Origin of the sequence: Mycobacterium sp. (assembly GCF_032159775.1) — a bacterium.
In the GTDB taxonomy this organism is placed as follows: domain Bacteria; phylum Actinomycetota; class Actinomycetes; order Mycobacteriales; family Mycobacteriaceae; genus Mycobacterium.
The window spans coordinates 1-57,176 of record NZ_JAVHWK010000128.1; the positions used below are offsets into that span (position 1 = coordinate 1).

The 57,176-nt window shown below is 65.2% G+C and carries 54 protein-coding genes (1 of these 54 running past the window's edge); 24 read left to right on the forward strand and 30 right to left on the reverse strand.

The window, feature by feature from the left end; translation table 11 throughout:
* From QOJ24_RS16010 to QOJ24_RS16050, 9 genes are all read right to left on the reverse strand, one after another.
* Window positions 1-1,145 (reverse strand): NAD(P)/FAD-dependent oxidoreductase (locus tag QOJ24_RS16010; protein ID WP_526262875.1); only part of this gene is annotated, 1,145 nt, incomplete at its 3' end.
* Between the two features lie 57 nt (window positions 1,146-1,202).
* Window positions 1,203-1,802, reverse strand: a complete 600-nt coding sequence (locus QOJ24_RS16015) for a DJ-1/PfpI family protein (RefSeq protein WP_526263067.1) — start codon at window positions 1,800-1,802, stop codon at window positions 1,203-1,205.
* A gap of 14 nt (window positions 1,803-1,816) precedes the next feature.
* Window positions 1,817-2,545: an SDR family NAD(P)-dependent oxidoreductase gene (locus QOJ24_RS16020; RefSeq protein ID WP_526262877.1), complete on the reverse strand. Its 729-nt coding sequence runs from the start codon at window positions 2,543-2,545 to the stop codon at window positions 1,817-1,819.
* Complete coding sequence (locus QOJ24_RS16025; protein WP_526262879.1) at window positions 2,542-3,483, reverse strand: 3-oxoacyl-[acyl-carrier-protein] synthase III C-terminal domain-containing protein; 942 nt, start codon at window positions 3,481-3,483, stop codon at window positions 2,542-2,544. The genes QOJ24_RS16020 and QOJ24_RS16025 overlap by 4 nt, the downstream gene beginning before the upstream one ends.
* Window positions 3,480-3,728: an acyl carrier protein gene (locus QOJ24_RS16030; protein WP_526262881.1), complete on the reverse strand. Its 249-nt coding sequence runs from the start codon at window positions 3,726-3,728 to the stop codon at window positions 3,480-3,482. The genes QOJ24_RS16025 and QOJ24_RS16030 overlap by 4 nt, the downstream gene beginning before the upstream one ends.
* A 13-nt stretch (window positions 3,729-3,741) precedes the next feature.
* Window positions 3,742-3,990, reverse strand: a complete 249-nt coding sequence (locus QOJ24_RS16035) for a lipoyl domain-containing protein (protein WP_526262883.1) — start codon at window positions 3,988-3,990, stop codon at window positions 3,742-3,744.
* Window positions 3,987-4,967, reverse strand: a complete 981-nt coding sequence (locus QOJ24_RS16040; protein WP_526262885.1) for an alpha-ketoacid dehydrogenase subunit beta — start codon at window positions 4,965-4,967, stop codon at window positions 3,987-3,989. The genes QOJ24_RS16035 and QOJ24_RS16040 overlap by 4 nt, the downstream gene beginning before the upstream one ends.
* Window positions 4,964-5,806, reverse strand: coding sequence for a thiamine pyrophosphate-dependent dehydrogenase E1 component subunit alpha (locus QOJ24_RS16045; protein WP_526262887.1), 843 nt, complete (start codon window positions 5,804-5,806; stop codon window positions 4,964-4,966). The genes QOJ24_RS16040 and QOJ24_RS16045 overlap by 4 nt, the downstream gene beginning before the upstream one ends.
* Before the next feature lie 143 nt (window positions 5,807-5,949).
* Entirely contained in the window at window positions 5,950-6,846 is an 897-nt protein-coding gene (locus QOJ24_RS16050; RefSeq protein ID WP_526262889.1) for an EamA family transporter, read from the reverse strand.
* Between the two features lie 50 nt (window positions 6,847-6,896).
* On the opposite strand from QOJ24_RS16050, the gene QOJ24_RS16055 reads away from it, so the two are divergent.
* The gene (locus tag QOJ24_RS16055; RefSeq protein ID WP_526262891.1) at window positions 6,897-7,370 is read left to right on the forward strand and encodes a YbaK/EbsC family protein; all 474 of its coding nucleotides are present in this window, start codon (window positions 6,897-6,899) and stop codon (window positions 7,368-7,370) included.
* Window position 7,371: 1 nt separating this feature from the next.
* On the opposite strand, the gene QOJ24_RS16060 is transcribed toward QOJ24_RS16055, so the two are convergent.
* Complete coding sequence (locus QOJ24_RS16060) at window positions 7,372-8,502, reverse strand: acyl-CoA dehydrogenase family protein (protein WP_526262893.1); 1,131 nt, start codon at window positions 8,500-8,502, stop codon at window positions 7,372-7,374.
* Window positions 8,503-9,735, reverse strand: coding sequence for an acyl-CoA dehydrogenase family protein (locus tag QOJ24_RS16065; RefSeq protein WP_526262895.1), 1,233 nt, complete (start codon window positions 9,733-9,735; stop codon window positions 8,503-8,505).
* Window positions 9,736-9,843: 108 nt separating this feature from the next.
* On the opposite strand from QOJ24_RS16065, the gene QOJ24_RS16070 reads away from it, so the two are divergent.
* Window positions 9,844-10,911, forward strand: coding sequence for a hypothetical protein (locus tag QOJ24_RS16070; RefSeq protein WP_526262896.1), 1,068 nt, complete (start codon window positions 9,844-9,846; stop codon window positions 10,909-10,911).
* A gap of 218 nt (window positions 10,912-11,129) precedes the next feature.
* On the opposite strand, the gene QOJ24_RS16075 is transcribed toward QOJ24_RS16070, so the two are convergent.
* From QOJ24_RS16075 to QOJ24_RS16085, 3 genes are all read right to left on the reverse strand, one after another.
* Complete coding sequence (locus tag QOJ24_RS16075) at window positions 11,130-12,929, reverse strand: putative bifunctional diguanylate cyclase/phosphodiesterase (protein WP_526263069.1); 1,800 nt, start codon at window positions 12,927-12,929, stop codon at window positions 11,130-11,132.
* 68 nt (window positions 12,930-12,997) lie between these two features.
* Window positions 12,998-15,130, reverse strand: coding sequence for an Rv1355c family protein (locus tag QOJ24_RS16080; RefSeq protein WP_526262898.1), 2,133 nt, complete (start codon window positions 15,128-15,130; stop codon window positions 12,998-13,000).
* The gene (locus QOJ24_RS16085; RefSeq protein WP_526262900.1) at window positions 15,127-15,873 is read right to left on the reverse strand and encodes a hypothetical protein; all 747 of its coding nucleotides are present in this window, start codon (window positions 15,871-15,873) and stop codon (window positions 15,127-15,129) included. Before QOJ24_RS16085 ends, QOJ24_RS16080 begins: the two co-directional genes overlap by 4 nt.
* Window positions 15,874-16,355: 482 nt before the next feature.
* Between QOJ24_RS16085 and purU the strand changes: the two genes are divergently transcribed.
* Window positions 16,356-17,219 (forward strand): formyltetrahydrofolate deformylase, encoded by an 864-nt coding sequence (purU, locus tag QOJ24_RS16090; RefSeq protein ID WP_526262902.1) that lies wholly within the window; start codon window positions 16,356-16,358, stop codon window positions 17,217-17,219.
* Between the two features lie 10 nt (window positions 17,220-17,229).
* Here the strand turns inward: purU and QOJ24_RS16095 are convergent, their stop codons facing one another.
* Entirely contained in the window at window positions 17,230-18,060 is an 831-nt protein-coding gene (locus QOJ24_RS16095; RefSeq protein WP_526262904.1) for a mycofactocin-coupled SDR family oxidoreductase, read from the reverse strand.
* Entirely contained in the window at window positions 18,057-19,217 is a 1,161-nt protein-coding gene (locus tag QOJ24_RS16100; protein ID WP_526262906.1) for an acyl-CoA dehydrogenase family protein, read from the reverse strand. Before QOJ24_RS16100 ends, QOJ24_RS16095 begins: the two co-directional genes overlap by 4 nt.
* 106 nt (window positions 19,218-19,323) lie before the next feature.
* Here QOJ24_RS16100 and fabG point away from each other — a divergent pair, with 106 nt between their 5' ends.
* Genes fabG through QOJ24_RS16120 form a run of 4 tightly spaced genes read left to right on the forward strand, consistent with a single transcriptional unit; the run spans window position 19,324 to window position 23,150 of the window.
* A complete protein-coding gene (gene fabG / locus QOJ24_RS16105; protein WP_526262908.1) occupies window positions 19,324-20,073 on the forward strand; it encodes a 3-oxoacyl-ACP reductase FabG in 750 nt (249 codons plus the stop codon).
* The gene (locus QOJ24_RS16110; protein WP_526262910.1) at window positions 20,070-21,290 is read left to right on the forward strand and encodes a thiolase family protein; all 1,221 of its coding nucleotides are present in this window, start codon (window positions 20,070-20,072) and stop codon (window positions 21,288-21,290) included. Before fabG ends, QOJ24_RS16110 begins: the two co-directional genes overlap by 4 nt.
* Window positions 21,287-22,480: an acyl-CoA dehydrogenase family protein gene (locus QOJ24_RS16115; protein ID WP_526262912.1), complete on the forward strand. Its 1,194-nt coding sequence runs from the start codon at window positions 21,287-21,289 to the stop codon at window positions 22,478-22,480. Before QOJ24_RS16110 ends, QOJ24_RS16115 begins: the two co-directional genes overlap by 4 nt.
* A gap of 1 nt (window position 22,481) precedes the next feature.
* Window positions 22,482-23,150 (forward strand): GntR family transcriptional regulator, encoded by a 669-nt coding sequence (locus tag QOJ24_RS16120; protein WP_526262914.1) that lies wholly within the window; start codon window positions 22,482-22,484, stop codon window positions 23,148-23,150.
* Here the strand turns inward: QOJ24_RS16120 and QOJ24_RS16125 are convergent.
* The 6 genes from QOJ24_RS16125 to QOJ24_RS16150 are packed head-to-tail and all read right to left on the reverse strand — an operon-like array spanning window position 23,143 to window position 29,994.
* Window positions 23,143-24,648 carry a class I adenylate-forming enzyme family protein gene (locus QOJ24_RS16125; RefSeq protein WP_526262916.1) on the reverse strand — a complete coding sequence of 502 codons (1,506 nt, stop codon included), beginning with the start codon at window positions 24,646-24,648 and terminating at the stop codon, window positions 23,143-23,145. The two genes, QOJ24_RS16120 and QOJ24_RS16125, sit on opposite strands and share 8 nt — an antisense overlap.
* The gene (locus tag QOJ24_RS16130; protein ID WP_526262918.1) at window positions 24,641-26,122 is read right to left on the reverse strand and encodes a class I adenylate-forming enzyme family protein; all 1,482 of its coding nucleotides are present in this window, start codon (window positions 26,120-26,122) and stop codon (window positions 24,641-24,643) included. The genes QOJ24_RS16125 and QOJ24_RS16130 overlap by 8 nt, the downstream gene beginning before the upstream one ends.
* Complete coding sequence (locus tag QOJ24_RS16135) at window positions 26,112-27,554, reverse strand: class I adenylate-forming enzyme family protein (protein ID WP_526262920.1); 1,443 nt, start codon at window positions 27,552-27,554, stop codon at window positions 26,112-26,114. The genes QOJ24_RS16130 and QOJ24_RS16135 overlap by 11 nt, the downstream gene beginning before the upstream one ends.
* Window positions 27,554-28,342, reverse strand: a complete 789-nt coding sequence (locus QOJ24_RS16140) for an enoyl-CoA hydratase/isomerase family protein (RefSeq protein WP_526262922.1) — start codon at window positions 28,340-28,342, stop codon at window positions 27,554-27,556. Before QOJ24_RS16140 ends, QOJ24_RS16135 begins: the two co-directional genes overlap by 1 nt.
* Complete coding sequence (locus tag QOJ24_RS16145; RefSeq protein WP_526262924.1) at window positions 28,339-29,151, reverse strand: enoyl-CoA hydratase/isomerase family protein; 813 nt, start codon at window positions 29,149-29,151, stop codon at window positions 28,339-28,341. Before QOJ24_RS16145 ends, QOJ24_RS16140 begins: the two co-directional genes overlap by 4 nt.
* A 30-nt stretch (window positions 29,152-29,181) precedes the next feature.
* The gene (locus QOJ24_RS16150) at window positions 29,182-29,994 is read right to left on the reverse strand and encodes an enoyl-CoA hydratase/isomerase family protein (RefSeq protein WP_526262926.1); all 813 of its coding nucleotides are present in this window, start codon (window positions 29,992-29,994) and stop codon (window positions 29,182-29,184) included.
* An 88-nt stretch (window positions 29,995-30,082) separates the two neighbouring features.
* Here QOJ24_RS16150 and QOJ24_RS16155 point away from each other — a divergent pair, with 88 nt between their 5' ends.
* From QOJ24_RS16155 to QOJ24_RS16170, 4 genes are all read left to right on the forward strand, one after another.
* Window positions 30,083-30,733: a hotdog fold domain-containing protein gene (locus tag QOJ24_RS16155; protein WP_526262928.1), complete on the forward strand. Its 651-nt coding sequence runs from the start codon at window positions 30,083-30,085 to the stop codon at window positions 30,731-30,733.
* 4 nt (window positions 30,734-30,737) lie between these two features.
* On the forward strand, window positions 30,738-31,484 hold the full coding sequence (locus tag QOJ24_RS16160; protein ID WP_526262930.1) for a FadR/GntR family transcriptional regulator: 747 nt from the start codon (window positions 30,738-30,740) through the stop codon (window positions 31,482-31,484).
* Between the two features lie 13 nt (window positions 31,485-31,497).
* Complete coding sequence (locus tag QOJ24_RS16165; protein ID WP_526262932.1) at window positions 31,498-32,373, forward strand: enoyl-CoA hydratase/isomerase family protein; 876 nt, start codon at window positions 31,498-31,500, stop codon at window positions 32,371-32,373.
* Window positions 32,374-32,452: 79 nt separating this feature from the next.
* On the forward strand, window positions 32,453-33,628 hold the full coding sequence (locus tag QOJ24_RS16170) for a thiolase family protein (protein ID WP_526262934.1): 1,176 nt from the start codon (window positions 32,453-32,455) through the stop codon (window positions 33,626-33,628).
* A 48-nt stretch (window positions 33,629-33,676) separates the two neighbouring features.
* Here QOJ24_RS16170 and QOJ24_RS16175 read toward each other — a convergent pair whose 3' ends face one another.
* Window positions 33,677-34,420: a TetR/AcrR family transcriptional regulator gene (locus QOJ24_RS16175; protein WP_526262936.1), complete on the reverse strand. Its 744-nt coding sequence runs from the start codon at window positions 34,418-34,420 to the stop codon at window positions 33,677-33,679.
* Between the two features lie 118 nt (window positions 34,421-34,538).
* Here QOJ24_RS16175 and QOJ24_RS16180 point away from each other — a divergent pair, with 118 nt between their 5' ends.
* Genes QOJ24_RS16180 through QOJ24_RS16215 form a run of 8 tightly spaced genes read left to right on the forward strand, consistent with a single transcriptional unit; the run spans window position 34,539 to window position 43,336 of the window.
* Window positions 34,539-35,546: a dihydrodipicolinate synthase family protein gene (locus QOJ24_RS16180; RefSeq protein WP_526262938.1), complete on the forward strand. Its 1,008-nt coding sequence runs from the start codon at window positions 34,539-34,541 to the stop codon at window positions 35,544-35,546.
* A 50-nt stretch (window positions 35,547-35,596) separates the two neighbouring features.
* The gene (locus QOJ24_RS16185; protein ID WP_526262940.1) at window positions 35,597-36,409 is read left to right on the forward strand and encodes an enoyl-CoA hydratase; all 813 of its coding nucleotides are present in this window, start codon (window positions 35,597-35,599) and stop codon (window positions 36,407-36,409) included.
* Entirely contained in the window at window positions 36,406-37,608 is a 1,203-nt protein-coding gene (locus tag QOJ24_RS16190; RefSeq protein WP_526262942.1) for an amidohydrolase family protein, read from the forward strand. Before QOJ24_RS16185 ends, QOJ24_RS16190 begins: the two co-directional genes overlap by 4 nt.
* Window positions 37,609-37,634: 26 nt before the next feature.
* Window positions 37,635-39,254 carry an AMP-binding protein gene (locus QOJ24_RS16195; protein ID WP_526262944.1) on the forward strand — a complete coding sequence of 540 codons (1,620 nt, stop codon included), beginning with the start codon at window positions 37,635-37,637 and terminating at the stop codon, window positions 39,252-39,254.
* Complete coding sequence (locus QOJ24_RS16200) at window positions 39,251-40,087, forward strand: amidohydrolase family protein (RefSeq protein WP_526262946.1); 837 nt, start codon at window positions 39,251-39,253, stop codon at window positions 40,085-40,087. The genes QOJ24_RS16195 and QOJ24_RS16200 overlap by 4 nt, the downstream gene beginning before the upstream one ends.
* A 2-nt stretch (window positions 40,088-40,089) precedes the next feature.
* Window positions 40,090-41,133, forward strand: a complete 1,044-nt coding sequence (locus tag QOJ24_RS16205) for an acyl-CoA dehydrogenase family protein (protein ID WP_526262947.1) — start codon at window positions 40,090-40,092, stop codon at window positions 41,131-41,133.
* Window positions 41,133-42,329 carry an acyl-CoA dehydrogenase family protein gene (locus QOJ24_RS16210; RefSeq protein WP_526262949.1) on the forward strand — a complete coding sequence of 399 codons (1,197 nt, stop codon included), beginning with the start codon at window positions 41,133-41,135 and terminating at the stop codon, window positions 42,327-42,329. Before QOJ24_RS16205 ends, QOJ24_RS16210 begins: the two co-directional genes overlap by 1 nt.
* Complete coding sequence (locus QOJ24_RS16215) at window positions 42,326-43,336, forward strand: NAD-dependent epimerase/dehydratase family protein (RefSeq protein ID WP_526262951.1); 1,011 nt, start codon at window positions 42,326-42,328, stop codon at window positions 43,334-43,336. Before QOJ24_RS16210 ends, QOJ24_RS16215 begins: the two co-directional genes overlap by 4 nt.
* Here the strand turns inward: QOJ24_RS16215 and QOJ24_RS16220 are convergent.
* The 6 genes from QOJ24_RS16220 to QOJ24_RS16245 form a co-directional block, all read right to left on the reverse strand.
* Window positions 43,333-44,478: a thiolase family protein gene (locus QOJ24_RS16220; RefSeq protein ID WP_526262953.1), complete on the reverse strand. Its 1,146-nt coding sequence runs from the start codon at window positions 44,476-44,478 to the stop codon at window positions 43,333-43,335. The genes QOJ24_RS16215 and QOJ24_RS16220 overlap by 4 nt on opposite strands.
* A 103-nt stretch (window positions 44,479-44,581) precedes the next feature.
* Window positions 44,582-45,796, reverse strand: coding sequence for a CaiB/BaiF CoA transferase family protein (locus QOJ24_RS16225; protein WP_526263071.1), 1,215 nt, complete (start codon window positions 45,794-45,796; stop codon window positions 44,582-44,584).
* Window positions 45,797-45,804: 8 nt separating this feature from the next.
* Window positions 45,805-47,010, reverse strand: a complete 1,206-nt coding sequence (locus QOJ24_RS16230; RefSeq protein ID WP_526262955.1) for a cytochrome P450 — start codon at window positions 47,008-47,010, stop codon at window positions 45,805-45,807.
* Window positions 47,011-47,123: 113 nt separating this feature from the next.
* Window positions 47,124-48,782, reverse strand: coding sequence for a medium-chain acyl-CoA ligase Mig (gene mig, locus QOJ24_RS16235; RefSeq protein WP_526262957.1), 1,659 nt, complete (start codon window positions 48,780-48,782; stop codon window positions 47,124-47,126).
* Window positions 48,783-48,859: 77 nt separating this feature from the next.
* Window positions 48,860-49,474 carry a cysteine hydrolase family protein gene (locus QOJ24_RS16240; protein WP_526262959.1) on the reverse strand — a complete coding sequence of 205 codons (615 nt, stop codon included), beginning with the start codon at window positions 49,472-49,474 and terminating at the stop codon, window positions 48,860-48,862.
* On the reverse strand, window positions 49,471-50,493 hold the full coding sequence (locus tag QOJ24_RS16245; protein WP_526262961.1) for an aromatic ring-hydroxylating oxygenase subunit alpha: 1,023 nt from the start codon (window positions 50,491-50,493) through the stop codon (window positions 49,471-49,473). Before QOJ24_RS16245 ends, QOJ24_RS16240 begins: the two co-directional genes overlap by 4 nt.
* Window positions 50,494-50,584: 91 nt before the next feature.
* On the opposite strand from QOJ24_RS16245, the gene QOJ24_RS16250 reads away from it, so the two are divergent.
* The 5 genes from QOJ24_RS16250 to QOJ24_RS16270 are packed head-to-tail and all read left to right on the forward strand — an operon-like array spanning window position 50,585 to window position 55,773.
* Window positions 50,585-52,204: a flavin-containing monooxygenase gene (locus QOJ24_RS16250; RefSeq protein ID WP_526262963.1), complete on the forward strand. Its 1,620-nt coding sequence runs from the start codon at window positions 50,585-50,587 to the stop codon at window positions 52,202-52,204.
* Complete coding sequence (locus QOJ24_RS16255; protein ID WP_526262965.1) at window positions 52,204-53,310, forward strand: alpha/beta hydrolase; 1,107 nt, start codon at window positions 52,204-52,206, stop codon at window positions 53,308-53,310. The genes QOJ24_RS16250 and QOJ24_RS16255 overlap by 1 nt, the downstream gene beginning before the upstream one ends.
* Window positions 53,310-54,359 (forward strand): phosphotransferase, encoded by a 1,050-nt coding sequence (locus QOJ24_RS16260; protein ID WP_526263073.1) that lies wholly within the window; start codon window positions 53,310-53,312, stop codon window positions 54,357-54,359. The genes QOJ24_RS16255 and QOJ24_RS16260 overlap by 1 nt, the downstream gene beginning before the upstream one ends.
* Window positions 54,356-54,730 carry a nuclear transport factor 2 family protein gene (locus QOJ24_RS16265; RefSeq protein WP_526262967.1) on the forward strand — a complete coding sequence of 125 codons (375 nt, stop codon included), beginning with the start codon at window positions 54,356-54,358 and terminating at the stop codon, window positions 54,728-54,730. Before QOJ24_RS16260 ends, QOJ24_RS16265 begins: the two co-directional genes overlap by 4 nt.
* Window positions 54,727-55,773 carry a TIGR03857 family LLM class F420-dependent oxidoreductase gene (locus QOJ24_RS16270; RefSeq protein ID WP_526262969.1) on the forward strand — a complete coding sequence of 349 codons (1,047 nt, stop codon included), beginning with the start codon at window positions 54,727-54,729 and terminating at the stop codon, window positions 55,771-55,773. Before QOJ24_RS16265 ends, QOJ24_RS16270 begins: the two co-directional genes overlap by 4 nt.
* On the opposite strand, the gene QOJ24_RS16275 is transcribed toward QOJ24_RS16270, so the two are convergent.
* Window positions 55,763-57,176: the 3' portion of an acyl-CoA carboxylase subunit beta gene (locus tag QOJ24_RS16275; protein ID WP_526262971.1), read on the reverse strand. Its footprint extends 83 nt past the window's final position; the window shows 1,414 of its 1,497 coding nt (coding positions 84-1,497); its start codon lies off the right edge, out of view — the gene reads right to left on this strand; the stop codon is at window positions 55,763-55,765. The genes QOJ24_RS16270 and QOJ24_RS16275 overlap by 11 nt on opposite strands.

The window sequence follows — 57,176 nt, forward strand, 5'->3', positions numbered from 1 at the left end:
GTGAGCGGGGGATAGATGCGTTCGCCATTGATAACCCGTTTGGTCGCCTTGGCCACATCGCCGCGACTGACGACCTTGCGGTCCCAGCCCTCCGTGTACACCGCGCCCGCCGGGCCGAGATCGAGAATCGTGACGTACCAGGGGATGCGCAACGACAGCATGGGAGCTCCCAGCAGGTCACTGACCACGTTGAATCCGGCGTAGCGGCCCATCGGTCGGCCGTGCTGACACGACATCACCGAGAGGTGTTCGTCGTCCATTCTCGCCACGGCCGCATCGCCGGCAGCGAAGACGTCGTCGACGCCCTCGACTCGCAGATAGTCGTCAACCGCCAGTCGGCCGAGTCGATCGAGCGGCACACCGAACTGCGCAGTCAACCGGTTGGCTCGCATCCCGGCGCACCACACCAGCGTCGCGGCCGGTATCACCTCACCGGACGACAAAGTGACGCTTCGCTCATCGACGGCGACGACACCTTCTCCGGTCATGGTGTCGACCTTGTTGTCGGCCAACGCCTCCTCGATCACCGGCCGAGCTGAATCACCCATGTCCGAGCCGACGAGCGGATTGTGGTCGACCAGAATCACTCGCGGTGTCACCCCGGCGACGCCCAGCACGTCGGCCAGCATCTGCGGCAGCTCACACGCCGTTTCGATGCCGGTCAACCCGGCGCCCACCACAACAGCGGTCGCTGAGGCCGGATCAGTGGCATCGAGGCTGCGGATGTGCGCCTGCAGCTTCATCGCGCCGTCGTAGGTGTCGACGTCGTAACCGAACTCGGCCAGCCCGGGAAGGTCCGGTTTGGCCACCCTGCTGCCCACCGCGAGCACCAAGCGGTCGTAGTCATGGACTGCGCCGTCGGCCGTTTTCACGGTGGCGCCCGAAGCGTCGATTCCGGTCACGTCGGCGGTGATGTGGCCGACGCCCGCCGGATCGAGCAGCTCCTGCAACGGGATTCGGCATGGTGTGAGGTCGGCCTCGTAGTTGCGGACCCGGATGTCGTGATACGGCTGCGAGCTGATGACGGTGATATCGACGGCGCCTTGCGCGGCACCCAGTTCGTCCAGCCGCCTTGCAGCGCCGAGGGCGGCCCACAGCCCGGCGAAACCGGACCCGAGAACGAGGACGCGTTTGACAGGCGGCATCGCCACATCGTCACGCGTCGCCGATCCAGAGACAAGTGCGGCGCGGCTACATCGAACTCAGGTGGAGCCCTTCACGAGAATGGGCCCGCGAAAATCGTGCTCGATCCGTGCCGCCTCTTTCAGCGCGGCGTCACGTCCCCGATCCACCTCTATCAGGCGGAGCGCGAGGTCGATACCCGATGTGACGCCTCCGCTGGTGAGCACGTCATCGTCGTCGACGACACGGGCTGCTGGCCGAACGTCCACCCCGAAGTCGGCGAGGTCGTTCAGTGCTGACCGGTGGGTGACCGCCGGCCTGCCGCGCAGGATGCCGCTCGCGGCGATCAGCATGGCCCCGGTGCAGACACCGGCAATGCGGCTACCCCTTGCGTGCCGGTCGGCGATCGCCGCCGGAATGACGCCTCGACGGACTTCGCCCCACGCGCTGTCGGGCACCGTGGAGGCCCACCCGCCGCCGGAGACGATGAGAAGGTCAGGGCGGACTCCGAGCACGCCGCCCGATGTCAGCCGCATCCCGTGTCTGCCGGTGACGGATTGACAGGGCTCCATGGTGACGAGCGCGACCGGATAGCCCGCCGACACCAGTATTTCGAACGGTGCGACGACGTCGAGCTCGTCGAATCCGTCGAATATGACGATTTCCGTCGTGCTCGTGATCGCTTCCTTCGCCGCTAGGACAGGTAGTCCGCACCGCCGACGTAGACCGTGTCACCGGTCCGGTGGGGCTCGTGGATGGCGCGGACGATGGCGGCGGCGAACTCCGCCGTGGTCGGCAGTCCGTAGCCAGCAGCGCGGCGCGCCGCCACCGCCTCGGGATCGCGCCGCTCGAACAGACGCACCATGGTGCTTCCCTCGATCATGTCGCCGGACACCACGACGAACGTGACGCCTGCCGCCTCGAAGTCTTGCCGCATGCCGCACAACGCCTTTTCGCCCGCCTGCTTGCTGGCGGCGATCGGGAGGTAGTCGGTGGGAACCGGTTTGCGACCGTGAAAGTGCGCCAGATGGCTGGTGACGAAGATGATCCGGCCGCCGGTGCCCATCAAGGGAAGCGCCAGCCGAGCCAGCCGCACCTGCGCGTCACGGTTGAGCCGCATCGGATAGCTCACGTCAGCACCTGGCTCCAAACCGCCGGATGCGTTGAGCACCAATACATCCAGGCCGTCGAGCCGCTCAGCGATCTCATCGAGCATGGCAACGACGGCCTGCTTGTCGGAGATGTCGGTTTGGATGGCGCTGGCCTCACCGCCCGCCGATCGAACCGCGGCGACGACGGCGTCCGCACGGTTGGCCTTCTCCCGGAAGTTCACCACAACGTGATGGTGTGGATCTGCGAGCTGTGCGGCGACCTCGGCTCCGACGCCGCGAGACGCCCCGGTGACCAGGACGACCTTGCTCACGACCCGCGGCGGGCGATGGCGTCGGCGAGCTCGTAGTCGACCGACACTCCGCCCCACGCCTCACCGGCGCCGTACGCGACCAGGGTCATCCGACCGGTCGCCGGTATCGACTGCTTGGCGACACAGGTTCCCAGCGCCAACGGTATCGAGGCCGCAGAAGTGTTGCCGAACTCCTCGACGGAGTCGACGAATTCCACGTCGCCCAGGTCAACCTCGGCGCGAATCTTCTGCAGGATCCGTGAGTTGGCCTGGTGTCCGATGACAACGGTGGGCTCAACATCGTTGTCGTGCAGTCGATTCACGGTGTCGGTCATCGTCCGCACCGCCCGGTCGTACACCTGCATTCCATCCAGCTGTATGCCGCCGCCGATCTCGCCCCGCATGAGATCGACCCGGTCGCCGCCGCTGCCTGCGTGCCATCGGTGCTCACGAAAATCCGGGCGCGACTCGATCAGCACTGCGCCCGCGCCGTCGCCGAACAGGGGGCCGGTGTTGCGGTCGGTTTTGTCGATCAGTCGAGACATCGCTTCGACCGCACACACGATGACCGCGCCTCCTGGGGAGCAGAGTGACAGGCCGGAGATCACGCCGTAGACGAACCCGCTGCAGGCCGCATTCACGTCGAAAGCCAAGATCTCGGTCGCCAGACCCGATTGCTGTGCGACCCGCTGCGCGATACCGGGAACCTTGCCGCCGGTGGAGCAGCTGACGACGATCAGCGCGCTGATGTTCACGCGATCGCGGTGGCGGGCGACCAATGGCGCACACACCAGCGCACCGACATCTTCGAGCAACGCGTCGGGGTCCATCCACCACCGCGCACCCACCCCCGTGCGTCGCCGAATCCACTCGTCCGTCAGGCCGATCGAATCGAAATAGCTGTTGTCAATGTGCTCTCCGGGGGTCGCCGTGGCGATATCGACGATTCCCCCGGTCACGGCGAGCCGATCAGTTCTTGGAAGTAGGAACCGATTTCCGAGGGCGTCAGGCAGTCGGCGACTCGCTCCAGGTCGGCCTCGACGCCGAACTCTTTCTCGAGCGCCTGGCTGAGGTCCACGACATCGAGAGAGTCCATGTCGAGGTCGTAGATCTGCTTGTCGAAGTCCGCGACATCCGCCGAGGGAGTTCGCCGCCGGATGATCGTCAGCATCACCGAGTTCATCCGCTCGTCTGTGGACGCCATTGCGTTTCGCCTTTCATCGTCTCTCGTCGAGCTTGTACAGGACAGCACCCGAAGTGGTGATCGACCGTGCGGGAGCAACGATCTCCATGATGGTGCCCGGCCTCTCGGCCAGCAGATCGACACTGCTCTTGTCGGTTTCCAGCACCGCGATCACATCACCGCGTTCGACGGCGTCCCCGACCGACACCAGCCATTCGATGACAAGGGCCTCCGTCAGCCCGTGTCCGAACTCCGGGACCAGGATGTCGATGGAGTCGCTCACGCGCACATCTCCTCGATCGTGCTGGCAATCTCGGGAACACTTGTCAGGTAATGCTTTTCGTAGTCAGCGGGCGGGTAAACCCGGCGCGGCGCGCCCAGCCGCCGCATCGGCCCTTTCAAATGATGAGAGCCGTGTTCGGCCACAGTCGCGACCACTTCTGCCCCGAGGCCGGAGAATCCGACCGCTTCGTGCACCACCAGCAGACGACCGGTGCGGGCAACCGAGTCAAGCACAGTGTCGACGTCCATCGGGGCGACCCAGCGCAGATCCACCACCTCGACATCGGTTCTGGACGCAACCCGATCCGCTGCCGCGAGGACGTCCTCGAGGATGGCGCCGAAGCCGACGACGGTGATATCGGACCCGCGTCGGACGATGCGTGCGCTCAGGGGCGTAGCCGGCTCGACGAGCTCACGCGGTTGTTGTCTTCGCTTCCAGTACAGACGTTTCGGCTCAAAAAAGATGACCGGCGAGCCCACGGAGGTCGAGTACTTGAGCATCGCGGCGGCGTCGGTTGGAGACGACGGGAAGGCGACATGCAGGCCGGGTGTGTGCGCGAAGTAGGCCTCGTTCGATTCGCTGTGATGCTCGACAGCGCGGATGCCTCCTCCGACGGGCACCCGGATGACGAGGTTGAGCGCGATGTCGTCATTCCAGCGGGCGGTCATCTTCGCTGCCTGCGTGATGATCTGGTTCATCCCCGGATAGATGAAACCCTCGAACTGGATCTCGCATACCGGTTTCAGGCCGCTGAGTGACATGCCGATCGCCTGCCCGACGATGGAGGACTCCGCCAGGATCGCGTCGCGGACTCGACCGGCTCCGAAGCGTTCCTGAAGACCTTTCGTCACCCGGAAGACGCCGCCGAGACGGCCGATGTCCTGACCGACGAGGACGATGGAGTCGTCGCCGTCCATCAGTTCTCGCAGCGCGCCGTTGAGCGATTCGGCCAGGCACATCGGCTTGGGATCGATCACGAGGCGAAGGCCTCTATCAGTCCCTGTCGTGCCGTGGCAACTTCGGTGTCGACAGCGTCGAGCCATTCGTTGTCGATGACGCCGAGGGCGACCAAGGTGTCGCGGTACTTCACGACAGGGTCGTTTGCGATCGCCGCGGAGAGTTCGTCGGGTTCGCGATAGCTGGCATGGGGATCGGTCGTGGTGTGTCCCCCGATGCGGGTGGTCCGCAGTTCGATGAGGCCGGGCGACGCCGACGTTTCGACGTAGCGCCTCGCTTCGAGGCACGCGAGGTAGGTGCTATCGGGGTCGTCGGCCGAGATCGACCAGGACCGTACGCCGAATCCGTTGGCGCGATTGGCGATCGAGGTCCGCATCTGCTCGTGGCTCGGCTTGGAGATCGCCCACCCGTTGTTCTGACAGATGAACAACACCGGGGCCGACTCGACCGCAGCGAGGTTCAGCGCCTCGGACATGTCGCCTTCGCTGGTGGCTCCGTCGCCGACGTAGGCGACAACATTCTCGGTGATGTTCTGCAGTCGCTGTCCGATGGCGTATCCGACTGCGTGCAGAGTCTGCGCCGCCAGGACCAACGTGTAGGGAAAGAATCGGTGCACGCGGGGATTCCAGCCGCAGAACGTCCGGCCAGCCCACTGTGCCGCTAACGAGACCGCGTCAATGCCGCGCACGACGGCCACCGCGTGTTCCCGATAGCTGGGGAAGATCACCGCTTCGTCGCCGACCGCCATCGCCGAACCGACCTGCGCCGCCTCCTGGCCTCGGCACGACAGCCATAGGTCGAGCGCGCCCTGGTTCTCCAGCAGCCCCGCCTCCTCGTCGATGCCCCTGGCGATCAGCATGTGACGCAGCATCGTGCGCTGTGTTTCCGCGTCGACTGGTGCGTGGACATCAAGAAGGCGCGAACCATCGTGCCCGGCGAACTCCACATAACCACGCTAATGCAAGCGAGCGGTTCTGCCTGTACTTGCCCTGGCGATTCCGGCTACCTGGCGAGATGCTCGTCGCACTGCGGATCTGGGAGCGGTTCGTCCGGCCGATGCGTAGCCAGCACGCAGCCGGCGAGAATCAAAATCAGGGCAGCCACGTTCCACGCGGTGAGCGGTTCGTTGAGCACGACCACCCCGGCCAGCAGGGCGACCGCGGGGTTCACGTACGTGAAGACCAGTGCGCGTGCGGCGCCGATTTCGCGGATGAGGGCGAAGAAAACGATGAAGGCGAGGGCTGTGCAGATGACCGCCAATCCACCCAGCGCCAAAAGGACTCGCGACGACGGCATTTCGGTCGGCCAGGTGGCCGCGGCAGGGGCGGCGTAAACCAGAGCGGCGAACCCCAGACAGGTGGCGGTCATCGGCAGCGCAGGCACATCGGCGAGATGTCGCGCGGCGATCAGCGGGGCGATGGCGTAGCAGGTGGCCACCATGAGCACCTCGATGACCGGCCAGGCGGTTCCGCCGGTGAGGTGTGGCCCCGCGAGCACGGCCACGCCGGCCAGCCCGGTACCCAGACCCACTACCCGCCGGGGTCCGAGCCGCTGCTCGCCGCCGGTGAAGCGGTCGAGGATCGCCGCGATGATCGGTGATGCGGCGATCAGTAGCCCGGTCATCGAACTCGTCAGATGGCGTTCGGCGTCCGATAGGAGAAACCAGGCGGCGATGATCTCGAAGAACGAGAAGCCGAGCAACGCCTTCCAGTGTTGGCGAACCATCGCCGGAATGCCGCTCGACAGCGCAAGCGGAAGCAGCACCGCCGCACCGACAGCGGTCCTCGCGAACACGAGGACCGGAACCGACACGCCCTCCACGGCAACCTTGATCATCAGGTACGGAATGCCCCAGATGATGCTCATCGCGATGAACAGCAGCCATCCGCGCGAGCTCACGTCGCACACATTACGAGGCGGCCCCGACGGTCCTGAGCGGGGCGGCGACAATGATCGGCGTGAAGCCACGAAACGCCCGGGTTGCGGCCGCGCTGTCGGCGATCGGCATCGAGCCGGACATAAAGATTCTCGACGCCGATGCCAAGACGGCGGCCGCCGCGGCAGAACAGCTGGGCTGTGAGGTCGGCGCGATCGCCAACAGCCTCGTGTTCGAGTGCGATAACCAGCCGCTACTGGTGATGGCCAGCGGGGCGCATCGCGTGGACACCGATCTGTTGGCGCGCCTGCTCGACGCCACATCCATCAACAAGGCGAGTCCCCAGTTCGTGCGGACAGCCACCGACCAGGCCATCGGCGGTGTTGCTCCGGCCGGACATCCGAATAGGCTGCGCACCGTCGTCGACGAGACGTTGGCCCGCTATCCGGTGGTGTGGACCGCGGCAGGCACACCCGATTCGGTTATGCCGCTGAGCTACGAACAGCTGTTGGCAGTCACCGAAGGCATTGCCATGCAGGTGCGTTGACTCAGCCCTTCGGCGCCGACAACGCGGCGTACCGGCCGATGTGGTGATCGGTGGTGCCGTATTCGAACTGCATCGCCGTCAGTCGCTTGAAGTAGTGACCGATCGCCAGTTCCTCGGTCATGCCCATCCCCCCGTGCAACTGCACTGCCTGCTGCCCGATGAAGCGGGCTGCGCGGCCGACAGTCGCCTTCGCGGCCGACACCGACCGTGCCCGCACGGCAGCGTCGTCGGTGAGGTGCAGCACGGCGAGTAGCACGGCCGCGCTGGCCTGTTCCAGCTCGATGTGCATATCGACCATCCGGTGCTGCAGCACCTGGAAACTGCCGATCGGCACGCCGAACTGTTGGCGCTGCTTGCTGTACTCGACGGTGTCCGCCAACACCTTTCGCATGCACCCGACGGCTTCTGAACAGATCGCGGTTGCACCTTCGTCGCGCGCCGTGTCCAGTGACGGCCACGCCTGCCCGTCCTCTCCGAGCAGTGCGTCGGCGGGCAGTCGGAGACCGTCGAGGACCAGATCCGCGGCGCGGCGATCGTCGATTGTGCGATAGCCGGTCAGAGACAGGCCGCCACCCGCCGACTCGAGGTCGACGAGAAACAGAGATAGGCCCGCCGATGTCTTCGCGGTGATCAACAGATGCGTGGCCAAGGGAGCTGACATCGCTACGCTCTTGCGGCCGTTGAGTATCCAACCGTCGTCCTCGCGCTCCGCGGTGGTCGCGGCGTCTTGCCAGTGGTCGCCGGACTCGGCCTCGCCTGCGGCCAACGCGACGATGGCGGTGCCGGACACGACCCTCTCCAGCAGCGACGTGGCCTGCTCGCCGCCCGCCCGCTGAAGAAGTCCACCGGCGACCACCACGGTGTCGACGTAGGGTTCCACAACCAGCGCACGACCGAGCGCCTCGGTGATCACCATGAGTTCGACTGGCCCGCCGTCGATTCCGCCCACGTCCTCGGGCAGGGTGGCGCCGAGTATTCCGAGCTCGTCGGCGAATGCCCGCCAGATGTCGGGCTGCCATCCGGCACCGGTTTTGGCCGCGGTCCGGCTCTTCTCGAGGTCGTAACGGGTGGACAGGAACTTCGTCAGGCCGTCACGGAGCAACTCTTGTTCCTTGCTCAGGTTGAAGTCCATCTACAGCCCCAATCCCGCCTTGGCGAGAATATTTCGCTGAATCTCGTTGCTGCCGGCGTAGATCGAGCCTGCGCGGTCGTTGAAGTAGCGCAGTGGCGCGACCGCCTGCCACGGCTCGCCGCTGACGTACCCGTCAGGCGGCGGTTCGAATTGGGTGACCGGGCCACCGGGGCGGGTCGCGTGGGGTTGATATGCGCGACCGCGCGGACCCGCCGCTTCCATCGCCAACTCGGTTAGCGTCTGGCTGAGCTCGGTGGCCACCACTTTGAGCATCGAAGACGCCGTGCCGGGGTTCTTGCCCTCGGACACCGCCGCGAGCACCCGGTACTCGAGGATCTCGAGCACTTCCGTGCGGATCCGCGCGTCGGCCAACTTGCGCGCGAACGCCGGATCGTCGATCAGGCGTCCGCCGTCGGGGCCGGGCATGTCGGCGGCTGCGGTCGAGATCTCCTCGGCCATCACCTGCAGCGCGGGCGAGGACGCGCCGCCGCCACGCTCGAATTCCAGCAGGTACTTGGCGACCGTCCAGCCGTCATCCACCTTGCCGAGCACATTGGACTTCGGCACTCGAACCTCGTCGAAGAAGACCTGATTCTGTATCTCCTCGCCCGAGGTCATCACCAGCGGGCGGATCTGGATACCCGGTGAGGTCATGTCGATCAGGACGAACGTGATGCCCTGCTGCTTCTTGCCGCCCCGTGAAGTCCGCACGAGGCCGAACATCCAGTTGGCCTCGCGGGCGTGTGTGGTCCAGATCTTGCTTCCCGTGCACACCAGGTCGTCGCCGTCGTCGACCGCCGCCATCGACAGCGATGCCAGGTCCGATCCGGCCTCGGGCTCGGAGTAGCCCTGACAGAAGAACACTTCGCCGGTCAGAATCCGGGGCAGGAAGAAGTCCTTCTGCTCGTCGGTGCCGAAGGCGATGATGGCGTGCGCCACCATGCGGATTCCCATCGGAGACAGGGAGGGTGCGCCGGCAAGCGTCGACTCTCTGCTGAAGATGTAGTGCTGGGTGAGGCTCCAGTCGCAGCCGCCGTACTCGGTGGGCCATGCCGGGGCGGCCCAGCCGCGTTCGTGCAGGATGCGTTGCCACTGGGTGCTCGCATCATGGTCGGCATAGACGCTCGTCATGAGCCGGCCCGCCGTGCGCAGATCCGGTGTCAGCTTCTCATCGAGGAAGCTGCGTACGTCGTCGCGAAATGCGGAGTCGGCCTCCGACCAATGCAGGTCCATGGGTTCCCCTCTGCTCGGTTGCCACATAGTAAACCTAGTTACTCAACTGCGGGTAATTGCACAGAGCGGAATCGCGCCGTTGCGGGTCTATTCTGAATCCGGCGAGGGATGGCTGTGGACTATCGGATCACACCCCAGGACCGGACATGGTTCAAGCGCTGCCGCAGGCAGTGGGACTTCGCCTCGCCCAACCGCGACGACCTCGAGCCCGTGCAGCCGCACGAGGCGTCGACGCTGGCATCGGCATTCACCGACGCGTTGGCCGTCTACTACTACCCGGGGACGTGGGACTGGCAACACGAGCTCAAACAGTCGCTCGTGCACAAGGCGATTCGGCGGTCATTGGGGGATGTGCCGGCCGGGGATCTCGAGCGTGCCACGACACTGGTCGACCGTTATGACGCCTGCGCGACGACTATCGACGACATCGCTCCTGTCAAGATCCAGCATGATGTGACGGCCCTGGTTCGCGACCCGACCGATCGCGAAACGGGCCTGCTGACCGAGGACCGATCGGGAGTCACGTACGCGTGCCGGGTCGACCTGCTGGCCGTGGACGCGGCCGACGAGTACTGGGTGGTGCGGCACCAGATCGTCGACGAGTGGCGGTCCGTCGACGAGATGCTGATCGACGAAGACGCCATCGCCGCCTGCTGGGCGTGGGAGCAGGACTACATCGGCATGCAGATTGCGGGCACGATCCACAACGAAATCCGTCTTGACGACTTTCCGGAACCCGTCGGAGACGAGCAGGCCGGCAGCGTCGGCAGAGTGGCCCAGCACGAACCCAGCGGTGGCGGCCGGTCGATCCCGCAGCACGTGCGAACAGCGGTCGGCGACTCTCGGACGGCCGGCGATCGCGTCCAGCAGCGCACCGCGGGGATGGTGCGGCGTACTCGGATTCGGCGCAGCCGTGATGAGATCGCCGCCATCGGCACGTTGATGGCGACCGAGGCGATCGAGATGACCGGTGCACCGACGATCTATCCGAGCCCCGGCCCGCACTGCCTGGCCTGCGGATACCGGGCGCCGTGCCTGAGCCTCTTCGAAGGTGTCGACCCGACACCCCTGCTGGCGCTGCACTTCCGCCGTCGCGAAGGCCGGGCTGAGGACAGGCCGAGGCTCGGCCAGGTGACGTGGGGGTTCGGTAGGGGAGCGGCGCCGCCGGATTGGTGAGCCGTCACGCCACGGGTTTCGTCGGCAAAGGGGTGGCATTACCGAGGCACTTACACTAATTGTTGCCTAAATCGCATTAGCAATTTATTGCAGCTGCAATTACCGACTTAGGATGGCTTTTCGTCACCGCCATGCAGTGTCGGCTATTGAATCAGCAATAGCTGGATCAACGAAGGGTGGTAAACGTCGTTTGGACGGCTAACGTTCGAAAACGGCGGTCAGCGCACTGGCGCTGCGGAAAACGGCAATGGGATCCGCCGCTGGGCAAGGAGCGCTTCCATCGCATCGCCTGCCACGGGGCGCGACAGCAGGAAGCCCTGAGCCCGGTAACAGCCGTGCCGCAGCAACGTCAGCGCGGCCTCCTCGGTCTCGACACCTTCGGCCACCAGCTCCAGGCCGAATGACTCGGCCAACGCGATGACGGCCCGAACGATCGCGAGGTCGCCGGGGTTCGTGCCCAGTTCGCGAACGAAGCTCTTGTCGATCTTGAGCGTGTCGACCGGCAGCGACTTGAGGTGGGACAGCACGCTGTAGCCGGTGCCGAAGTCATCGATAGCGATCTGCACGCCAACCTCTTTGAGACCCGCGAGGGTGATCCGGGTGGTTTCGATGTCCTGCACGACCACGCTTTCGGTGATCTCCAGGCACACTGAGCCGCCATCGAGACCGAACTCGTCGATGATGCCCGCAACCGTTTCGACGAAGCCCTCCGTCACCAATTGCACCGGTGAGACGTTGAGGCGCAGCACGGCGTCTTCGCCGATGCCCTTCGACCGCCACTTACGGAACTCCGCGCAGCCTGCGCGCATCACCCATCGGCCCAGCTCACCTGCGAAGTTGATGGATTCGGCCACTCCGATGAAGGCGTTCGGCGAGAGCAGCCCGCGCGTCGGGTGCTGCCAGCGCACCAGCGCCTCGAACGCGAGAATCTCGCCGGTCCGCATGTCGACTTCCGGAAGATAGTGCAGGACGAGCGCGCCGTTCTCGATCGCACTCGCAAGATGCAGCTCGATGTCGTTGCGAAACTCGCCTTTGAGCGACATGTCGTCGGAGAACACCGCGATCTTGTTGCCGCCGCCGCTCTTGGCGGCCAGCAGCGCCTGGTCGGCGCGGCGCAGCAGATCGGATGTGGTGTCGCGGCCGGGCACGCCGAGCGCGACTCCGATGCTGACCGTGCGGGTGAGCATCTCGCCGTCGATGGACACCCGCTCGCGCAGCGTGGCCTGCAGCTGGCTGGCCAGGGCCTCGGCTTCGGTGGCGCTCATCGGCACCACCGGTACGACGACGAACTCGTCGCCGCCGAGGCGGGCAATCAAGCTGGGTCCTTCGGCGCCTTCCCTCAACCGTTTGGAGAAGACCCGGATGAACCAGTCGCCCGCCGTATGGCCGAGGTAGTCGTTGATGGCCTTGAGCCGGTCCAGGTCGAGGAACAGGGCCGAGACCGGGCCGGGCTCGCCAGGGGCCAATCGCTCGTCGAGGTGGGCAAGCAGGGCGCGACGGTTGTTGAGCCCCGTCAGGTCGTCATGTTCGGCGAGAAATCGCAGTTGGTCCTCGGCGACGATGCGGGCCTGCAGCTGCGCGAACAGCGACGCGATCGCCTTGAGGGCGTTCAGCTCCGCCGGCGTCCATTCGCGGTCGCCGATCTTGACGAATCCGAGGCAGCCGGTCGTGACCTCGCCCGACAGCATGGGTACCACCGCCATCGACGTCTGCGGGATGCTGGTGGCCTCTTCGATGGTCTTCTGGTAATCGTCGGTCGCGGGCTCGGGGCGGAAGACGAGGATCTCTTTAGCGGTCTCGGCGGCGGCGAAGACGGGGTCAGCGTCGGCGAAGAACACCAGGCCGATGGGATCGGGGTCGGGTATCTCGGGTCGAACCGGCCACTCGGCGATGAGCCTCGTCGCGTGGAGCTCGTGGTCGTTGTGTCGCAAGAAGCTGAAGTCGACGCCGAAGTGGCCGACGAGGTCAGCAAGCACGCGCTCACTCACCGCGGCCGAGGTAGCCGCGTTCACCGCCATAAGTTCGGTTGCGACGGCGGTTACGACTTCGTCAAGGGTACGAGCCACGTTTGCTCCGGTGTCGATTGTTATGCCAAGAGACTACTGCCAACGGCGGTTCGACGCTGGCTCCTGACCGACGTGGCGGGCGCACGGGCGAACCTGAGCACCAGGGCAAGTGTTTCGTCGGGCTCAATAGCTGACAGCTCGCGGAAATCGCTTCTGGACCGTGCCAGCGCGGACGCGTGCGTCGGGGAAAGCTTCTCGAGATCGCCGTCGTGGTGAGCGTAGAGAAACACCGGCGAGATGGGTTGGACCGCCAGCCCGTGCTGCTGTGCGACGACCCAGACCGCTTCGACGGCAGAACCGCCGCGGGCGTAATCCGTCAACGCCCGACCAGTCGTGTACACCACGGCGAGACAGGAACTGGTCACGACGCGTTCCCTGGTATCGGAGCCCAACGCCGTGCCCACATTCCATTCATCGAGGTAGGCCATCACGTCGGGGCGACGCAGAACATCCAGCTTCACCAGGTCGGCTGGGACCAGTTCCAAACTTCGAACGTCGATGCCGGAGTCTTGCGACGGATCTCCGGGGAAACGGACTTCGGAGATCATCTCGGAGTGCAGCCGCTGGGTGAGGTACCGGATGCGATCGGATTCGGCCAGGATGTCCGCCGCCGCTGCGATGTCGGCCGGTGCGGTCAGCAGGCGTAGTCGGGCACCTTCTCGCTGAGCCACGGCGTGGAGCCGCTCAACGACGTCCTCGGGCGGCGACACCTGTTTGCCGTGGTGGCGGTTGGTCTCTCTGGCGAGCATCGGTTCGTACAGCGCCGCGAGGTCGGGGTCGGATCCATCGCCAAAGCTCAGGACCGCCCGCAATGGACATGAATCGTCGCCCGGTTCGACACTTACAGGTCCGAGGATGCCGTCTGCGGCGGCCGCTACCCGGGCGTTGAAAACCGCCGCTCCCACCGCCACAGCGCTGCCGCGGAATGCGACGTCCATCGTCGACGTGTACTCGGGGGCGAGCGCGATGGTGATCGCGTCATCGCGCGTGGATATGTGCCAGGGCTGGGTGTTCCCGCCCGACGGTGCGCGAACGGCCGCCGCCACCACCCGCCCGACGGCGTCCTTCGGCGTGAGGTCGCCGTGCTGGTCGGTGGCAGGCTCGTGCGCCGGGTCGGATACCGGGGTGTCATGGATTCCGTCGAGGTGGCGAGCCAGATCGATGCGCACCCTGCCCGATGACAATTCTTCGCCGAGACCGATCCTCCTGACCGCTTCGGCGACAAGCGCGGCACTCTGGGCAACTTCGGCGACCACCTGCGGCCACGTGGACAAGCTGGTTCCGACCTCGACCAGAGAGGCGGCCATCCGCGGTGACAGCGCCGCGCCGTCCATCATGCGCAGGGCGTAGGGAACCTTGTCCTGGCTGGGCAAGTCGGCAAGTTCCGCGAAATCCACGTCGCCGAGCAGGCCGTGCAGGATCTGCCTCTGCGGTTCCAGATCGAACCGTTCCACGTCCAAGGTGCCGCGGTCACCGGTGGCCATCAGAACCGGGATGCGCCGTGCCCGCGCTGCCTGGCGGACCAGAACCTTGGCGTCGAGCGAGTCGCACTCCTCCACGAGGATGTCGACATCATCGAGGAACGCTTCGACGGAGTCCACGGCGATGCCCCGGTCGAAAACCTCCACCGGCAGGTAGGGATCGAGCTCGGCGATGCGCCTTGCGGTCAGTTGCGCCTTGTTGAATCCCAGGTCGAACACCGTGGCGGGCACGCGGTTGAGGTTGGACAATTCGAGCTCATCGAAGTCCGCGAGGCGCAGCTGACCGCACAATCCCTGCTGGGCGACCACGTGGGCGATGGCGTGGCCGACGCTGAGACCCACGACGCCCACTCTGAGTTGAGCCAGCCGCGATTGTTCTTCGACGGTGATCAGATTCCGGTTGCGGTTGAGCCGCACGGCGCGAAATCCGCGTGGTCCCAGCACGCCGGCGACGGTTCGCCGCCACGGGTAGTAGGCCCAGCGCTTGGCTTCGGCGACGACGTCGGGGTCCGGCTGCGGGCGCAGCCTGCGTAGTTCCTCGTGCTGCTCGTCCCATGTGTCGATGAAATCGATTCGGGAGTCTGCCCTCAGCTCTGACAGCAGTCGATAGTCTTGCGGTTGCGCCTCGACTAAGAGCGTTGCACGGAACTGATCGTTGAAAGCAGAGCTCACAGGCCGCTTCCGAGTGCCCGAGCACCCGCGAGGTCGCACTGACGCGCGACGACGGAAAGTTCGTTGAAGATCTTCGAAACCTGCTCAGCCTCGGCGTTGTTGGCGAACGTGCTGCGATCCCACCACATCATCTTCGTACGGTATCGGTCATCGGGATACGGCGTCGCCGGAATCTTCGCGACGACACCGCCTGACGTGCGCCAGCGGTTCAGGACGTGTGAGCCGGCGGTAGCCACCACGAACTGCGCGTCCAGCAGCGCCATGGTGGTGAACGGCGAGCGTGCCAGCGTGTTGCTGATGCCGCGGCTCCGGTTCGGATCGTCGGACATCCAGGCGGTTTTCATCTCCACCACCCCAAATGGCAGCCGGTCGGCCAACATCTTGCGAACCGAGCGCAAACCGGCTTGGTCTGCCCATTCGACGATGGCATGGCTTTCCTCTGGCGAGTCCAACGGTCCCTTGGCTCGGATTCCGCCCATGATCGCGCCGGCATCATTGACCACCGCGTGAAACAGCTGGGTGTGCGCCTCGTCGGTGAGAGAGTTCATGTCCAGCGCTTGTTCGATCCCGTGCCTGCGGTAGCTGCGCGCTGCGCCGTCGACGAAGTCGGCCCAGAGGGCGGGGTCGGCGGCGGGCGTCGAGACGACGACCGTGCAGCCGGTGTCGGAGTCGAACCAACTGATTCCCTCGTCGAGCGGAGTGTTATAAACCTGGCGGTCGATGCTCAGCTGAGGAACGGTCATGTTTGTCCCATCCTTTGGGCAGCGGCGATAAGAAAGGTCGAATAATCGCAGTTACCGGGAAGGCATTCACATGCGGTCTATATGAATGCCTAAGTAACGAGTATTGCCCTTTTGAGGACTGTTATTCCAGCTAGCGAGCCGATCTTGTCCGGCAAAGATTTCCTTGGTCAGCTACGTTGTTTGCGGACATTTGAAACTGGAATTGCTCGGCTACTATCGCCGCCGTCAATAACCCCAGATAAATGATATTGTCGTTCAGCGATGGCGAACGAGTGAGCGAAACTGACGCGGGCTCTTTACGTTGCCGTAAATCTAGGTCTCGTCCGTAGCTGGTTGCCTCCCTATCTAGGCAGCGAGCGTGTCTGATGGATCATGCCGCCGTCCGGCGAGCTTTTCCGCCGCAGTGGACCGCCGACGGACGGCCGGAATGAGACCCTGAAGTCGGTCGGCGCAGATGGACCCGACTAGGGAGGGTTGAGGGGATGTCCACGACCAAAGATGTCGGCCGGCTCTTGCTGCGATGTACGGACCGCCCCGGCTTGGTCGCGGCGGTAAGCAGTTTTTTGGCCCAGTCCGGTGCGAACATTATTTCGTTGGATCAGCATGCGACCGAACAGTCCGGCGGCACCTTCATGCAGCGCACAATTTTCCACCTGCCGGGGCTGACGGCTGCCCGCGATGGGCTGGAAAGCGCATTCGCCGACCAGGTTGCCAAGCCGTTCGAGATGGATTTCCGGCTGACCGAGGCGGCCAAACCGAAGCGTGTAGCGATTCTGGCGTCCAAGGAGGATCACTGCCTGTTGGACCTGCTGTGGCGCAACCGCCGCGGTGAGCTGGACATGTCGGTGTCGATGGTGATCTCCAACCATCCCGACCTCGCCGACGCCGTTCGACCCTTCGGGGTGCCATTCCTTCATGTCCCTGCGGCGAAGGACAATCGCGCGGAGGCCGAAGAGCGGCTACTCGATCTGCTCCGCGGCAACGCCGACCTGGTGGTGCTGGCGCGCTACATGCAGATCCTCACCCCGGGCTTCCTGTCGGACGTGGGCTGCCCGTTGATCAACATCCACCATTCGTTCCTTCCCGCGTTCATCGGCGCGGCGCCCTACCGGCGCGCCAAAGAGCGCGGGGTGAAGCTGGTGGGCGCGACGGCGCACTATGTCACCGAGGAACTCGACGACGGCCCGATCATCGAGCAGGACGTGGTTCGGGTCGATCATCGGCACTCCGTCGATGACCTGACACTGCTGGGCGCCGACGTCGAGCGCGTGGTCTTGTCACGGGCCGTGCTGTGGCACTGCCAGGACCGAGTAATCTCCTACGGCAACCAGACTGTGGTGTTCTAGCCGGTCGGCCTCAGTACTGCGACGATCCCTGGTCGATCGAGATTGCCTGCGCTGTAACAAGCTTGGATTCATCGCTGGCCAACCAGCAGACGGCATCGGCGATGTCCTCGGGTTGTGCCACCCAGGTGGGAAGGAATGGCGTGAGCACATTCAACAAAGCCTGATTGCCGTCGGCGTCGGCAGCCTTGGCCATCGCCTCCACCATCTCGGCGGAACCCATGGGAGTGACGACGGGACCGGGGTGGACGCTGTTGACGCGAATCGAATGCTTGCCGAGTTCGGCGGCGAAGGCACGAGCCATCCCGGTGACGGCGTGCTTGCTGGCGGTGTAGTGGATCATGAACGGCTGCATCTTGACTCCGGCAGCCGAGCTGATCAGGATGATCGACCCACCGCGGCCGCCGTCGATGATGTGTTGTGCGCCGGCCATCACCGAATTCCAGGTGCCGGTCACATTGACGTCCATGACGTCTCGAAACTCCTCAGACGTGATCGCGTTCCAGGCTCGCGGGGAAGTGATGCCTGCGTTCGCGACAATGATGTCGAGCCGACCCAGAATTCCGACGCCATCGTCGACCGCGCTCTTCAGCCCGTCATGGTCACGGGTGTCCACCGCGGTCGTGAGGATCTGGCGCCCTGTCGCCTCCACCAGCCGTGCGGTTTCCTTGAGATCTTCTGGCGTGGCCGGCGGGTAGGGCACAGCCGGTGGCAACGCGCCTGCTACGTCGATCGCGATGATGTCGGCACCCTCGGCGGCGAGTCGCACGGCGTGCGCACGCCCCTGGCCTCGGGCGGCTCCGGTGACAAACGCCACCTTGCCGGTGAGCCGCTGTGAAATCATGCCTGTGCCGACTTCACGAGGTTGCCTCCGATGATCAGCCGCTGTATCTCGCTGGTGCCCTCGTACAACCGCAGCAGCCGGACGTCGCGATAGATCCGCTCCACCGGAACCTCCCGCATGTAGCCGCTACCGCCGTGCACCTGAACCGCGAGATCGGCGACCTTGTCTGCCATTTCGGTGCAGAACAGCTTCGCCGCGGAAGGCGCGATCCTGCGGTCCTCGCCGGAGAGCCAGCGTTGCGCGGTGTCGCGGACGAGCGCACGCCCGGCCAGCACGCCGGTCTGCTGGTCGGCGAGCATGGCCTGAACAAGCTGGAAGCTGCCGATCGGCTTGCCGCCCTGTGTCGCGGTGGCGGCATACGTGACGGATTCGTCGAGGGCGCGTTGGGCGATGCCGACGGCCAGCGCGGCGATGTGGACACGACCGCGCGCGAGCGACGTCATCGCTGCGCGGTAGCCGATGTCCTCGCTGCCGCCGATCAGCGCCCCCGCGGGAACACGGACGTCGGTGAAGCTCACGTCAGACGTCCAAGCGCCCTCCTGGCCCATCTTGGCATCCTTGACGCCGACCTGGACGCCTGCCGTGTCCGCAGGCACCAGGAAGACCGCGATGCCGGAGCCGTTGTCGTCGGCGGGCCGGGTGCGTGCGAAGACGACGAACAGGGCGGCGATGGGGGCGTTGGTGATGAAACGCTTGTCTCCGTTGATGATCCATGCGTCGCCATCGCGAATCGCCTTGGTGCGCAAACCCGATGGATTCGATCCGGCGCCAGGCTCGGTCAACGCGAACGAGGCCACTTCGCCGGTAGCCAACCGCTCGAGCCACTGCGCCTTTTGCTCATCGGTGCCGAAACCCACGAGCACCTGGCCCGCGATGCCGTTGTTCGTGCCGAACATCGACCGCAGTGCCAGCGAGGTATAGCCCAGCTCCATCGCCATCTCGACATCCTGGGCCAGGTTCAGGCCGAGACCGCCGAACTCCTGGGGGATCGCGTAGCCGAACAGCCCCATCTTCGCGGCGTGCTCACGCAGATCGTCAGGCACCCGGTCGTCGGCGAGAATCTCCTGTTCTCGCGGAACGACCGCGCTGCGAACGAAATGACGGGTCTGGGCCAGGATTTCCCGGAAATCCTCGTCGCTGACTTCAGCGGTGGTCATGACAGAGCTGCTCCTATTTCGCCGATCCCGTGTGGCGGGAGAAATCATATATGAAATATGATGTTCACCTGCCGGGACCCCTCGTGGTCCGAGAACGAGCGTGAGGATGGGTGATCAGGTGTCATTGCTGACAGATCGGACAGCGGTCGTCACCGGGGGTGCGCAGGGCTTGGGTTATGCGATCGCCGAGCTCTTCATCGCCGAGGGCGCCCACGTGGTACTCGGTGATCTCGACCTCGCCGCGACGGAATCCGCCGCCGAGCAGCTAGGCTCCGATGCCGCGTTGGCTGTCCGCTGCGACGTGACAATGGCCGATGAGGTCGACGGGTTGGTCCGCGCGGCGGTCGAACACTTCGGCGGCATCGACATCATGGTCAACAACGCGGGGATCACCCGCGACGCGACGATTCGCAAGATGACCGAGGACCAATTCGATCAGGTCATCGCGGTGCACCTGAAAGGCACCTGGAACGGGACGAAGTCCGCCGCAGCGATCATGCGCGAGAACAATCGTGGAGCGATCGTGAACATGTCGTCGATCTCGGGCAAGGTCGGATTGGTCGGCCAGACGAACTACTCGGCGGCCAAGGCGGGCATCGTCGGCTTGACAAAGGCCGCCGCCAAGGAGCTGGCCCACCTCGGGGTGCGGGTCAACGCGATACAGCCGGGTCTGATCAGATCGGCGATGACCGAGGCGATGCCGCAACACATTTGGGACCAGAAGCTGGCCGAGGTGCCGATGGGCCGGGCAGGCGAACCCGCCGAAGTCGCCAAGGTCGCCCTGTTTCTGGCGAGCGATCTGTCGTCGTACATGACGGGAACCGTCCTCGAGGTCACCGGAGGTCGTCACATATGACGACCCGTGAGGCGGTGATCTGTGAGCCGGTACGCACACCGATCGGACGCTACGGCGGCATGTTCGCATCGCTGACAGCGGTCGATCTCGGGGTGACGGCGTTGAAGGGCCTGCTGGACCGGACCGGCATCGCGCCCGACGTGGTCGACGATGTGATTCTCGGCCACTGCTATCCGAACAGCGAGGCGCCCGCGATCGGACGCGTGGTCGCGCTGGACGCCGGCCTGCCGGTGACCGTGCCCGGTATGCAGGTCGACCGGCGCTGTGGGTCGGGTCTGCAGGCGGTCATCCAGGCCTGCATGCAGGTCAGCACCGGAAGCGACGACCTCGTCGTGGCAGGCGGCGCGGAAAGCATGACGAATGTCGCCTTCTACTCGACGGACATGCGTTGGGGTGGAGGGAGATCCGGTGTGAAGGTGCACGACGGGCTGGCGCGCGGGCGAACCACCGCGGGCGGGGCGCGCTATCCGGTGCCCGGCGGCATGCTCGAGACCGCCGAGAATTTGCGCCGCCAGTACGGCATCGCGCGCCGTGAACAGGACGAGCTGGCGGTCGCATCGCATCAGCGAGCCGTCGCCGCGGAGAAGGACGGCATTCTCGCCGAGGAGATCATCCCGGTCACCGTGCGGACGCGCCAGGGCGAGCAGGTCATCGATACCGACGAGCATCCCCGCGCCGAGACTTCTGTCGAATCGCTGGCCAAGCTGAAGCCCGTTCTCGGCAAGGAGGATCCAGACGCCACCGTTACGGCGGGCAACGCCAGCGGCCAGAACGATGCCGCATCGATGTGCATCGTGACCACACCGGAGAAAGCGGCCGAACTTGGGCTGAACCCCCTTGTCCGGCTGGTCTCGTGGGGGTCGGCCGGGGTTGCGCCCGACATCATGGGCATCGGACCGGTGCCTGCAACCGAAGTCGCGCTCGACAGGGCGGCCCTTCAACTGAGCGACATCGATCTCATCGAGCTGAACGAGGCATTCGCGGCGCAAGCGCTCGCGGTGATGCGGGAGTGGGGGTTCACCGACGCCGACCGCGAGCGGACGAATGTGCACGGGTCGGGGATTTCGCTCGGTCACCCGGTTGGCGCCACCGGCGGTCGGATGCTCGCCACGTTGGCCCGAGAACTGAGTCGGCGCGGGGCCCGGTATGGGCTGGAAACCATGTGTATCGGTGGCGGGCAGGGCCTGGCCGCCGTCTTCGAAAGGGTTGGCGCATGAGCAGAATCGCTCAAACGCTGGGGTTGACGGAGTTTCAGACCGAGATCGTCGCGAACGTGCGGCGCTTCGTCGACAAGGAGGTCATTCCCAACGCCCAGGAGCTCGAGCACGCCGACGCCTACCCGCAGGACATCGTCGACCAGATGCGCGAGATGGGGCTGTTCGGCTTGATGATCCCGGAGGAGTACGGGGGCCTCGGCGAGTCGTTGCTGACCTACGCGCTGTGCGTCGAGGAGCTGGCCCGCGGCTGGATGAGCGTCTCCGGGGTGATCAATACCCACTTCATCGTGGCCTACATGCTGCGTCAACACGGAACAGAGGAACAGAAGCAGCGGTTCCTGCCCAGGATGGCCACAGGGGAGACCCGTGGCGCGTTCTCGATGTCCGAGCCGGAACTCGGGTCCGATGTCGCGGCGATCCGAACCCGCGCCAGGCACAACGACGACGGCACCTACACCATCGACGGCCAGAAGATGTGGCTCACCAACGGTGGCAGCTCGACACTGGTGGCGGTGCTGGTGCGTACCGACGAAGGCGCCGAGAAGCCGCACCGCAACCTGACGGCCTTCCTTGTCGAAAAGCCAACCGGCTTCGGGGAAGTGGCGCCGGGCCTGCTGATCCCCGGCAAGATCGACAAGCTCGGGTACAAGGGAATCGACACCACGGAGCTGATCTTCGACGGCTACGTTGCCCAGGCCGGTGACATCCTCGGTGAAGCGCCCGGCCAGGGGTTCTTCCAGATGATGGACGGCATCGAGGTCGGCAGGGTGAACGTGTCGGCACGGGCGTGCGGCGTCGGCATCCGCGCATTCGAGCTGGCCGTCAGGTACGCCCAGCAGCGCCAAACCTTCGGCAAGCCGATCGCCGAGCATCAGGCCATTGCGTTCCAGCTGGCCGAAATGGCAACGAAAGTCGAAGCGGCTCATCTGATGATGGTCAACGCCGCCAGACTCAAGGATTCCGGCGAACGCAACGACGTCGCCGCGGGCATGGCGAAGTATCTGGCCAGCGAGTTCTGCTCGGAGGTCACCCAGCAGAGCTTCCGCATCCACGGCGGCTACGGATACTCCAAGGAGTACGAGATCGAGCGGCTGATGCGCGACGCCCCGTTTCTATTGATCGGCGAAGGCACCAGCGAGATCCAGAAGAACATCATCAGCAAGCGACTGCTCGCCGATTACCGGATCTGATGTGACTGTTCCCGAGTTCGCCACGCGTCCACAGCTTTCCGAGGCGGTGGCGCGGTACGTCCGCAATCGAGTCTTCGACGGGACTTACGCGGCGGGTGAGTATGTACGGCTCGACCAGTTGGCGGCCGAGCTGGGAATCAGTGTGACGCCGGTCCGTGAGGCGCTTTTCCAACTGCGCGCCGAAGGCCTGCTCGACCAGAAGCTGCATCGCGGATTCGTGGTGCTGCCGGTGACGCGCCGCGACATCACCGACGTGTCCGATGTGCAGGCCCACATCGGGGGAGAGCTTGCCGCCAGAGCCGCCGCGAACATCACCGACGACCAGGTGCACGAGCTGGAATCGATTCAGGCACAGCTCGAATCTGCGTACGCCGTCGATGACCACGAGCGGGCGGTTCGACTCAACCACGAGTTTCATCGCGCCATCAACGTCGCCGCCGACTCACCCAAGCTCTCGCAGCTGATGTCCCAGATCACCCGCTACGCACCCGAATCGGTGTTTCCGGTCGTCGAGGGCTGGCCGAAGCGATCGATGAGAGATCACCGGCGGGTGGTCGCCGCGCTGGCCAAACGCAACGCCGAGCAGGCCCGCGCCGCGATGTCCGAACATCTTTCCGCGGGCGCCACGCCGCTGATCAACCACCTCCGACAACGAGGTGTAGTCAGCTGATCATCTGTTTCAGCGCCGCGATGTCGACCTTGCCGGTGGCGCCCCGCGGTATCGCGTCATCGGAGTCGACGAGCAGCCATACTGTCGGAACCTTGAAGGAGCTCAGTAGCTTTCGCGCTTCCGCCCGGAGCCGATCGACCGAACCGTCGGCTATCACGACGGCGCCCACTGCGCCCGACACGTCGGTGACGAATGCGTTCCGGACCCCGTCAATGCCGCGCAGAGCCTGCTCGACCTCGCTCGGATAGACGGTGGCGCCGCTGACCTTGAACATGTCATCGGATCTGCCGTGGTAAAACATGAAGCCGTCGTCGTCGAGGTGTCCGAGGTCGCCCGTGGGGTAGAAGCCGTCGGCGGTGAACACCTCTTCTCGACTGCGACGGCAGATGCCGCGCAGTGTGTTCGGTCCGCGGATCTGGATCATGCCGACCGCCCCCGCAGGCACGGATTCGCCGGTGTCGGGATCCACGATGCGGACTTCGGTGCCCGCGAACGGTTTACCGCAACTGCCCCATGCTGATCGTGGCATGTCGGTATCGGCGGGGTAGCCGCAGTAGGGGCCGAACGCCTCCGTCATGCCGAACAGCCTGGCCCGCGCGCCCGGCGCAGCCCGCTGATCGAGCGGCAGCAGCGCCTCCAGGCTGCCGGGCCGTAGTGCGGAGAGGTCGGCGTCGACCGCCTCCAACTGTCGGGCGAGGGCTTGCGCTTGGTCGGGCCAGCCGCGGAACAACGTCACCCCTTCACGCTCCAACAGCCGAAGCGTGCTTTCCGGCTGCGGAATCTCCTCGGTGACCAGTGTCGCTCCTGCCAGCAGCACCGACAGGATGCCACTTCCGAAGCCGCCGACCCAGAAGAACGGCATGGGCAGATACAGGCGGGTATCGGCATCGATGCACCGCGCCTCGAGTCCGGACTGCACGGCCCCCAGCGCGCTGCCGTGCGAGTGGACGACACCTTTGGGCGGTCCGCTGCTGCCCGAAGTGAACATGACGACCAGTTTGTCGGCTGCGGTGACGGTTGCCGCGACGGCGTCGACGGTCGCTGTGGTCGCTTCACTGGGTCGCGGGAGCTGGTCGGGTGTCCAGACACCGCTCAGCGCAGGCAGATCCGCCGCGGACTGAGTCACGGACTTCAGCTCGTCGAGAAAGCGGTGCCCGCGGAACTGCTCGACCGCGACCAGATATTGCACAGATGCGACCCGTAGTTGTGCGACGAGTTCCGGCGGCGCCAGCAGGGTGCTGAGCGGGACGAGCACCGCGCCGATACGTGTGAGCGCGATTGCGGTCCGTACCCAGGCGGTGCCGTTGGGCATGATGAGCCCGACGCGGGTGCCCTTCGTCACCCCCGCTTCCAGGAAGGCGGCGGCCGTCGCGTGCGTGTGCTGGTCGAGTTCGGCGAAGGTGATGCGGTTGACCGGGTCGATGACCACCGGCTTCGCCGGATACTGGGCGGCGCGGCGCCGGACCAGTTCATCGATGGTTGAGGGTGACTCATTCATCGAACACCGTCGCGAGCCGGCTCATGTCTACCTTGCCGCTGGACAGCACGGGTATCTGTGCAGGCGCCACGGCGACGATCCGCCTCGGGATCTTGTAGGCGGAGATCTCCCGTTTCAGTTCCTGTCGGAGCGCCGAGAGGTCGACGTCGCCATCGGTGGCTATCACGGCCGCCACCTGTTGCCCGCGCTCTGCGTCGGGGATACCGATCACGTAGGCGGTCTTGCCGGTTGCCTTGGCGATCGCACGCTCGACCTCGGCGGGTGCGACATTGGCGCCTGCGGTCTTGATCATCGATCCGAGGCGACCGACGAAGTACACGAAGCCATCCCGGTCGACCCGCACCAGATCGCCGGTGCGGAACCAGCCGTCGGCATCGAAGCACTCCTCACGGCTGCGCTTGTAGTAGCACTGCATCACGAACGGCCCGCGGATGCACAGCTCGCCGTTGTCGTCGACCTTGGTCTCGAATCCAGGTGCGGGCTTTCCGAACGACCCACGTCGATGCTCGGGTTGGTCGGACTCGTCGGCGCTGATCGTGATGACACTGCCCGCCTCGGTCATACCGAGCATCGTGTGCCTGCGCTCTGGATCGGCAGGCCGCACTTCGGCGGCCATGATGGGATACAGATTGCCGCGGCGCATGGACGACAGATCGCGTCGTGGAAGGCTGCGATCACGCGCGAGGTGCACGATTCCTGCGACGAAACCATTTGTCAAGGTCGGCTTTTCGGCTTCCAGCAGGTCGAGCGTTTCGCTCGAGTCGACAGCGTTGGAGCAGATGAGGGTGGCGCCGGCGAGCAGGGTCGCCAGGACCGCGAACGCGATACCGCCGATCCAGAAGAACGGCGAATTGCAGAACAGCCGGTCGTCGGCGGTGAGGCTGCGAATCTCGTTGAGTACCCTCTGGTGTTCGAGCAGGGACGAATGGGTGTGCACAACCCCTTTCGGAGCGGCAGTGGAGCCCGATGTGTACACGATTGCCAGAGTGTCGGATGGGTCGACGTCGTCCTCCATCGCCTCGAGCAATGCGTCATCTGCCATGTCGAGCAACTCGGCGTCGATGAGTACATGACGCAGCAGGGGGACGGCTGAGCGCTCGACGGCCGCCAGCCGTTCGCGATAGTCGTGATGGCGGTAGGACGCCGTCGCGAGGAGGATCTCGATGTCGGCGTGCGCGAGTTGGGTCGTCACCTCGGATGAGGTGGCAAACGTCGAGAAGGGCACCACCACCGCGCCGATGCGTGCCGCCGCCAGCATCGCGATCAACCACTCCGTCCCGTTCGGGTAGAGCAGGCCGACGTGACTGCCTTTACCCGCGCCAAGGGCCATCAGGCCGCGGGCAAGGTCGGCCGACCGGCGTTCGGCATCGGCGTAGCTGATGCGGTCGGCGTCGCAGACCAGCAGCGGATGCGTGCCTCGCAAGGCCGCCTTCCGTCTTAGTAATCTTCCGACGGTCTGCGTTTCAGCCAGCACGGATCGCGCTCAGATCCGGCTTGCCGGACGGTGTCCGGGGGATGGCGTCGACGATCGCGATCTCGGTGGGAATCTCGTAGCGGGCAAGCCGGTTTCGCAGAAACTGCATCAACTCGTCGGCGTCGGCGGTCGCGGATTCCCTCAGCTCCACGACTGCCACAGGCGTCTCCCCGAGACGGTCGTCGGGCCTTCCGACCACGGCCGCGCCCTGCACGGCGGGATGGCTCTCCAGTGCAGCGCGCACATCGTCGGGCATCACCTTGAAGCCGCCGCGGATGATCGCCTGGTCGGCGCGACCCAGGATCCACAGGAAACCGTCTTCGTCGATTCGGGCCACGTCGGTGGTCCGCATCCAATCCGTCGACGGCCCCAGCTGTCCCGGTTTCACCTCGAGCAGCCCCGGCAAGCCTTGGCCCAGCGGGTTGCCGTCGTCGTCGACCACCCGGAGTTGCGCGCCGGGGTTGGCGCGTCCCACACTGCCCCGTTTGACCCGCCAGTACTTCTGGTGATCGGACAGTGTCCAGCCTGCGACACCACCGCCGAATTCGGTTGCGGCATAGGATGTCAGGACGGGGATACCGAACTTTTCGCAGAACGCGTCGGCGTCCTCCGCCGAAAGCGGCGCGGTGCCCGACGTGACGACGCTTACGCCGTCGAGGTCCTCGCGGCGCAGCGAGGAGTGCAGCACCATCCGGAGTGCGGTAGGCACCAGAGACACCGCTCGGGGTCGGTGCCTACGCACCGCGGCCGCCCACTCGTGGAGGTCGAACCGGTCCAGCAACGCGAACGGCCTTGCCTCTGCGACGCATTGCAGCACCCGGAACACGCCGCCGATGTGCACCAACGGTGCGTTGACGATCGCGACACCGCTTCGGACTTCTTTCGGTGTCTGAGCCAGTTCCGGTGCCAGACCCATCACGCTGCGCGCCAGCATGTCGTAGGTGAGATCGATCCGTTTCGGCGGACCGGTGGTGCCGCTGGTCAACATGCGCACCGCTACGCCGGGTCTCGGCGCAGCGCGATCCGCGCCCGCCACCCCCGGCTCCGGCTCGGCGGCGAGCGTGGATATGGATATCACCGTCGAGCCGGAGTCCGGCCCCACCAGTGCCGTCAGATCCTCGGCCCCGCCGATGATCACGGGCAGTTCCAGCGCAGCGATGTCGGCCCTCGTTCGTTCGTCACCACGGGACGGGTTGATCACGACCACCGTGCCGCCTGCCAGCAGGACGCCGAGGAAGGCGCCGACATGGGCGGGTCGGTTGCGCAGCAGCATGCCGACCTGGCCGCGGCCGTCCACCAGAGACGCGGTACGGCGAGCCAGTGCGCCGACCTGACCATAGGTGGACCACTGCCCGTCGTACTCGATCGCCGACGCGTGCGGGGCGATGTCGAGCACCTCGGCGATACGCTGCCGCAACGGGTGGTCGGTCATCACCGGATCCGTGGCTCGGACTTCTCCGGCCCGCCCCGTTGCGTGAGTTCGGCGGTACCGATCGGGTTTCCCAGCCGCGTATAGATCAGATTCTGCTCGAGCGCGGCCCGGTAGGGCTTGTCCAACGACTCCCAGATCGCCTTCACCGTGCCCTGCGTCGCCGCGGGTGGCTTGGCGGCTATCGTCGCCGCGATGGCGTGTGCGCGGGCCCAGAGCGCCTCGCGCGGGACCACCTCGGACACCAGCCCGATCCGAAGGGCGGTGTCGGCTCCAACCCGTTCGTCGTTGCCCATCAACGCTATTCGCAGGGTCTCGGCCAAACCGACTCGGCGCATCAGTCCGATCGGCTCCAGGGCGCAGACCAGACCCGCCGAAACGTGCGAGTCGAAGAACGTGGCGTCCTGCGAGCAGATCACGACATCTGACTCGTTGACGAAGTAGAACGCGCCTGCGGTGCAGATACCGTGAACGGCGCAGACGACGGGCTTCCACACCTTCTGCCATTTGGGACTCAGCGGCTCGCCGGGATCCTCGTGATTCCACACGTTGTCGGGCTGTCCGTAGGACGCCTTGATGTCGAGGCCCGCGCTGAACGCCCGATCGCCGGCCGCCCGCAGAACCACGGCGTGCACCGCGTCATCGAGCTTCACGATGCGCCAGGCGCGCGACATCTCCTCGCACATGGTCCGGTTGAACGCGTTGAGCGCGTCGGGCCGGTTCAACGTGATGGTGGCGACGTGGTCGTCGACATCGACGTCGAGAAGGATGGTTTGGAAGCTCTCGGTCATCGGCACTGCCAGACTGGTGAGCGCTTCTCCACGAATGCCCTCGGGCCTTCCAGTGAATCCTCGGTGTGCAGATTGCGCTCCCTGAAGGCTTCGGCAAGGATCTCGCCGTCGTGCAGCGGCAGGTCCAGCGTCTTGTGAATGGCCAGCCGGGTGCCCCGAACCGCCAGCGGGGCATTCGAGTTCACCATGTCGGCGATTTCGTGTGCCCGCTCGAGAAGGCTGTCATGGGCGACGACTTCGCTGATCATTCCCAGTTCGTACGCCCGGTGCGCGTCCATCCGCTCGTGCTTGCCGGTCAATGCCATTCGCAGTGCGACATTGCGGGGCAGGACGCGCGCCAGCCTGACCATCTCTCGCCCGGCGACCAGGCCGATGCTGACGTGCGGATCGAAGAAAGTGGCCGCCTCGGATGCGATGACGATGTCGCCGGTGGTGACCCAGTCGAGGCCCGCGCCGCAGCAGATTCCGTTGATCGCCGCCAACACCGGTTTCGCCATCCGGCGAAACGGAGGGGTGCCCTCCTGGGGCGCCTCCCACTGGTCGTAGGTGGACAGATAGGGGCGCTCGTTGATCACCTTGCCGTCCTCGGGGATCTGCTTCGCGTCCGCGCCTGTGCAGAACGCGCGGCCAGCGCCGGTGACGATGAGAAGCCAGACTTTGTTGTCGTTTTCGGCCTCGTCGTAAGCATCGCGCAACTCGGTGATCATGAAGGGGCTGAGCGCGTTCAGAGCGTCGGGGCGGTTCAAGGTGATGGTGGCCTTGTGCCCATCGACCTCGTATCTGATGGTGTCGTAGGACTTAGTGGCCATCGGTGGTCCCCTCGTCGAGTCGCTCGTCGGTCATCGGCCGTCGAACTCCGGTGTGCGTCGTTCCCGGAACGCGGCCAGGCCTTCCTTGAAATCCGATGTCCGGCAGGACAGCTCAAGATTGAACAGCTCCTGGTTCAATGTCTGCGGCAATGTCGCGTGCTGACCGTAGTGAACTGCGTGCTTGGCCAGCCCGACCGCGACCGTCGGCGACGCGGCGAGCCGGGCCAGCAGTTCCTCGGCGGCCTGGTCCAGACCTGCTGCATCGACGGCGTCGTGGATCAGTCCCCAGTCTGCGGCGTCGGCTGCCGTCACCTTCTCGCCGAGCAGCAGCATCCGCCTCGCTCGCGCCAGACCCACCAGCCTTGGCAGAAGCCATGTCGCGCCGGAGTCCGGGCTGAAGCCCCTTGTCACGAATGGCTCCCAGAACACCGCGTCGGCAGCGGCCACCGTGAAGTCGGCGGCCAGCGCCAGGTTGCAGCCGAGGCCGACCGCCCAGCCTCGCACGGCACACACCACGGGAAGGTGGATGGCGGCGATGAGCTCAACGAGCCTGTGCGACGTGTGGGGGATGCGACGGACCAGGCCGCCGGTGCGTGGCCGCTGTCCGCCGGAATTGGCGGCGACCCAGTCGGCGCCCGCACAGAAGTCGTCGCCCTCGCCGCGAATGTGGATGGCTCGCAACGAGTCGTCGGCTGCGGCGTCGGTCAACGCCCCGACGAGTTCGTCGACCATCGAATCACTCAACGAGTTGCGTCGGGCCGGACGATCGAGTGTGAGCCGCAGGATCGGGCCGTCCCGTCGCACAGTCACCACACCGTCAGCGGAGGCGACCTCTTGGCTCACCGTCGGGTCCCTTCCCGAGCCGTATACGGATACCCATACAGTATGGTAGACCACTACTATCCTATACAAGATAGAAAGGAAAGCCGGGATGGCCGACGGGGACAGCGCTCGGTTCGGCGAGCAGCCGCTCGCTCAGACCGTCGCCGCCGCGGGCGCGCTGCGGCGCCTCGCGGGTCAGTTGCTGTCGCTGGAACATCCCCACCCCGTGGTCGACGCCGTGATCGACCGGCTCGGCGAATGGGAGAGCGAACTGGCGGGTGCGGTGGCACCGGACGCCACCCCGCGGATCGGTGAGGACGGCGCGGACACCCAGCGGGTCTACCTTGCGCACGCGTTCGACATCGGCGCGTTCAACCCCTGCTTTCCCGAATACGAATTCGACCGCATCGATGCGCAGACGGCGGCGGGCCGGGTCACTTTCCCTGTCGTTTACGAGGGGCCGCCTGGCCTGGTGCACGGCGGTTTCCTCGCGGTGTTCTTCGACTGCGTGATCCAGCACCAGAACTGCGCCACCGAGTTGTCGGGCAAGACCCGGTCGCTGAACGTGAAGTTCCGCAGGCCGACGCCCATCCTCACCGAGCTTGTTTTCGACATCACCCGCACGCAGGAGGATCGGGGTGTGACGTCGACGGCCCGGCTGGTGCTCGACGACGAGGTGCTGTGCATCGGTGAGGCCACCACGCTCGCGCTCTCACCGGAGCAGCTCACCGGATTTCACTTCGGCAGGCGACGGGCCTGACCCGATGGATTTGCAGGGGATTCGGCAGCCGCGCGTCGCAGAGATCGTGGCGTCGCGGCTGCGCGACGAGATCCTGTCCGGGCGCCTGAAAGAGGGCGACGTGCTGCCGTCGCAGGAAAGCCTCTTCCAGCAGTTCGGCGTCAGCCCGCCCGCGCTGCGGGAGGCCATCCACATCCTGGAGATCGACGGCCTGATCTCGGTCCGGCGCGGCAACGTCGGGGGAGCGGTGGTCCACCTGCCGTCGGCGGTGCGGACCGCGCAGATGATCAGCATGGTGCTGCAGACGCGAGGCTCGACACCCGCGGATGTCAGTGATGCGCTGCTGCACCTCGAACCGATCTGCGCTGGAATGTGTGCCTCGCGGGCGGATCGACTGACCGAGGTGGTGCCGTATCTTCAGGCCGAAATCGATCTTCAGACAGAACAATTCGACGACGTGTCGGTGTACGTGCCGAACGCCAGGCGGTTCCACGAAGCCCTGGTGTCCCGCTGCGGCAACGAACCGATGATTCTGTTGATCGGTTCGCTCGAGCTGGTCTGGTCGGCCCATGAGTCATCGATCTGGAGCGATGACGACGTGAACCACAAGACGATGCGAGCCGCACTGCGCGACCATCAGCGGCTGCTGGACGCCATCCGTGACGGCAATGCTTCACGCGCGGTACGACTGGCCGAAGATCATCTCGCCGCGGCCCGGCGCACCACCCTTGCCGTCGGCACCGGCAAAACCATTGAAGCCAAACTGATTTAGAGGAGTCCGGGATATGACCGCTTCACGTGACGACCGCGTTCTGTTCGACGTCGATGCGGACAACCGGATCGCGACGATCACCCTGAACAATCCCGAGCGGCGCAACTCCTACGACGCTGCGATGCGCGAAACCGTCGGACGCTGCCTGGATCGCGTCGCCGAAGACGACGACATCACCGTGGTGCTGCTGCGCGGTGTCGACGGAGTATTCAGCACCGGTGCGGACATGAACAACGCCTACGGTTGGTACGGCGATGAGCGCGGTGATGCCACGAAGGGTCGGCCGAGCCAGCGTCGACGGCTCACGGTCGACCGCAAGTCATTCGGCTTCTACCACAATTTGATGGGCTTTCCGAAGGTCACCGTCGGCGAGATAAGCGGCTATGCGCTGGGCGGTGGTTTCGAGATGGCGTTGATGACCGATATCTCCGTCATCGCCCGCGACACCAAGATCGGTATGCCCGCCACCCGCTTTCTCGGGCCCGCGCTGGGCAGCCTGCACATGTTCTTCCACCGCCTCGGCCCTGTGCTGGCCCGTCGGATGCTGTTGACGGGCGACACCATCGAGGCCGGCGACATCGAGCATCTGGGTGTCTTCACCGACACGTGCGAGCCGTCCAAGGTCACGGTACGGGCCAGGTACTGGGCGGAGAAAGCGGCCAAAATGCCCGCCGACGGCGTCGTCATCGCCAAGGAGGCGTTCCGCCTGGTCGAACAGAGCCAGGCCTACCAAGGCGAGGAGGTGGCGAGCTACCTGTTCCACGCGTATGGGACGAACCTGCAGTTCGCGCCCGGCGAGTTCAACTTCGTCAAGACGAGGGCGGCACACGGCACCAAGGAGGCGTTCCGCCTGCGTGACGAGCATTTCCACGTGCCCGAGCCGCAGTGAGCGCGGTCACATACGGATAGCAATACAGTATCTGCTATTTTTGTAAAGTCGTTACCGCCAAAAGCTGAGGTCAAAGAACATGGGCACACCCGTTATCGTCGGCGCTGCCAGGACAGCGATCGGCCGGTCCTTCAAGGGCACGCTGGTCAACACCACCCCGGAAACCTTGATCACCACGGTGCTCCCCGAGGTCGTCCGTCGGTCCGGCGTGGACCCGGCCGCGTTCGACGACATCATCGTCGCCGAATCGCACTACGGCGGCGGCGATCTCGCCCGCTATGCGGCCACCGCGACCGGTATGGACGGCGTCCCGGGTCAGTCGGTGAACCGGCACTGCGCGGGCAGCCTGACCGCCATCGGCAACGCGGCCGCGCAGATCGGCTCCGGCATGGAGCGTGCGTTGGTCGCGGGCGGGGTGCAGTCGCTTTCGATGACGCCTCTGACGAACTGGCGCATCCCCGGTCCCGAGCTGAAGTTCGAGGAGCGCTGGATGCCGCCGACGCACGTCGAGACGCCGGACGCGCCCGCCAAGGACATGTCGATCACGGTCGGCTGGAACACTGCGCAGTCGGTCGGCATCACCCGCGAGGAGATGGACGCTTGGGCCGCGCGGTCGCATCAGCGCGCGATCGGCGCGATCGACGCAGGCAAGTTCACAGACGAGATCATCCCGCTGAAGGTGCAACAGTTCGACGGATCGGTGGTCGATTTCAGCGTCGACGAACACCCACGCCGCGACACCACCGTCGAGAAGCTGGCCGGACTGAAGGTGCTTCACCCCGAGATCGAGGGCTTCTCGATCACCGCGGGCAACAGCAGCGGAACCAACGACGCCGCGGCCGCGGTCGCCCTCGTCGACAGTGATTACGCCGCCGCGGAGAATCTGACCAAGATGGGCACCGTGAAGGCATGGGCAGCAGCAGGTGTCGCGCCGCGTGACTGCGGACTCGGCGCCGTGAAGGTGATCGGCAAGGTGCTCGACCGGGCAGGCCTCAAGCCGTCGGACGTCGCGCTGTGGGAGATCAACGAGGCCTTCGCCTCGGTGCCGATCGCGGCATGCCGCGAATACGGGCTGGACGAGGAGCTGGTCAACTTCTTCGGAAGCGGCTGCAGCCTCGGCCACCCCATCGCGGCATCGGGTGCGCGGATGGTCACCACACTCGTCTACGAACTGCAGCGGCGCGGCGGTGGCATCGGTGTCGCCGCGATGTGCGCTGGCGGCGGGCAGGGCGGCGCCGTCGTCATCGAGGTCTAGCGATTTCGGCGCGCTAATCGACGCTGAGCGCACGTGAGCGCGCCGAAATCACTGTTTGCGGGCGGCCCTCTTCGCGGGCTTGGCCGACTTGCTGGTCGTCTCGATCAGTCGCTCGGCATGCTCGAGGATGCACTCGAGGCCGTAGTCGAAATTGAAATCGTCTGCGGCGCCGATGCGGTGGCCCTTCGCCGTCGCCTGCGCCAGCAGCGGCGCCGTCGCGGGGTCGACGACCATCGTCTCCTCGAAGTCGCCGGGCCCGTCGTCCGCCGATCGGTTCTTGTCGTAGAGCCGCTGCAGCACAACCGATCCACGCACATGCACCGACACTGCTGAGTAGGTCTCGAAGGCGTCCTCCGGCGACAGTCCGGCCTCGGCGAGGCTTTCGATCGCCTTCTCGACGGCGGCGACGCCGAGTTTGGCCGCGCGCGGGCTCAGCGCCGACCGAATGAGAATCAGGTCGCAGAGAATCGGGTTGCCGAGGAACGTCTTTCGCATTGTGCGTGCGTGGTTGGCCAGTGTCTCGCGCCAATCCTTGGCCTCGACATAGGGTGTCGCGAACACGTACTGCTTGAGTGCGCGGTCCGTCATCGCGTTGAGCAGGTCGTCCTTCTTGCGGAAGTACCAGTAGATGCTGGTCACCCCGACGCCGAGGTGCTTGCCCAACAACGGCATGCTGAGATTGTCGATGCCGACGTCCTCCGCGAGCTCGAATGCACCCTTGATGATGTCGTCGGGATTGATGGACCCGCGTTCGCGCCGCTGACGCTTCTCCGCGGTTGCCTGCTTGGCCACGAAGGGGCACCTCCATCTTGTTTCGCCCAACTACTGTAAGACCTATAGTAAGCTTTTCCAGCAGCATTTGGGCGCAGGCATCGGGCGACGTGTCTGAAGGGGTGCGACGGGAGGCGGCATGGCGACAGCTCGCGACGCGCGCGACTGGGCACGCGCGGGTCTGCACGGAATCGGCAACAGCCTTTACACGCCGTTCAGTGGTAGGGACGGCGACGAAATCGACTGGGATGCCTACCGCACACTGGTGCGCTACTGCGTCGGCGAACTCAAGCACCCGATGCTGTGGTGTACAAGCGGAATCGCGGAGTTCTGGTCTCTGACACTCGGCGAGCGAAAGCTGTTGCTGGAGATCGCAATCGAGGAAGGCCGCAGGGCCGATCCCGATGTCGTGATCCAGGCCTGCACCGCCGCGATGTCCGCCAAGGACTGCCTCGAGCTGACGCAGCACGCGCAACAGGCCGGTGCCGACATCGTCTACATCCAGACGCCCATGATGGAAGCGCACGGCGGCGAAGGCGTGCTGAACTTCTTCCGCTACATCGCGGACCGCACCGACATCGCGCTGGGGATGTTCAACTCGCCGTCGTCGGGCTACGTTTTGACTCCCGCCGAGAGTGCGCGGATCTATTCCGAGATTCCGGCCGTCTGTGCGACGAAAGAGGGCGCATTCCGGCCCACGAGCAGCCGTCTGCTGCACGACCTCGCCCCGGATCTGACGATCTGGGAGTGTGACCTCACCGTCTACCGGGCGGGCTGGCTGCGCGCGGGGATCGTCGGCCCCGCGCAACTCGGCACCGCCGGCTATCTCTACGAGACTCCGGGGCAGCCGATCATTTCCGAGTACTGGGAACTCGTCTGGAACGACAGATTGATCGAGGCGATGGATTACGCCGAGAAATCCGGACTGGACCAGTTCGGCAGCGACATGGCGTCGTGGTTCACCTGCTATCCCGGCCGGCCGGATTACTTCACCCACTGGGGTGGGGCGTTCAAGTACGCGGCGTCGGTGCTCGGTCTGCCCATCGGCGACTACCCCCATTCGCGCCCCCCGCAAGCCACGTTCCCTGCCGAGGGTCGAACGCAGATCGACGCTGCGTATCGGCGGTACGGACTGGTCTCCGGCTGACCACGCAAGCGGTTGCGGAAGGCGCTACCGAAAGGTGTACAGTAAGTGCCGTGAGTACTGATGACCCGGTCCTCTATGAGCTGCGTGACAGCGGGGTTGCGGTACTGACGTTCAACCGTCCCGAAAGGATGAACGGTTGGGGCGGCGGCCTCGCGGCGAAGTTCTACGCACTCCTCGACCTGGCCGAGGCCGATGCCGACGTGCGGGCGATCGTCGTCACCGGCGCAGGCCGGGCGTTCTGCGCGGGTGCCGACATGGGTGACCTGTCGTCGATCGAGAAGGCCAACACCAACGGCGAGACCGACATCTCCACGCTGGTCGGTGAATGCCATCCGCATTTCGTTGCGACACTGCGCAAGCCGGTCATCGCCGCGATCAACGGCGCGTGCGCGGGCATCGGGCTGACCCAGGCGCTGATGTGCGACGTCCGATTCGCGGCCGCGGGCGCCAAGTTCACCACCTCGTTCGCGCGCCGCGGCCTGATCGCGGAATACGGCATCAGCTGGATACTTCCGCGAGTCGTCGGATGGGGTGTTGCGATGGACCTGCTGCTTTCCGGCGGCGTGTTCCTTGCCGAAGAGGCAGCGGCACTCGGTCTCGTCAAAGAGGTCGTGCCGCCCGACGAGCTGCTGCCCAGGGCGATCGGCTACGCGGAGGACATCGCGGCGAACTGCGCGCCGGGTTCTCTGGCGGTGATCAAGCAACAGGTGTACGCAGACACCATGCGCGATGTGTTCGAGGCCAGCGAGCACGCTGAGAAGCTGATGGGTGATTCCATGCAACGTCCCGACTTCATCGAGGGAATCACGGCATTCTTCGAAAAGCGCACACCGAACTTCCCGCCGCTGGAGGTGGCCCCATGACGCTGGATTACCGCGCGATAGACGTCGACAACCATTACTACGAGCCGATCGACTCGTGCACCCGCCACCTGCCCAAGGAGTTTAAGCGCCGCGGCGTGCAGATGCTGACGGAGGGCAAGCGCACGTTCGCGGTGATGGGTGGCGTCGTCAACCACTTCATCCCGAACCCGACGTTCGATCCGATCATCGAGCCGGGCTGTCTCGATCTCCTGTTCCGCGGTGAGATTCCTGAAGGTGTCGACCCCGCGTCGCTGATGAAAGTCGATCGGCTGGCCGACCATCCCGAGTACCAGAACCGCGATGCCCGGGCGAAGATCCTGGACAGGCAGAACCTGGAAACCGTGTTCATGCTGCCGACGTTCGCCTGCGGTGTCGAGGAAGCGCTCAAGCACGACATCGACGCGACCATGGCGACGGTGCATGCCTTCAACCAGTGGCTGGACGAGGACTGGGGCTTCGATCGTCCCGACCACCGATTCCTTTCGGCCCCTATCATCTCTCTTGCTGACCCCGAAAAGGCCGTCGAGGAAGTCGAATTCGTGTTAGGCCGAGGAGCGAAGATCGTCTGCGTACGACCCGCACCGGTGCCCGGCGTCGTCAAGCCCAGGTCGCTTGGCGACCCGCTGCACGACCCCGTGTGGGCCCGGCTGGCCGAAGCGGGCGTTCCGGTCGTCTTTCACCTCTCCGACAGCGGTTACCTCGCGATCGCGGCGCTGTGGGGTGGCAAGGCGACGTTCGAGGGATTCGGCAAGAAAGATCCGCTCGACCAGGTGCTGCTCGACGACCGCGCCATCCACGACGCGATGGCGTCGATGATCGTCCACCAGGTCTTCACCCGGCACCCGAAGCTCAAGGTCGCCAGCATCGAGAACGGCTCCTACTTCGTGTACCGCCTGATCAAGCGGTTGAAGAAGGCCGCAAACACCGCGCCGTATCACTTCAAGGAAGACCCGGTCGAGCAGCTTCAGAACAACGTCTGGATCGCGCCCTACTACGAGGACGATGTGAAGCTGCTTGCCGCGACCATCGGTGTGGACAAAATCCTGTTCGGCTCGGACTGGCCACACGGTGAAGGGCTCGCCGACCCGATGTCATTCACCGCCGACATTCCGCAGTTCCCGGAGTTCAGCGACGTCGACACCCGAAAGGTCATGCGGGACAACGCCCTCGAGCTGCTTGGCGTGAACGTTTCGGCATGACACGGTGGACGTGAGGAGCACCGAGCGTGCCTGAGTGGACCATCGGCGATGTCGTCGACGCCATCGCCGACGTCATTCCCGACCGCGCGATGACGGTCTGCGGTGATCGCCGGACCACCTACGGTGAGATGGCGCAACGCACTCGCCGGCTGGCGAACTTCCTTTCCGACAACGGGTTCGGCGTCCACCGCGAACGCGACGACCTGAACAACTGGGAGTGCGGCCAGGACCGCGTTGCGTTGATCATGTACAACGACCGCTACCCCGAGATGGTTGTCGGTTGCCTGAAGGCCCGCGCGACACCGGTCAACGTCAACCACCACTACACGCCGCGCGAAGTCGCCGACCTACTGGAGTACGTAAAACCACGGGCCGTCATCTTTCACCGCGCCCTCGGCACGAAGTTCGCCGACGTGCTCGGAGAACTGGGCGCCGACCTCCTGATCACGGTTGACGACGGCAGCAACGGCGCGGAAATTCCTGGGTCCATTCAATTGGACGATGCTGTGGCGCAGGGTGATCCGGAACGCCGCATCGCGGCGTCGCCGGACGACGTCATCATGTACTGCACAGGCGGCACGACCGGCAGGCCGAAGGGTGTGCTGTGGCGACAGAGTGACACCTATGTGTCGTCGATGGTGGGCGCCGACCACGATTCGCCGACCGAGATCCACGACAGGGTGCGCCGCAACGACGGCGCGCCATGGTTCGCAGTATCTCCGCTGATGCACGCGGCCGGTCTGTGGACGGTGTTCTCCGGGACGCTGGCCGGACTGCCGGTGGTCCTCTACGACGACCGGACCAAGTTCGACCCGCCGCTTGTATGGCGGACCGCAGAGCGCGAAAAGGTCGGCATGATGACGATGGTGGGAGACGCTTATGCGGCGCCACTCGTCGAGGAACTCAACCGCACCGGTTACGAGTTGTCGTCGCTTTATGCCATCGGAACGGGCGGTGCCGCAACCAATCCCAAGCACGTGAGCGCACTCCTGGAGAAATTGCCCCAGCTGACGATCATCAACGGCTACGGCTCCTCGGAGACCGGCAACATGGGGTTCGGGCACAATCAACGGGGATCACACCGGGAGACCTTCGACCTGCGTGAAGGTGGTGCCGTCGTGTCGGACGACATGACAAGATTCGTCCAGCCCGGCGAGCCGGAGGTGGGCTGGGTGGTGCGCACGGGCCGGATACCTCTGGGCTACTTCGACGATGCCGATGCGACCCGCAAGACGTTCCCCGTCGTGGACGGCAAGCGCGTCGTGGTGTCGGGCGATCGTGCATCGCTGGAGGCAGACGGAACGCTACGCCTGCACGGGCGCGACTCACTGGTGATCAACACCGGAGGGGAGAAGGTCTTCGTCGAGGAGGTCGAGGCGATACTGCGGGCGTGTGCCGGAGTCGCCGACGCACTTGTGGTCGGGCGCGATAGCGACAGATGGGGACAGGAGATCGTGGCACTCGTGGAAACCCGTTCAGATGCGACCGTCGACGCGGAGTCACTGCGCGCGGAGTGCATCGAAAACCTCGCCCGGTTCAAGGCGCCCAAGGAGTTCGTCTTCGTCGAGAAGGTGCGCCGCCTCGGCAACGGGAAAGCCGACTACAGGTGGGCCAAGAACCAAGCGACACAGCGGGCGCTGACATGACACACACAGCAATCGACTGCCTTGTCAACGTGCACTTCGGCGAAACCGAACAGCAACCGACCTGGATGCTCAAGGTGCGCGACGACTATTTCAAGGGTCCGGAGGCGATGTTCGCCCCGGTCGATCTGTCCGAACTGCTCGACGAAATGGACGAGCAGGGGGTGGCCAAGGCGATTTTGATGGACAACCTCGCCAAGCCGTCGGTCACCGCACGCAAGTTCGTGGAATCACGGCCCGACCGGTTCACATTGGCGATGGGCGGCATAAACCTGCTCAAGCCGATGCCTTCACTACGGGAGCTGACTGCCGTCGTCAGTGACCTTCCGGTAGCGTATGCCGTTGTCGGGCCCAGCTTCTGGGGTGACGGCCAGTACCCGCCCAGCGATGCGGTCTACTATCCGCTCTACACCAAGTGTGCCGAGATCGAGTTGCCGTTGTGCATCAACACCGGCCTGCCGGGGCCGCCGATTCCCGGCGAGGCACAGAACCCGATCCACCTCGACCGGGTGTGCGTCCGGTTTCCGGAGCTGAAGCTGTGCATGATCCACGGTGCGGATCCGTGGTGGGACATCGCAATCCGGCTGTTGATCAAATACCAGAACCTGCGGTTGATGACGTCCGCCTGGTCACCCAAGCGGCTACCCGAAAGTCTCCTGCACTTCATGCGCACCCGGGGCAAGGACAAAGTGATCTACGCGTCCGACTGGCCGGTGTTGCGAATGCGGCGCGTAGTGCCCGAAGCGGCCGCGCTGGATCTGCCCCCCGACGTGTTGGACAACTATCTCTACAACAACGCGCAGAGATTCTTCTTCTCCGGAGAACAGGAAAACTGACGATGGACCGGTACGAGTTGCGCAGGCTGGACTACAGCCTGTCCGAGGACCACCTCGCGATCCAGGGGGCATACAAACAGTTCTTAAAGACACATTGTCCGATCGAGACCGTGCGCGCCGCGCAGGAATCCGGCTTCGACAAGAGTCTGTGGGAGCGGCTCTGCGCGATGGGTGCGACGACGATGGCGTTGCCCGAGTCGGCCGGTGGGGATGGTGCCACGCTGGTCGACCTGACGCTGGTCGCCGAGGAGATCGGCCGGTCGCTGGCGCCGGTCCCGTGGATCGACCATGTGTGTGCTTCGCGCCTGCTGTCACGGCTGGGCGCAGTGGACTCCGATCTCGTCACCGGTAAGGAACTCGCCGCGTTCGATCCGCAGCACGAGAGCGTGTCGGGGGTCCGCCTGATCCCGACCGGCTCGATCGCCGATCGGATCCTGGTGCGCGACGGCGACGACATCGTCGCGCTGACGTTCGGCACCCGGCCGGTCAAGGTCGACAACATCGGCAAGCTGCCGATGGCCTGGGTCGACCCCGCGACGGCCGATTCCAGCACGGTCATCGCAAGCGGAGTCGAGGCGTTGGCGGAATACCAACGGGCGCTGGACGAGTGGCGGGTGCTGTCGGCGGCAGCGCTGGTCGGCCTCGTCGAGGAGACGATGACGATCGCGGCTGAGTTCGCCAAGAATCGGTATACGCTCGGGGTCCCGATCTCCACGCTGCAGGCGATCTCGCATCCGCTCGCCAACATCGCGATCACCGTTGCCGGCGGACGCAACCTGACGCGTCGCGCGGCATGGTTCCTCGACAACGAACCAGACGAACGCCGGGAGCTCGCCCCGTCGGCGTTCGTGTTCATGGCTGAGGAGGCGTCCAAGGCCGCGACCATGGCCGTGCAGGTGCAGGGCGGGCTGGGTGTGAGTGCGGAGGCGGCCGCGACCGCGTATCTGGTTCGGGCCCGTGGATGGGCGTTGGCAGGCGGCGATCCCGGCGCGAGTGCGAAGTACATCGCCGAGATCGTCGCGGCACGCGAGAGCGGGGGAGCCTGATGGATTTCTCGCGCGTCGAACTGTCCGACGAGGACGAAGCCTTCCTGCACGAGTCCCGCGACTTTTTGAGCGAGCTTGTCACCGACGAGGTTCTTCGCCGTGACCGCGAAACCGGTGACAACTTCGACGAGGGCGTGCACCTGGCGCTCGGCGAAGCCGGATACCTCACCCGCGAGTGGAAGCCTGAAAGCGAAGGCGGATTCAGCCGTGTTCGCAACCGCATCTGGCAACTGGAGAAGCGCAGGGCGCATGTGCCGTGGGTGACCTTCGGCACCACCGCGATGATCGCCCGGTCGTTGGAGAAGTTCGGCTCGCCGGAACTCAAGGCCGAGGTCATGCCGAGGGTCTTCAACGGCCAGGTGCGGCTGTGTCTCGGCTACACCGAACCCGAGGGCGGCTCCGACGTCGCCACGTGCAAGACCCGCGCGGTGCGCGACGGCGACTCATGGGTCATCAACGGGTCCAAGATGTTCACCACCGGCGCCCACAATTGTCAATACGTCTTCCTCATCACCAATACCGACCCTGACGCGCCGAAACACAAGAGCCTCACCATGTTCCTGGTCCCCCTGGACTCACCGGGAATCGAGATCCAGGGCATCCGGACCGTCGACGGTGACCGGACGAATATCGTGTACTACAGCGATGTGCGCGTCGACGACAAGTACCGGCTCGGCGAGGTGAACGACGGTTGGACGGTGGTTCGTGAACCGCTCAACGTCGAGCACGGAGCGGTCGAAGCGGCCTCCGACGGTCTCGCGGACGTGTCGATCATGATGCACCAGGCCGGATTCATGGCCACCGCCGTGGATAAGGCCGCCGCCAAGATCGCCGAGGAACGTCGCGACGGCCGCAGGCTCATCGACGACGGCTCGGTGGCATACCGCCTGGGTCGCAGCATCGCTCGGATGGAGGCGTCGCTTTCGGCGACGAGCATCTTCGGGCGGGTGGCGCTCGCGCAGACGATGCGCGACATCTCACCGGACCTGATGGACATCCTGGGCACCCCCGCGTCGTTGCCGGTCGGAACCGACGGTGCCGCCGACGACGGTGCCGCCGAATACGTCTACCGATTCGCACCGCTGGTCGGCATTTACGGCGGGACACTCGAAGTGTTCCGCAACATGATCGCGCAGTATGTGCTCGGCCTCGGCAAGCCCAACTATTCGCCGCCGCTGCAGAAGAGAGTCTCGTGACCCCGCAACCGGCGCGGCGGCGAGTCCTCGTGATGGGCGCCAGCGGCTTCGTCGGCTCACACGTCACTCGCAAGCTGGTCGAGCGCGGTGACGATGTGCGGGTGTATCTGCGCAAGTCCAGCAACACAGTGGCCATCGACGACCTCGACGTCGAACGCGCCTATGGCGACCTGCGCGACGACGTGGCGTTGCGCGCGGCCATGGCCGATCGGGACGTGGTCTTCTACTGCATCGTCGACACGCGCTTCTACCTGCGCGACCCGGCGCCGTTGTTCGAAACGAACGTCGAGAGCCTGCGTCGCGTGCTGGACATTGCGGTCGAGGTAAACCTGGACAAGTTCGTGTTCTGCAGCACGATCGGCACCATCGCTATCGCCGAGGATGGCGAATCCGCAACAGAAGACATGCCGTTCAACTGGGAGGGTGTCGGCGGTGCCTATATCGAGTCGCGCCGCCAGGCCGAAAGTCTGGTGCTGGAATACGCCCGCACCAAGGAGCTGCCCGCCGTTGCGATGTGCGTGTCCAATCCGTACGGACCACTCGATTGGCAGCCTCATCAAGGCCTGATGGTCAAGGCGGCGGCGCTGGGAAGGATGCCGGTATACGTCAAGGACGTATGCACCGAAGTCGTCGGTATCGAAGACGTGGCGGAAGCCTTCCTGCTCGCCGCCGAGCGCGGACGCAACGGTGAGCGTTACATCATTTCCGAAAGCTTCATGCCCATGCGGCAGATGCTCACGACGGCGGCGTCGGCGGTCGGCGCGAGACCGCCCCGGGTCGGTGTGCCGCTGGCGATGCTCTACGTTGTCGGCTGGATCATGGGTACGGCGAGTCGAGTTCTGCGACGCAATCTTCCGATGAACGTGACCGGAGTCAAGCTGCTGCACATCATGTCGGCCGCCGACCACGGCAAGGCGACACGCGAACTCGGATGGCAGCCCCGCCCGACGACCGAGTCGATCAAGCGGGCGGCGCAGTTCTACGTCGAGACGGCTTCGCGGCCTTAGAGGGTCACGATCGTGGCAGCGGCGGTGCCAGGCGCACCGTAGAGCTGAGCGAACCCGACCCTGGGCTGCCCCGGCACCTGGCGATCGCCTGCCTCCCCGCGCAACTGCCGCACCAGCTCATGAATCTGGCGCAGGCCGGATGCGCCGATCGGCTCACCGTTGGCGATCAGGCCGCCGTCGGTGTTCACCGGCATCGGGCCATGGATCTCGGTAGCGCCGTCGGCCAGCAGCTTTTCCTGATCGCCGTGATCACAGAACCCGCATTCGGCCATGTGGATGATCTCGGCGCCCGCATCGGTGTCCTGCAGCTGGATGACATCGACATCATCTGGTGCCACGCTTGCCTTTTCGAAAGCGGCCTTGGCGGCGTACACCGTCGGGGCCACGTCTTCGGTGACCGGAGCGAATGTCGTGTTCACCTCATACGCGCCGTATTTGCGGGTGCGGACCTCGACGGCACGCAGATACACCGGCTTCGACGTGTAGCGGTGCGCGATATCGGCGCGGCACATGACGACCGCGGCGGCCCCTTCGTCGGGAGCACAGAACATGTACTGAGTCAGGGGATAGTTGAGCATCGTCGAGTTGAGGATGTCTTCTTCGGCAATGGGGTTGCGCCGAAACGCGTTCGGGTTCAGCGCGCCGTTGCGGAAGTTCTTGGCGGCGACCTTGGCAAGTGTCGCCTGCGAGATGCCGTGGTCGTGCAGGTAGCGGTTGGCTTTCATGCCGAAGAACTGGGTGGTGAGGTACTGGCCGTTCTCCGCGTACCAGGCCGGCATCCCGACGAGTGCGGGATCCTCGGTGAACGCGCCGCGTGGATGCTTGTCCAGGCCGACGGCGATGCCGATTTGGTAGTCGCCGAGCCGGATGCCGTCTGCGCATGCCTTGGCCGCGCTCGCCGCGGTGGCGCAGGCGTTGAAGACGTTGGTGAACGGGATGCCCGAAAGCCCGACCATGCCGACGATCGCGTCCGGGTTGGCCACTGTCCAGCTCCCGCCGGTGGCGAACTGGACGTCCTTCCACTCGACGCCGGCGTCGGCTACTGCCGCGAAAATGGCGTCGACACCCATCTCCATCGCCGACTTGCCCTCAAACCGGCCGAACGGGTGCAGCCCCACGCCGATGATCGCAACGTCATTCATCGCGACTTCCTTTCTGGTCACGCGTCTGGTTCGCGAAACGGAATTCCAGCACCCCTGCACTCGCACTTCCGGTGCTGGAATTCCGTTTCGCGGGAGTCATGACCTAGGCGATCGCGCCGGAGTTCTTGAGCTCTTCGATACGGTCCCAATCCATCCCGAGCTCCATCAGCACAATTTCGGTGTGCTCGGACGCCTGTGGCGCACGCGTCGTCTCCAGCGGCTCGTGGTTGAACTGAATCGGGCCGCGCACCACCTTGAACGGTGCTCCGCCGCCGGCCGCCTCGACCTCGACGATCATGTCGTTGGCGATCGCCTGCTCGTCGCTCGTGAGGTCCATGAAGCTCTGGAACGGTGCCCATTGGCCCCGCATCGTCTTGAGGTGCTGCCGCCAGTACTCGAAGGGCTTGCTGCGGATCGACTCAGCGATGAGTTCGGCTGCCGCCGCGGCGTTCTCGATCAGCGGCATGACGTCGGAGAAGCGTGGATCATCGGCCAATTCCGGAAGACCCAGATGTTCGAATGCGTCGCGGATGTAGCCAGTCGGGCTGACGATGCAGAGGTTGATCGTGCCGCCATCGGAGGTCAGGTAGTTGGCCATGAAGGGATTGACACTGGGCCCTGTGGCATTGGGCATCATCGACCGCATCGTCTCGCCGGTCTCCATGCCCTGGGTCATGCTGGCGCCCCCGGCCCACCACGCCGTACTCAGAAGCGAGACATCGATCTCGACGGCCTCACCGGTCCGCTCACGGTGGAAAAGGGCAGCCGAGATGCCGCCCGCGATGTTCATGCCGCCAATCGAGTCGCCGAACGCCGGGATGCCCTGCGCCAGTGCGCCGCCCAACTCCTCGGGGGTCAGCGCGTGGCCGACGCCGCTACGCGTCCAGAACGCGGTGCCGTCGAAGCCGCCGGTGTCACGCTCGGAACCCTTGTCGCCGTAGGCGCTTCCGCGGGCGTAGATGATGTCGGGGTTCGCCGCGCGGATGTGCTCGATGTCGAACTTGTTCTTCTGCCGCTGTGCAGGCATGTAGTTGGTCAAGAAGACATCGGAGACCTTGGCGATCTCGTACAGCACTTCCTGCCCGCCCGGGGTCGAGACGTCGATCCCGACGCTGCGCTTGCCACGGTTCGGATGCTCGATCAGCGGATGTCGATCCGGGTCCAGCTGGAAGCCGCCCATGTTGATGAACCCGCGCTGGGTATCGCCCCGCACCGGGTGTTCCACCTTGATGACGTCGGCACCCCAGTCGGCGAGGATCGCTCCTGCCGCGGGAACGAAGGTGAACTGCGCAACCTCGAGGACGCGTACGCCGTCCATCACCTTGATCATGGGGTAAACGTAACCGGAAGCGCTGTGGGTGACCGGAACGGCTGCCCGTAGATGTGCGGGTTCTCGCCGGTGACGAGCTCGATGTCGGTCAGCCGGTCGAGCAGACACTCGAGGGCTACCCTGGTCTCCATCCTGGCCAGGTGCAGCCCAAGGCAGGTGTGCTCGCCCGCCGCAAAAGATATGTGCGGCAGTCGCTTCCGGAAGATGTCGAATTCTTCGGAGCGCTCCCACCGTTTTCCATCGCGGTTCGCCGACCCGATGCAGACGTCGATCACCGCGCCCTTCGGCAGTGTGACGCCTTCGATCTCGGTCTCCTCCGCGGCGTATCGCTGCACCGTGGTCAGCGGTGTCTCGAATCGCAGACCTTCCTCGATCGCAGGGCCGATGAGCTCGCGATCGGCCTGCACCGCGCGGAACTGCTCGGGGTGCGTCAGCAGGTGAAACAGCAGGTTCCCCGATGACCGGTAAGTCGTCTCCAGCCCTGCGGGCAGCAGGAGTCGCAGGAACGAGTAGATGGCTTCGTCGCTGAGCCTCTCACCGTCGATCTCTGCGGATACCAGGTCGCCGATGATGTCCTCGGTCGGGTGCGACCGGCGCTTCTCGATGTGGGTGAGGAAGTAATCCTTGAGCGCGGCCGACGCCTCGAAGGCCCGCTTGTACTTGACGTGGTAGCTGATGAGGTCGACCGCGTGCCTGCGAAACGACGCCAGGTCCTCTTCCGGTAGGCCGAGCAATTTCGAGATCACCCTGGTGGGGAACTCCAGCGTGAAGTCGCGGACCAGGTCGGCTTGGCCCGCGTCGACGAACTCGTCGATCAACGCGTTCACCACCGGCCGGACCACCTCGGGCTCCCAGCGCAGCAGCGAGCGCGACTTGAACGCCGACGACACGAGATTGCGGTGCTCCCAGTGCGTCTTACCCTCCATCGCCAGGATGGTCGGACCCATGAACAGGCCGATGGTGGAGTCGTAAATGTGCGAATTGAAGGCCTTGCCGTCGCGGAAGATGCGATTCACCGCATCGAATGACACTGCGGCATAGAGGTTCTCGGGCCGAAACTCGGCGGGCGTCTTCGTCCAGTCCATGACGCTGCCACAGAACACGCCGCTGGTCTGCGTCCGCCTGCGCTCGAAGAGGGGATAGGGATCAGAAAGGAGACCGGCCGCTTCGTCGGCCGTGACGTCCAGCACTGCGGTGTCCACGTCTGATCTCCAGCATCCTCGAACGGACAGACATCCTGCTATGGGTACTGTAAATATTACAGTATAGGACAATCGAGGGGCGCGTCTCGGGCCATCTCACCCCTGGAGCGGACTTATGCGCCCTCGCTGAGCGCCTGTTCGCGCGCCCACCGGTAGTCGGCCTTGCCCGCCGGGCTTCGTTCGATGACGGGCCGGAACACAACAGCCTTCGGCAGCTTGTAGCGGGCGATGACGCCCCCTGCGTGCTCGATGAGCTCCTGCGCGTCGGGGCTGGCGCCGTCGATGAGGGCGACGATCGCGACGACCTCCTGACCCCACCGCTCGCTCGGCCGCCCGGACACCACGACGTCGGCCACCGCGGGGTGCGACAGCAGGGCGCTCTCGACCTCCTCGGCGAAGATTTTCTCCCCGCCGGAGTTGATTGTCACCGAGTCGCGGCCGAGCAGTTCGATTCCGCCTTCGGCGAGATGACGCGCGCGGTCGCCGGGTATCGAGTAACGCACACCGTCGATGACCGGGAACGTCTTGGCCGTCTTGGCGGCATCGCCCTTGTAGCCGAGCGGAACGTAGCCCCGCTGCGCGAGCCAGCCCATGCCGTCGTGGCCGGGTGCCAGTATGGAGTCGAGTTCTTCTGCCGCGACGCCGGTATCGGGTCCCGCGTTGAACGTGCCGGTCGACACCGCGCCCGGCATGGACATGTGGCTCATCTGGATGCCGGTCTCCGACGATCCCACGCCGTCCATCACGATCAGGCCTGGCTTGATGTCGATGAGGCGCTGCTTGGCGGTCGGGGTGAGCAGAGCCCCGCCGTTGGCGACGATCGCGAGCGACGACACGTCGGCGGTACCACGCTCGATGGCGTCGGCGATCGGGCGTGCCATCGCGTCGCCGACAACCTGAACCGTCATGATCTTTTCCCGCTCGATCGTGCGGACGACTTCGTCGGCGTCGAATTTGCCTTGCGTGGTTGGGAACACAACCGTCTGGCCGGTGGTCAGCGCGGTCATGACGGCCCATTGCGCGGCACCGTGCATGAGTGGCGGCAGGGTGAAGATCTTGGTGCCCGGATTCTCGGCCACCCGCTTGGCGATTTCGTCGTAGGAGGCGGTGACCTCGCCGGTGTACATGTTCCTGCCACCGAACGACGTCATGAAGATGTCGTGCTGGCGCCACAGCACGCCCTTGGGCATTCCGGTGGTGCCACCGGTGTAGAGCACGTAGAGGTCGTCGGGCGACGGCTCGACCGGCGGCGGCTGCGTCGGGCCCGGGGCGACAATCGATTCGTAGTCGACGGCTCCGTGCACGAGGTCGTGGCCGGAGTCGTCGGCGATCTGGATCAACACCCGCAGCTTCGGCAGGTGGGGGAGCACCTCGCCGACGCGGGGTGCGAACGTCGCGTGGTAGAGCAACGCGGTGGCACCCGAGTCCGCGAGCAGGTACTCCAACTCGTTCTTCACATAGCGGTAGTTGACGTTGAACGGGGCCACCCTCGCCCGCCATGCGCCGAGCATCCCCTCGACATACTCGGGGCCGTTGTAGGCGTAGAGGCCCAGCAGGTCCTGGCCGACTTCATGGCCCGCCAGTTCCGAGCGCTCGGTTTTGCAGCCGAGCCCGCGGGCGTGCAGGTAGGCCGCCAAGCGGTTCGACCGCTCGACGATCTGGGCGTAGGTGTATCGACGGTCGCCCTGGATGATGTACTCCCGATCGCCGATCGCGCCTGCTACGGCGGTGGCGATGGCGGGGACGGTGAACTGTGGAGAGGGGGCGGTCATCGAATCCTCGGGGTTGTTGCGGCACCAGCCTGATCATCAGGCGGTTCACTTCGGATAGTACGGTGCGGCGGCTTCGGTCACTCCCACGCCGCCAGCAGATCTGCGGTGGTTGTTACCGTCGCCAACAGCGAGATGGTGTTGTCGACGATTGCGTCGGCGTAGTCGGTGGGGATGCCCGCGACCGCGTCACGCGGGACGACGACGCGGTAGGCGGCGTTCACTGCGTCCATGACGAGGTTGGTGATCGCGATGTTGACCGAGACGCCGACGGCGACGATCGTCGTCACACCGAGGTTGCGCAGGACCGCGTCGAGATCGGTGCCCCCCATCGGCCCCACACCATGCCATCGATACAGCACGACATCGGTTGGTGCAGGACCGAACTCGGGAAGAAGCGTCGCCCCCTCACTGCCGGGGCCGATGTCGACCTGCTTTCGCCCCATCATGAAGATCGGTGCGTTGTGGTTCGCGCCGAGCCCGTCGGGGTGCCGCTGCACGAGACAGTGCACGATGCGCACACCGGCGCCGCGCGCCGCGGGCAGTAGTCGTTCGATGTTGGGCAGCGCCAGCTTGCGCGCCTCCTTGGCAAGCGCTGCAAGCCCGGCGTTGGGCCCGACGACCGCGCCCTGAAGCTCCTGCGTCACGATCGCGGTATGTCCGGGCGCCGCGATCTCGGCGAGGTCGGCGCTCATATCGATGCGGAAACGTCGCCGGGTGGGGTGGCGGGAACTTCGTAGAACTGTGTGGCCCATTTGCGCATGGCCAGATAGGGTTTCGCATCCACTTTGGACAGCGCGGGGTGCTCGACGTACTCCTGGTGCCGCCAGATGTTCAGGTCGTCCCACACGGTTCCGAGGAACTGGCGCTCAACCTTTTCGCGCACCGAGTCCGGCGGCACATCGGAGGCGTCACCGGGAAGCCGCGGCCACCAGATCGAATAGAACATGTCCGAGTACCCGTCCTCGACGGGGGTGCAGGCGAAGATCAGCCGGTGGTTGGACGACCCCTCGAACGCGCTGATTGCAAAGCCGAGCCCGGAGAAGTGGCTGTGGATGTAAAGCGCCATCTTCTTCGGGTCGTCGCCGCGGGCGTCGGGCCAGCCGGTGAGGAAGCGCCATTCCTCACCTGCGACCTCCCAATTCAGGCACACCGGCGTCACCGTTGCGCCGTGCACATAGTGGAAGTGTGCGCTGTCGGGCCCGTTCTCCGCGACGATCTGCGGATGTACCGGTTCACGTTCTGTGCGACTCGAAAACTCCGGGTACGGACGGTAATACGCATCCGGAGCAGTCGGGAACTGCGGGAACTTACCGAAGAGGTCCGGCATTTCCCATTGCGGATCCTTGCCGTCGGGTTGGTGCCAGACGAACACGCAGCCGTACTGTTCGCGCACGGGGTACACGCGCAGCCGGAGCGCCTTGTTCGGCCGGTCCGGCTGGTAGGGGATGTAGCGGTTGGTGCCGTCCGGACCCCATCGCCAGCCGTGAAACGGGCATTCGACGCAATCGCCGACCACCTTGCCGCCGTGGCCGATGTGAGCGCCGAGGTGGCGACAGTGTCCCGACAGCACATGCAGTTCACCGGCCTCGTCGCGATAGGCGACCAGGTCGTCGCCGAAGTACCGCAGCGGTCGCGTCTCGCCTGCCGCGTATTCGGCCGACCAGCCCACCATGAACCAGCCGGTGACTTTCCAGGTGAAGGGGACTTTCACACAGGCCTCCCTGGACGCCAGCCTAATCAACGGAAGAGATTACAGTATAGTTTTCGGCAGCTCGGGTCCAGCGGCAGCGCAAGGAGGCGCGGTGGTTGTTCAAGGTCGCTTCGACGCGATCGTCATCGGCGCCGGATTCTCCGGCCTGTACGCCCTGCATCGGCTGCGGGAGCTCGGGCTGCGCGTCGTCGTCATCGAGCGGGCCGACGAGGTCGGCGGGACGTGGTTGTTCAACCGGTATCCCGGTGCGCGGTGCGACATCGAAAGCATCGAGTACTCCTACAGCTTCTCCGACGAGATCCAGCAGGAGTGGGTGTGGACCGAGACGATGCCGGCCCAACCCGAAATCGAGGCCTACCTCAAGTTCGTCGCCGACCGGCTGGATCTGCGCCGCAACATCCTGTTCAACACTGACGTCATCTCGATGATGTTCGACGAACACGCGACGGTGTGGACGGCGAAAACCCAAGCGGGGGAGCAGTTCACAGCGCCGTTCGTCGTCGCCGCCGCGGGTATTCTGTCCGCACCCCTTGAGCCCGACATCCCCGGGATGGACACATTCGCGGGCACCTCGCTGTTCACCAGTCGGTGGCCACGGCACGACGTCGACCTCGCCGGAAAGCGTGTCGGTGTCATCGGCACCGGCTCGACAGGTGTGCAGCTGATCCCCGTGGTGGCCAAGCAGGTCGAGCACCTCACCGTGTTCCAACGATCGCCCGCGTACACGCTGCCGTGGAAGGTCCGCGCCTTCGAGCCGGGCGAGTTGGACGAGATGAAGGCCGGCTACGGCGAAATACGAGCCGCGCAGCGCGAGCATCCGATCGGGGCGGCGCGGCTGTCGGCGTTCTCGGTGATGTTCGAGATGATGGCCAACCCGCCGCTGAAAACGGCATCGCTAGACGACCAGATGCGAGCCGTCGAACAGAACGGGGTCATGGGCGCGCTCAGTTGGGGCGACGTGTTCTTCGACATCGAGTCCAGTCAGATGGCGGCCAGGCTTTACGGAGACGCGGTGGGCCGGATTGTCGACGACGCCGACACCGCGGCATCGCTGACGCCGACACATCCGTTCGGATGCAAACGCCCGATCATCGATCAGGGGTACTACGAGACGTTCAACCGTGACAACGTCACGCTCGTCGACCTCCGCAAGGGTTCCATCCGCGCGGTCACGCCATCGGGCATCGACACCGGCCAGGGCTCCTACGACCTCGATGTGATCATCTACGCCACCGGCTTCGACGCAATGACCGGGGCGCTCAGCCGTATCGACATCCGTGGCCGTGACGGCCTGTCGCTCAGGGACTTCTGGTCTGACGAAGGCCCGCTGTGTTACCTCGGGCTGGCGGTCGCGGGCTTCCCGAACCTGTTCATCGTCCAGGCACCGGGAAGTCCGGCGCCTGCGAGCAACTTCGTCGCAGCGCTGGAGCAGCATGTCGAGTGGATTGGCGACTGCATCAGCTATCTGCGGACCAACGACTACCAGACAATCGAGGCGCTGCCCGAGGCGCAGCAGGATTGGATCGAGCACATCACGTCACTCGTCGCGCCGACGGTGCTCGTGCATCCATCCTGCAACTCCTGGTACAACGGCGGAAACGTGCCGGGCAAGCAACGGATGTACATGGGATACACCGGCGGGATCCCGGAGTATCGCCGACGGTGCGACGAGGTCGCCGAGGCCGGCTACACAGGCTTCAAGCTCGCGTGATGAAAGCATCGGAACGCGCGTACCGCATCGGTCGAGATTTCGCCGGTGTGCTGCCGCGTGCGCATACCGCGTTGAGGAACTCCGGGGATTGGGACCCGTTGTCGCCGAGCGGCGCCCGGCAGTTCGGCGAAGTCGTCCTCGACGAACTGGCGCTGTCCGGTATGACACTGACGGCGCCGCCGCCGAAGCTCGAACGCACACTGCAATCCTGTGAAGCCGCGGCAGCAGAACTCTCGGCGCTCGGTGTCGAGCGCGCCCATCACGACCCGGAACCTCTTGCGATGAGATCGATGCGCCGCCATCGACTCGGGCGGCTGAGCTACGAGAAGCTGACGTTCGAGCACGAGCCCGTGCTGCCGCAGTCATTGGCCGCGGCCGGTCTCGGCGGCCCTTGCACCGCGGTCGCACACCTGTGCCGAACCGGCGACGACCGCAGACCCTGGCTGGTGTGGGTGCACGGCGCAGGTCAGGGCCAGCCGATAGACCTGATGTTCTCCCGGGCCCGGCGCATCCGGGACCGACTCGGCTTCAACATCGCGCTTCCCATCCAGCCTGGCCACGGTTCGCGGCGCACCACGTGGCCGCCGTATCCGAACATGGACCCGCTGACCAATGTGGCCGGCATGATCCGTGTCGTCTCGGAGGTCCGCGCCCTGGTGCGATGGCTGCGGCCACAGTCCACCGTGATGGCGGTTTCCGGTGTGTCCATGGGAAGCCCGGTGGCAGCGCTTGTTTCGCACTTCGAGGACGTCGACGGTGTCGCGGTGTACACGCCGATCCTCGGGCTGAACGCGATGATTTCTCAGCACCTCGGTCGGTGGGGACCGTCGGTGACCGAAACCATCGATCTTCTGGGCTCGGACACGGTGGCGGCCATCGCGTCCGCGGTCGATCACACCGCCGTGGAACCGACGGCGCCGCCGCAGGCACGCCTGATCGTCGGTGCGTGGCACGACCGGATGGCGATGCGCGAGCCCGCCCAACAGCTCCACGATCGGTGGGGAGGAGAGCTGTTCTGGCACAGGGGAAGCCATGTGGGTCATCTCTTCGCCGGGGGCGTACAGGATGCCTCGGAGAGATTCCTCGGTGCATTGGCGGGAGGATGATGACGGCTGCCAAGGCCGCCGTACCGGCAGATGTCGATGGTCTCACCGCCCAGTGGCTGACCGCCGAACTTGGCGCGCTGGTCACGGAAGTAAAAGCCGAACGGATCGCACAGGACAGCGGGTTCTCGTCGTTGCTGTACCGGCTTCATCTGACCGGCGACGGCGTACCGCCGACATTGATCGCCAAGCTGCCTGCGCAATCCGAGGCGCGCGGTGCGATGGAGATGCTCGGTGGCTACCGACGCGAGTTGGCGTTCTACCAACTGGTCGCGGGGCGCTCGCCGATGCAGACACCGCGCGTCTACGCCGCGCGGATCGTCGACGGCACGGCCCGCTTCGTTCTGCTGATGGAAGATCTCGCACATTGGGACAACGCCGATCACCTCGCAGGCCTTTCGATGGATCGGGTACGCACGTGTATCGACGCGCTGGCGGGTCTCCACGCGTGGTCGATAAGCAATGCCGATGTGCTGGAAGCATTCCCGAGCATCGACACCCCGATCGCGCGCGACCTGCTTGTACCCGCGTTCGGGCCGGGGTGGCAGGTATATCGGGAGAGGTCGTCGGCACGTCTCCCGGCGACGGTCGACGCATTCGCCGAGCAGTTCGCCGAACGTGCGGTCGAGGCGTTGCCTGCGCTGACCGAGCGGTCGATGCTCCTGCACGGAGACATCAGGGCAGACAACCTGTTCTTCGACGGTGACGCCATCAAGGTGGTGGACTTCCAATTCGCATCGCGCGGTGTAGGTGCCGCCGATGTCGCCTACCTGATCAGCCAGGGACTCCCGACAGTGGTGCGTCGTGGCCATGATGAGGCACTGGTCCGGGAGTACCTGGAACGGTTGGCCGAGCGCGGCGTCAGCGAATATCCCTTCGAGGAGGCGTGGCGGCACTACCGGTTCGCCGTCGCCTACTTGATGTTGCTACCGGTGATCACCCTCAACGGCTGGGATGCACTGCCGGCACGGTCACGCGCGCTCTGCTTGACCCTGACCGATCGGGCGGTGGCTACCATCGACGAAATCGGCGCTCTGGATGTGTTTTCGTGAGCCGGTCCGCTCGTGAAGTCGTGGAGTTGTACAACCTGGTCGTTTGGAACGAGCGCGATTTTGCCCTCGCCGAGGAGTTGATGGGCGACACCGTGATCCGTCATGAGGTCGGGGAGGCGACGACGTTGACGCACTCCCAGGCGGTACAGCGCATCGTCGATCACTGGGCCATGTTTGAAACTATCCGGTTCGACCTGAATCTCGTGGTGGCAGGCGATGACGGCGAGCACGTCGCGATCGTGTACCAGTCCCCGATGGAGCTGAAGGAAGGCACTAAGACCGAGGTGGGCAGCATGGAGATATTCCGCGTCATCGACGGCAGGATCACCGAAGTCTGGAATTGCGGCTACAAGCAAGGGATCTGGCAATGAGTCAACGCGTTCTCGACGAACTCGGCTACTACCTGCTGGCCGGTGCCGGCGGGGAGGGGCCGTCGACGCTCACGGCGGAAGCTCGGCGTGGTGAGGCGATGGGCTTCGGTACCGCGTTCATCTCCGAGCGATGGAACGTGAAGGAGGCCTCATCGCTGGTCGGAGCGGCGTGCGCGGTGACCGACCGCATGCAGATTGCCACGGCGGCAACGAATCACAACACCCGCCACCCGCTCATCACCGCATCATGGGCGACCACCATGCATCGCCTCTCCGGTGGGCGGTTCACGCTCGGTCTCGGCCGCGGGGTCGCGGCGATGTATGCCGCGTTCGGTATCCCGCCGGTGACCACCGCCCAAATGGAGGACTTCGCTCAGGTCATGCGTCGACTCTGGAACGGCGAAGTCATCTTCAACCATGACGGGCCGATCGGTAAGTATCAGGTGCTGTTCCTGGACCCGGACTTCACAGAGGACATCAGGCTGGCGGTCGTCGCCTTCGGTCCGCAAACCCTCGCCCTCGGTGGTCGGGCGTTCGACGATGTCATTCTGCACACCTACTTCACGCCGGAAACCCTGCAACGGTGCGTGAAGACCGTGAAGGACGCCGCAGAGAAGGCCGGCCGCGACCCCGACAGCGTCCGGGTGTGGTCGTGCTTCGCGACCGTTGGCGACCACCTTCCCGAGGAGTTGCGGTTGAAGAAGACGGTCGCCCGGTTGGCCACTTACCTGCAGGGCTACGGCGATCTGTTGGTCACCACGAACAACTGGGACCCTGCTGTGCTGCAGCGGTTCCGCGAGGACGCCGTCGTCACCTCGATACCTGGCGGCATCGACCACAAGGCCACCGCCGAGCAGATCGCACACATCGCCACACTGATCCCGGACGAGTGGCTCGAGCCGTCGGCCACCGGATCAGCGGCCCAGTGCGTCGACCGCATCCGCAAGGAGTTCGACTACGGCGCCGATGCGCTGATCATGCATGGTGCGACGCCCGACGAACTCGAGCCCGTCGTGTCGGCTTACCGGTCGTCTACGGCGTGATGACGGTGCGGCTCACCGGTTCCGCGGCCGCCTGCCTGCTGTAAACGCCTCGCTGCAGTGCGGACAACAGCGCGTCGCGGGTCTCCTCCGGATGGATGAGGTCGTCGAACCCGAGGGTGCCCGCCGATCGGAAGGATGCCTCCACCTCCGCCTTGCGGAGTTTGGCCTCGACGTCCTCGGCGGCGTTCGACGCGCGGCTGAGCGCAGCCGCGCTCATCGCTCCCATCGTGGCGCCGGGATAGGCGAACGTCGCGCTCTGGCTGTCGAATCCCAACAGCGACATCACCATTGAGCCGAACCCGTAGGCCTTGCGCAGCGTGACATGCAGCTTGATCGTCGTCGCGGCAGTCTGTGCCGCGAACATCCGCGCGCCGCTGCGCAGCACGCCGCTCTTCTCCGACCGGCTGCCCGGCAGCATGCCGGGGTTGTCGGCGAGGAACACGATCGGCAGGTGGAACGAGTCGGCGACGGTGATGAAATGCGCTGCCTTGTCGGCGGCGTCGGCGTCGATCGAACCGGCAAGAACCTTCGGCTGGTTCGCGACGACAGCGACGGGGTGACCGCCGAGGTGAGCGAGCGCGCAGATGATGGCGGGACCGAACTTCGGCTGCACCTCGAACCAGTCCTGCCGGTCGAAGACGATGTCGAGCACCGCCTTCATGTCGTACACCCGACGGTTGGTGCGGGGCACGATGTCGAGCAGCTCCGGCGTTGTCCTCGGCTCGGTCGTCTCGTCGGCGGGCAGCGAAGGCGGATACGACCATGCGCTGGCCGGGAAGTACGACAGATAGCGACGAATATCATCGAGTACCGCCTCGTCGTCTTCGGCGAGGTTGTGGATCACCCCGCTGGCCAGCGCGACGCTGGGTCCGCCCAGGTCCTCCTTCGAGATCTCCTCGCCCGTGGACTCTTTGACGACCGGCGGACCCGCGGTGAAGATCGCGCCCTGGCGGCTCATGATGGTGAAATCGCAGACCGGTGCGACCAGAGCCCCGTGTCCGGCCGACGGGCCGAGCAATCCAGCCACGGTCGGAACCTTGCCGGAGCACTTCGCCTGTGCGAGCAGGTCGGTCGGGGTGCGACCGTAATGTTCACCACTGGGCCGGAATCCGGCACCCTCAAGCAGCATCACGAGGGGGACCTTGTCGCGCAACGCCAGCTCGGCCAACCGGTAGCGCTTCGCGTTGCCGCCGGGACCAATGCTGCCCGCCAGCGTGGTGAAGTCCTCCGCGCCGACCATCACCGGTGATCCGTCGATCATTCCGGAGCCTGCCACGATGCCGTCGGCTGCGACCTCTCCACCGACGAGGGTGCCGAACTCTCGGAACGTGCCCTTGTCGAGAAGGTGATCCAGCCGCGCGCGAGCGTCCAGCTTGCCCTTGCCCCGATGTTTGGCCAACCGT

What these genes read in the sequence shown, in the direction of transcription:
- QOJ24_RS16030 (WP_526262881.1), bottom strand. Translation starts at nt 3,728, where the DNA reads ATGGCGTCCACAGACGAGCGGATGAACTCGGTGATGCTGACGATCATC.
- QOJ24_RS16045 (WP_526262887.1), bottom strand. Translation starts at nt 5,806, where the DNA reads ATGCTGATCGCCAGGGGCATCGACGAGGAGGCGGGGCTGCTGGAGAAC.
- QOJ24_RS16055 (WP_526262891.1), top strand. Translation starts at nt 6,897, where the DNA reads ATGATCGGCGTGAAGCCACGAAACGCCCGGGTTGCGGCCGCGCTGTCG.
- QOJ24_RS16060 (WP_526262893.1), bottom strand. Translation starts at nt 8,502, where the DNA reads ATGGACTTCAACCTGAGCAAGGAACAAGAGTTGCTCCGTGACGGCCTG.
- QOJ24_RS16065 (WP_526262895.1), bottom strand. Translation starts at nt 9,735, where the DNA reads ATGGACCTGCATTGGTCGGAGGCCGACTCCGCATTTCGCGACGACGTA.
- QOJ24_RS16070 (WP_526262896.1), top strand. Translation starts at nt 9,844, where the DNA reads ATGGCTGTGGACTATCGGATCACACCCCAGGACCGGACATGGTTCAAG.
- QOJ24_RS16075 (WP_526263069.1), bottom strand. Translation starts at nt 12,929, where the DNA reads ATGGCGGTGAACGCGGCTACCTCGGCCGCGGTGAGTGAGCGCGTGCTT.
- QOJ24_RS16085 (WP_526262900.1), bottom strand. Translation starts at nt 15,873, where the DNA reads ATGACCGTTCCTCAGCTGAGCATCGACCGCCAGGTTTATAACACTCCG.
- purU (WP_526262902.1), top strand. Translation starts at nt 16,356, where the DNA reads ATGTCCACGACCAAAGATGTCGGCCGGCTCTTGCTGCGATGTACGGAC.
- QOJ24_RS16095 (WP_526262904.1), bottom strand. Translation starts at nt 18,060, where the DNA reads ATGATTTCACAGCGGCTCACCGGCAAGGTGGCGTTTGTCACCGGAGCC.
- QOJ24_RS16100 (WP_526262906.1), bottom strand. Translation starts at nt 19,217, where the DNA reads ATGACCACCGCTGAAGTCAGCGACGAGGATTTCCGGGAAATCCTGGCC.
- fabG (WP_526262908.1), top strand. Translation starts at nt 19,324, where the DNA reads ATGGGTGATCAGGTGTCATTGCTGACAGATCGGACAGCGGTCGTCACC.
- QOJ24_RS16110 (WP_526262910.1), top strand. Translation starts at nt 20,070, where the DNA reads ATGACGACCCGTGAGGCGGTGATCTGTGAGCCGGTACGCACACCGATC.
- QOJ24_RS16115 (WP_526262912.1), top strand. Translation starts at nt 21,287, where the DNA reads ATGAGCAGAATCGCTCAAACGCTGGGGTTGACGGAGTTTCAGACCGAG.
- QOJ24_RS16125 (WP_526262916.1), bottom strand. Translation starts at nt 24,648, where the DNA reads ATGAATGAGTCACCCTCAACCATCGATGAACTGGTCCGGCGCCGCGCC.
- QOJ24_RS16135 (WP_526262920.1), bottom strand. Translation starts at nt 27,554, where the DNA reads ATGACCGACCACCCGTTGCGGCAGCGTATCGCCGAGGTGCTCGACATC.
- QOJ24_RS16140 (WP_526262922.1), bottom strand. Translation starts at nt 28,342, where the DNA reads ATGACCGAGAGCTTCCAAACCATCCTTCTCGACGTCGATGTCGACGAC.
- QOJ24_RS16145 (WP_526262924.1), bottom strand. Translation starts at nt 29,151, where the DNA reads ATGGCCACTAAGTCCTACGACACCATCAGATACGAGGTCGATGGGCAC.
- QOJ24_RS16155 (WP_526262928.1), top strand. Translation starts at nt 30,083, where the DNA reads ATGGCCGACGGGGACAGCGCTCGGTTCGGCGAGCAGCCGCTCGCTCAG.
- QOJ24_RS16160 (WP_526262930.1), top strand. Translation starts at nt 30,738, where the DNA reads ATGGATTTGCAGGGGATTCGGCAGCCGCGCGTCGCAGAGATCGTGGCG.
- QOJ24_RS16165 (WP_526262932.1), top strand. Translation starts at nt 31,498, where the DNA reads ATGACCGCTTCACGTGACGACCGCGTTCTGTTCGACGTCGATGCGGAC.
- QOJ24_RS16170 (WP_526262934.1), top strand. Translation starts at nt 32,453, where the DNA reads ATGGGCACACCCGTTATCGTCGGCGCTGCCAGGACAGCGATCGGCCGG.
- QOJ24_RS16180 (WP_526262938.1), top strand. Translation starts at nt 34,539, where the DNA reads ATGGCGACAGCTCGCGACGCGCGCGACTGGGCACGCGCGGGTCTGCAC.
- QOJ24_RS16190 (WP_526262942.1), top strand. Translation starts at nt 36,406, where the DNA reads ATGACGCTGGATTACCGCGCGATAGACGTCGACAACCATTACTACGAG.
- QOJ24_RS16200 (WP_526262946.1), top strand. Translation starts at nt 39,251, where the DNA reads ATGACACACACAGCAATCGACTGCCTTGTCAACGTGCACTTCGGCGAA.
- QOJ24_RS16205 (WP_526262947.1), top strand. Translation starts at nt 40,090, where the DNA reads ATGGACCGGTACGAGTTGCGCAGGCTGGACTACAGCCTGTCCGAGGAC.
- QOJ24_RS16210 (WP_526262949.1), top strand. Translation starts at nt 41,133, where the DNA reads ATGGATTTCTCGCGCGTCGAACTGTCCGACGAGGACGAAGCCTTCCTG.
- QOJ24_RS16220 (WP_526262953.1), bottom strand. Translation starts at nt 44,478, where the DNA reads ATGAATGACGTTGCGATCATCGGCGTGGGGCTGCACCCGTTCGGCCGG.
- QOJ24_RS16225 (WP_526263071.1), bottom strand. Translation starts at nt 45,796, where the DNA reads ATGGACGGCGTACGCGTCCTCGAGGTTGCGCAGTTCACCTTCGTTCCC.
- mig (WP_526262957.1), bottom strand. Translation starts at nt 48,782, where the DNA reads ATGACCGCCCCCTCTCCACAGTTCACCGTCCCCGCCATCGCCACCGCC.
- QOJ24_RS16240 (WP_526262959.1), bottom strand. Translation starts at nt 49,474, where the DNA reads ATGAGCGCCGACCTCGCCGAGATCGCGGCGCCCGGACATACCGCGATC.
- QOJ24_RS16255 (WP_526262965.1), top strand. Translation starts at nt 52,204, where the DNA reads ATGAAAGCATCGGAACGCGCGTACCGCATCGGTCGAGATTTCGCCGGT.
- QOJ24_RS16260 (WP_526263073.1), top strand. Translation starts at nt 53,310, where the DNA reads ATGACGGCTGCCAAGGCCGCCGTACCGGCAGATGTCGATGGTCTCACC.
- QOJ24_RS16270 (WP_526262969.1), top strand. Translation starts at nt 54,727, where the DNA reads ATGAGTCAACGCGTTCTCGACGAACTCGGCTACTACCTGCTGGCCGGT.